Raw genomic sequence first — 56,226 nt, forward strand, 5'->3', positions numbered from 1 at the left:
ACGCAACCGGATCGATCGTGCCGGCCATCCGCGGCGGGGTGCAGACAGCGACCGGATCGGCGCCCGTCGCGGCAATCAGGCCGAGACGGGCGGCACCGAAAGCGGCGCCGAAATCGCCGTCCGCCGGCAGATCGACGGGCACGCCGAGCGCGGTGGCGATCGAGGCCAGCCAGTAGCGCGAACGCGAGCCGCCACCGATGGCGGTTACGCGCGCAATATCCGTGCCGGCAGAGCGCAGCGCTTCGAGATTGTCGCGAATGGCGAAGGACACGCCTTCGAGCACGGCCTGGGTCAACACGGCGCGGCCGCTTTCATGGCCGAGACCGATGAAGGCGCCGCGGATCGTCGCGTCATTGTGCGGCGTGCGCTCGCCCGAGAGATAGGGAAGGAAGGTTACGCTGGTCGGCGCCTTCAGCGTCTCACCAAGCTCGGCGGTGAGTTCGGCGGCGGACTTGCCTGTCACATGCGAATGCCAGTTGAGCGCATCGGTTGCCGAGAGAATGACGCCCATCTGATGCCAGGTGTTGGGCAGCGCGTGGCAGAAGGCATGAACGGCGCTTTCCGGCTTCGGCAGATAGGAGCCGTTGGCGGCGAAGAGGACGCCAGACGTTCCGAGCGAAACGAAGGCCGCACCATGGCTCACCGTGCCCATGCCGCAGGCCGAAGCTGCGTTATCCCCTGCCCCGCCGGCAACGACGACATCGCCGCCGATACCCCATTTCGAGGCCAACTCGCCACGCAGCTTGCCCGCAACTTCGGTGCCTTCCACCAGCGTCGGCATCTGCCTCTCATCAAGATTGGTCGCGGCCAGCAGCTCTGAGGACCATTTGCGCTTGCCGGTATCGAGCCAGGACGTGCCGGCCGAGTCGGACATTTCCGACATGTGCTCGCCAGTGAGCCAAAGTCGCAGATAATCCTTCGGCAGCAGCACCCAACGCACTCTAGCGAAAATTTCCGGCTCATGCTTGGCGACCCAAGCGAGCTTCGGCGCCGTGAAGCCGGGAAAGACGATATTGCCCGTCAATGCCCGGAAGCGCGTGTTAGCATCGAGCGCGGCAGCCTCGTGATAGCTGCGCGTGTCGTTCCAGAGAATGCAGGGACGCAGCACCTTGTCATTGGCATCGAGCAGCGTTGCGCCATGCATCTGGCCGGAAAGGCCGATGCCGCGCACGGCTGCCAGCTCCTTCGGATGTGCGGCCTTCAGTCCGGCAACGGCTTCTTCCGTCGCGCGGATCCAATGCGCGGGATCCTGCTCGGACCAGCCGGGATGCGGACGCGATACGTCGAGCCCGCCATTGGCGGAGCCGATGATCTTCTGATTGCCGTCGATCAGCATCGCTTTGACGCCGGACGTTCCGAGATCGAGACCCAAATACATCAGATATTACTCCCTATGCTCTGCCGCGTTCGAATGTTCAGGGCAGATTATCTTTCAAGAAAATGTCGAGCCGTATGCGCTCCTGATCGGCAATCACGGCCTGGCCGTCGGCGGTCGCCTTCATGACGCGGATGGCGCTGCGGACCTCATGGCCGGCATCCTGATTGAGGACGGCGTCGATCGTGCCGTCCAACAGCGCCGCCCGCGTATGCCGCGTCAACTCGTGCACGACCACGGTCAACTCACGCTCGGGCCGTACGGCTTTCAAGGCCGCTATCAGACCACGGTTGCCGGCGCCGAGGCTGTAGATGCCGATAATGTCCTTGTTTTCGGACAGCGCCTTGGAGACAAGCGATCTGGCCCGCTCGGGATCGTCACGTCCTTCCAGCACGGGCAGCAGTCGGAGCTTGGGAAACTCTTCTGCCATCACGGCGGAAAAGCCCTGCAGGCGCTCGCGATGGTCGCGCACCAGCATCGAGCCGGCGAGAACGGTAAGATCGCCTTCACGACCGCCAAGGAACCGCCCGAGCAGCCGTGCGGCAGTCCGTCCGGCGGCAATATTGTCGATACCCGCATAGTGATGGCGGGTGGAATCGGTAAGATCCGAGACCAGCGTTATGACGGGAATACGCTCCGACACGAGACGGCCGACGGCGGCCCTGACTTCCGGCGCGTCGGTTGCCACGAGAGCGACACCGGCGATATCCTGCCCCTGCAAGGCGTCCAGCGCCGCGACCAGCGCCGACACATCGAATGGTGGCACCTCGACGATGCGGATGTCCGTGCGCTCTATGCTGGCCCGCAAGGTTGCCTGATGCACTTCGAATCGCAGCCCGTGCATGAAGGAATTGTCGCCCGTCGGCACGACGAAAACGAGAGGATAGACCCGGCTCTTGGCCAGATTGGCAGCTGCGACATCGCGGATATAGCCGATTTGCCGGATCGCGGCTTCCACCTTCTCCCGCGTTACCAGCCGCACACCCGGACGCTGGTTCAGGACTCGGTCCACCGTGGCGAGGCTGACGCCCGCAGCGGCGGCGATGTCATGCACAGTCGGTCTCATGAGTTCCTCCTGCGGAAACCCTTACTGCGATTTCTGATGTACGTAAATCAAAAATTTCGGACAGTCGAATTTTTTCAATCGATACCCCAAACGAAAAAGGCCCCTCGCGAGGAGGGGCCATGCCTTGGGAGCATTATAAGAGCCGGATTAGTGGCCTCCGCCGCCACCGCCGCCTGCGGCATTCGGCTTGCTGATCATCAGAACGCCGAGGATCATCGCGAGGAACAGCACGGTCAGCATCAGGAAAATATCCCCGAAGGACATGACGACCGCCTGCCGCGTCGCCATGTTGACCATTTGCTTCAGGGCGGCCTGGTCGCCGTCCAGTCCCGCTGCATTGAAGCTGGCGGCCATGTTGTTCAATTGGGTAACGGCGGCATGGCTGCCCCAATGAACATGGTCGCGCAGGTTGAAATAATGCTGGTCCTGCCTGTTCGTCAAAAGCGTGTTGATGATCGCGAGACCGACGGCACCGCCGAGATTGCGCGTCAGATTGAACAGGCCGGACGCGCCGCGCATGCGGGCGGGCGGCATGGTTCCGAGCGCGATATTGTTGATCGGCACCATGCACAGCATCAGACCGAAACCGCGCAGGATCTGTGGGATGAGCAGCTCCCAGAAGTCCCAGTCCACCGTCAGGTGCATCATGATATAGGTGCCGGCCGAGAAGCTGGTGAAGCCGATGATCATCAGGATGCGCAGATCGACCTTGCTCGACAGGAAGCCCGCCAGCGGCGCGGTGAAGAACATGGTGAGGCCGGAGACGAACATCGTCTCGCCGATCTGCAGCGAATCGTAGCCGCGAATGCGCGCGAGATAGAGCGGGTAGATATAGGTGAGGCCATAGAGGCCGATGCCCATGACGAAGGAGAACACGGACCCGAAGGAGAAGTTCTTGTTCGTGAAGGCCCTGAGATCGACGACGGGGAAATCGACCGTGAAGGCGCGGTAGAAGAAGATCACGGCACCGATGGCGGAGGCGATGGCACCCGCAACGATATAATTGTCGTTGAACCAGTCGTTCGTATTACCCTCCTCAAGCACATATTCGAGCGCGCCGAGGAAAACACCCATCGAAATCAGGCCCCACCAGTCGAACTTCTTGAAAAGCGCCAGCTCGGGCTTGTCGAAATCGATGAAATTCCAGGTGACGATGGCAACGATGATACCGGGTGGAATGTTGACCAGGAACAGCCAATGCCAGGAAAACGCGTTGGACAGATAGCCGCCGACCGTCGGGCCGATCGTCGGCGCGAGCGTGGCGATCAGGCCGATAATCGGCGAGACGACGTTGCGCTTGGACGGCGGGAAGATCGTGAATGCCGCCGCAAAGACCGAGGGGATCATGCCGCCACCGATGAAGCCCTGCAGGGCGCGGTAGATGATCATCTGATCGATGTTGGTGGCGGTCGCGGCAAGCGCGCTCGCTGCTGTGAAGCCGGCAGCTGAAATCGCAAACAGGTAGCGCGTCGAAATGATGCGTGCCAGCGTTCCAGACAGCGGGATCATGATGACTTCGGCGATCAGGTAGGCCGTCTGAACCCAGCCGATTTCATCCGAGCCGGCGCTGAGGCCTGCCTGGATTTCGCTGAGCGATGCCGAGACGATCTGAATGTCGAGGATCGACATGAACATGCCGAGCACCATCGCCAGAAAGGCGATAAGCTTTCTCGTGTCGATATGATCAGCCGCAGGCGCGGCAGAGCCGGCCGCGCGTGGGGGCGACCCGGCTGTAGTGCTGGCGGACGACATGGCGCGCCTCTCCCGAGCTCGATCGTTTACTTGTCCGGCGCCGTGCGGGTATCGACGTCGACGACGACGCTGAGGCCTGCGCGCAGACGGCCGGTATTGAGCGCATCCTGCGGCAATGCGATGCGGACAGGCACACGCTGAATGATCTTGGTGAAGTTACCCGTCGCGTTTTCCGGCGGCAGCAGCGAGAAGACCGAGCCGGAAGCCGGCGAGATCGACTCGACGGTGCCGACGATCGGGTGGTCGCTGAAAGCATCGACGTGAACATTGACCTTGGAGCCGGGAACCAGATGCTGGATCTGCGTTTCCTTGAAATTCGCGTCGATATAAAGCTGCTTGGTCGGTACGATCGCCATCAGCTTCTGACCGGGAGAGACGAGATCGCCTTCCTGCACCGAGCGATTGCCGACGATACCGTCATAAGGCGCCTTCAATACGGTGAAGGACAGGTCGCGAGCGGCTTTGTCACGAGCGGCTTCCAGGCCCTTGATCGTGCTCTCGGCCTGACGGCGCTGAGCCTGCAGCAGGTTGATATTGGCCTGCGCGGATGCGATGGCGGCGTCGCCGCCGACCAGATTTGCCTTGGCCTGATCAAGCGCGATATTGGCGCTGTCCAAAGCGGCCGTGGTGCCGACCGACTTCGATTGCAGTTCGGCAGCGCGCGTCTGGGTGATCTGGGCGCCGCGGACCGTGGCTTCCAGGGCAACCTTCTGTGCCTGCGACTGGGCAAGGGCTGCCTGGCCGGCAGCGATTTGTGCATCGATGGTATGGAGCGAAAGCTGTTCGGTATCGAGCGAGGCCTGAGCCTGGCCAAGCGCCAGCTTGTAGTCGCCGTCATCGAGCGTTGCGAGCACGTCGCCGGCCTTGACCTGCTGGTTGGCCACAACGTTTACCTTGGCGACATAGCCCGTCACCTTCGGCGAGATCGTGGCGATATCGCCGCCAATATAGGCATCGTCGGTGGAGACCATGAAGCGGCCGTTCGTCCACCAGTCATAGCCATACCAGCCGCCTGCTGCGAGTGCCGCGACGATGACGATGGGAAAAACCAGGCTGCGCCGCTTCTTCTCCGGCGGCGGTGGGGCCGCAGGGGCCGGAGTGGCAGGCGCAGCCTGGGCGGGAGCAGGATTGCCGCGCGTCTCGGCAAGAGGAGCATCCGCGGGCGCACCGGTTTCCCGGGCTTCCACATCTGCATCAGCGGGCTCGTTCACGATACGCGCTACATTGTTTCCATGACTTGACGACATTTCCTACCACCGAAATCTGGCAAATTAATCGAACCGAACGGTTCGGTTCAATTGACATAAAGCCTTTTTCACTCCATATCAAGATACATCGAACTGAGCGGTTCGATTTATTTCGCGAATCTGTTTAAGATTCAGAAAAAATGATCGAGTATCGCGTAAAGGAGACAGTGAAAGAGCCGATGAAACACGAATCCCAAAATGCCGCTGTGTTGAACGCGCCCGCACCGGGCTCCGGTGGACGTTGGGCAGCCGGCGAGGACCCTGCCAAGCGCCATCAGATTCTCGAAGGCGCCAAGCGTGTCTTTATGAAAATGGGCTTCGATGCGGCGAGCATGAACGATGTCACCCGCGAGGCGGGCGTTTCCAAGGGCACTCTCTACGTCTATTTCGCCAACAAGGAAGATCTGTTCGCCGCCATGATGGAGAGCGAGCGCACCCATTTCGTCAACCTTGTGCGCAATGCCCTTTCAGACGAAGCGGATGTCACGACATCGCTTTATGATTTCGGTATCGTCTTCGTCACGCACGTCACCTCGGATAAGACCATCAGCGCCATGCGCACGGTCATCGGCGTGCGCGAACGCATGCCCTCGCTCTGTCAACGCTTTTTTACCGGTCCGGAAAATCTGCGCACGGTGCTGCGCGGCTTCCTCGAGCGGCAGGCTGCCATAGGCCATCTCAAGATCGACGACTTCGACATGGCTGCCCGCCACTTCCTGGAAATGGCCAGCGGCGGCTATTTCAAGCTGCGGCTCTTCGGCGACATGGAAGAGCCGCCGTCTAAGGAAGAGATCGACTATGTCGTGCGCGGCGCCGTGCGGGTTTTCCTGGCGGGCTACGGTCCGGATCGCAGGGATTAGGATGATCAGGCCTCTCCTGCCGTCCGCGGGCGTGTAGTAATTCAACTCCGCAATAGCGATCAAGCGTCGCCAATGTCGGGAGCCTATGACTGGCCCGGCAACCAGGGGAGTTGAAAATGAGCGCGATCGGCAGAGCGATATGGTTTATCGAAAGCCATTTTAAATCCGACATCTCGCTCGAAGAGATCGCCGAGATAGCCGGGCTGTCGCGCTTTCATCTTTCGCGCGTCTTCGGCATGACGACGGGCCACTCGATCAGCAGCTATATCCGGAGCCGCCGCCTTAGCGAAGCGGCTCTTGTACTGACGGACGGCTCCTCCTCCATTCTCCAGGTTGCCCTCGATGCGGGCTATGGTTCGCACGAGGCTTTCACCCGTGCCTTCCGCGAGCAATTCGGCATGACGCCGGAAAACCTGCGCAAGCAGGGGCACGTTCGCAACCTCGCTCTACAGGAACCGATCAGAATGGACGACACCCGCCTTCCCAAACTCGAGGCACCGCGCTTCGAAAGCCATCCCGCAATGCTGCTTGCCGGCCTTGCGGAAACCTATGCCTATGAGGCGACACAGGCCATCCCCTCGCTCTGGCAGAAATTCAACCAGTATTTCGGCCATATTCCCGGCCAGATCGGCAATGTCGCCTATGGCGTCTGCACCCAGGCGGAAGAAGGTAGCGAAAGCTTCCGTTACATGTCGGCAGCCGAAGTTTCCGCCGCGGACGGCCTGCCCGAAGGTTTCGCGACGACGAAACTGCCGCAACAGCGCTACGCGATCTTCACGCATCGCGGCCATATCTCCGGTATTTCCAGCACCGTGGATCAGATCTTCAGCGAATGGCTCCCGCAATCGGGCCAACAACACGGCGGCACCCCGGATATGATGGAACGCTATGACGACCGCTTCGACTCACGCACGGGCACGGGCGTGACGGAAATCTGGATCCCCCTCAAAGCCTAGAAACCAAGCCTGGGAACAAGAACTGGAAACAAGGCTGCCGCCATGAAAATGGCGGCGGCGCTTGTACGAACCATGACACTCCTTACATTACGGCCATTCTGGAGAGGCCATGCTGGGGGTCAGCATTGGCAAATGCTGATCAAAGGGGGCATCGTCAATGGATATTGTGGGGCTGATACAGGACCCGGGGGCGTGGGTGGCACTCGTCACGCTCGTCGTCATGGAAGTGGTCCTCGGCATCGACAACCTCATCTTCATCTCGATCCTGACCAACAAGCTGCCGGCCGAACATCGCGACAGAGCCCGCAAGATCGGTATCGGCCTCGCCCTTATCATGCGCCTTGCGCTGCTCGGAACCGTCGCCTGGATCGTCCAGCTCACCCAGCCGGTCTTCGAAATCTTCGGCCAAGGCTTCTCCTGGAAGGATATGATCCTCATCGGCGGCGGCCTCTTCCTTGTCTGGAAGGCGACGAAGGAGATCCATCACAATGTCGATCCGCAGGAACAGGGTGAGGATTTCATCGCCAAATCCACCACCTCGACCTTCGCTTCGGCGATCGGCCAGATCCTGCTGCTCGATCTGGTCTTCTCGATCGACAGCATCATCACCGCCGTCGGCATGACGCCGCACCTGCCGATCATGTTCGTCGCGGTCATCGCCGCCGTTACGGTCATGCTGGTCGCCGCCAACCCGCTCGCCAATTTCATCGAGAAAAACCCGAGCATCGTCATGCTGGCGCTCGCCTTCCTGCTGATGATCGGCACGACGCTGATCGCCGAAGGCATGGGCGTGCATGTTCCCAAGGGCTACATCTACGCCGCCATGGCCTTCTCCGCTCTGGTCGAAGTGCTGAACATGATGGCGCGCAACCGTCGGAAAAAGACCTCAGGCAGCCACTAATCGGGAAAGCCGCCCCCATGATGAGGTGCGGCTTCATCACATCGATCAATCCTGGACGTGCACGTCGACCCATTCGCCGATATCGCCGCGGCCATAAATGTCGACCTTGATCCAGACGTTGCCGCGAACGATATAGTTCCCGGCATCATCGGCGATATTGCCGTTTGCCAGCATGGCTTCCAGCTTCTGGCGATTGGAGGGCAGTGAGAAGAAACTGTCGCCCTGGTCGCCACGGTCACGGCGGCGATAGGCGTGATAGTTGGCGCGGTCCTGGCGGATGATCTGCCAGGGTGCCGTCAGGCGCTCGCCCTTGGAATTATAGAGATCGTCGTTGCCAATGTAGGCGCGATAGGATTCGATCAGTTTCGCCGAGCCATCGCGCGTAATAGTCGATTGGGCAGCGGCGGCGTCGGCCATCGAGACCGCCAATAGCAAGCTCAAAATTAGTTTCTTCATGGGATCCCCGGAATGAACGATTGAAAACCTATTTCGCCACTGCCGCGAAAATTGCAAATCAAATTGGGCAAGCGTAAGGCTTTTCTCCTGAAACACTTACGAAGTGTAAAGACGCTTCGTGAAATTGGAAGGCAGGCCCTTTTCGATGCATCACGGCGTCCTCGGTGGCTCTGCCTGCCCTCGCGGCGCAGTTTCCCTTGACGTCACCCCTTGAATATGGCCTAAGGCCAGCCATACGGAAAACGCTGATAGAAGCGGCAAGACGCCCTTTTCCGGCCGGTTTCCTGATCCAGATAGACATTTTCGGCTGGACGGCGCTTGTCCCAAGCGCGGCCCGGCCTTTTATGACGGGCAAACAAGATGACCACTTCAGGCGTTCGCGTCCGCATCGCACCCTCCCCCACCGGCGAGCCGCATGTCGGCACCGCTTACATCGCGCTGTTCAACTATCTTTTCGCCAAGAAACACGGCGGCGAGTTCATCCTGCGCATCGAAGATACCGACGCGACCCGCTCCACCCCGGAATTCGAGACGAAGGTGCTCGACGCGCTGAAATGGTGCGGCCTGAAATGGTCCGAAGGTCCGGATATCGGCGGCCCTTACGGCCCCTACCGCCAGAGCGACCGGAAAGACCTCTACAAGCCCTATGTCGAGCAGATCGTCACGGCCGGTCACGGCTTTCGCTGCTTCTGCACGCCGGAGCGCCTGGAAAAGATGCGCGAGGCGCAGCGCGCAGCCGGCCTGCCGCCGAAGTATGACGGCCACTGTCTGAACCTCTCGGCCGAGGAAGTGACCTCACGCGTTGCTGCCGGTGAACCGCATGTCGTGCGCATGAAGATCCCGACCGAAGGCTCGTGCAAGTTTCATGACGGCGTCTACGGCGACGTGGAAATCCCGTGGGATGCCGTCGACATGCAGGTCCTGCTCAAGGCCGACGGCATGCCGACCTATCACATGGCCAACGTCGTCGACGACCATCTGATGAAGATCACCCATGTCGCGCGTGGCGAGGAGTGGCTTGCCTCGGTGCCGAAGCACATCCTGATCTATCAGTATCTCGGCTGGGAGCCGCCGGTGTTCATGCACCTGTCGCTGATGCGCAATGCCGACAAGTCGAAACTGTCGAAGCGCAAGAACCCGACCTCGATCTCTTATTACACCGCGCTTGGCTATATCCCCGAAGCGCTGATGAACTTCCTCGGCCTGTTCTTCATTCAGATCGCCGAAGGCGAAGAGCTCTTGAGCATGGACGAGCTTGCCGCAAAATTCGATCCGGAAAACCTCTCCAAGGCCGGCGCGATCTTCGACATCCAGAAGCTCGATTGGCTGAACGGCCGCTGGATCCGCGAGAAGCTGTCGGAAGAAGAGTTCCAGCATCGGGTACTGACTTGGGCGATGGAAAATGATCGCCTGAAGGAAGGCCTGAAGCTGTCGCAGTCGCGCATCACCAAGCTTGGCGAACTGCCTGATTTGACCGGCTTCCTGTTCAAGTCCGACCTCAACCTCGATCCTTCCGCCTTCGCGAAGATCAAGTCGACGCCGGAAGAGCTGCTGGAAATCCTGAACACCGTGCAGCCGGATCTGGAAAAGATCCTTGAATGGAATGTCGAGACGATCGAAGCCGAGCTGCGCGCCATTGCGGACCGCATGGGCAAGAAGCTGAAGGTCATCGTCGCTCCGCTTTTTGTCGCCATATCGGGCTCCTCGCGCTCCCTGCCGCTTTTCGATAGCATGGCGATCCTCGGCCGGTCCGTCGTCCGCCAGCGGCTGAAACTTGCCGCGCAGACCGTTGCGACCCTCGTCGGCCCGAAGAACTGAACCGGACTTTAAAACCATGAACGACAAGACCGAAGCCTCCGCCCTCTCCTCCGACGCAACGGAAGTTCGCCGCCAGAAGCTGAAGCTGCTGCGCGAACAGGTCGGCGACGTCTATCCGGCGCATTTCCACCGGACGATGACGAATGCCGAGCTCGCTGCGAAATACGAAGGCCTGGAGCCGGATACGGAAACCGGCGATGTCGTCACCGTTGCCGGGCGCGTCTATTCCTCGCGCAACTCCGGCATGTTCATGGACATCCACGACGCCTCGGCCAAGATCCAGATTTTCAGCCACAAGGACGTGACCTCGGAAGAAGCTCGCGCGTTGCTGCCGATGATCGATATCGGCGACATCATCGGCGTCACCGGCGTCGTGCGCCGTACCAAGCGCGGCGAGCTGACCATCAATGCCCAGCAGATCACCATGCTGACCAAGTCGTTGCTGCCGATGCCGGAAAAGTGGCACGGCCTCTCCGATATAGAGCTGCGCTACCGCAAGCGTCATCTCGACATCATGACGAACGAGGAATCGAAGCTCCGCTTCCAGCAGCGCAGCCGCATCGTTTCCGGCATCCGCCGTTTCATGGAAAATGACGGCTTCATGGAAGTCGAGACGCCAATGCTGCATTCGGTCTATGGCGGCGCGACGGCCGAGCCGTTCAAGACGCATCATAACACGCTGAAGCTCGACATGTACTTGCGCATTGCGCCGGAACTGTTCCTGAAGCGCACGCTGGTTTCCGGCCTCACCGACAAGGTCTTCGAGATCAACCGCAACTTCCGTAACGAAGGCGTCTCCACCCGGCACAATCCTGAATTCACCATGATGGAGTGCTATTGGGCCTATGCCGACTACGAGGACATCATGGACCTTGTCGAGCGTCTGTTCTCGACGCTCGCCATGTCGATCCATGGCAGCACCGAATTCGCGTTCGGCGACAAGCAGATATCCTTCAAGGGCCCGTTCCGCCGCGTGCCGATGCCCGATGCCGTCAAGGAAGCGACCGGCATCGACTTTCTGGCGATCAAGACCGACGAAGAAGCACGCGCCGCCTCCAAGGCTGCCGGCTTCGCCGTCGAGAAGGACGCGACCTGGGGTGAATGCCTTGCCTTCATCTTCGAAGAGAAGGTCGAGGGCACGCTGATCCAGCCGGCACACGTCACGCATTTTCCGAAGGACATCTCGCCCTTCGCCAAGGAAGTGCCGGGCGAGCCGCGCCTCGTCGAACGTTTCGAGACTTATTGCAACGCCTGGGAACTCGGCAACGCCTTCTCGGAACTCAACGATCCGGAAGAGCAGCGCGCCCGCATGGTCGACCAGCTCCAGCAGGCGCATGCACGCGGCGAGAAGGAAAAGCAACTGGACGAGGAATTCCTCGATGCCATCGACCAGGGCATGCCTCCGGCAGGCGGTCTCGGCATTGGTGTGGACCGCCTCATCATGCTGTTGACCAACTCGCCATCGATCCGCGACATCATTCTTTTCCCGGCCCGTCGCAACAAGGCCGATTGAGACCGGTTTGGTCCTTCGAACATCAAAGGTGCGTATTATGACGGATAAAGAGATGCCAGCCGCAGACGATAGCGAGCATCAGCGGCTGGCCGATCTTGCTGAGATCGGCGACATCGATCTCTCGCAATACGCACCGGGAACGTTCGGTTGCCACGAGGCGATGCACACGGTGTCGATCATGCTTGACATGACCGACGACCTGCTGCTTCAGCACCCCGCCATCCTGGCGAATCCGGACTTCTACCGCCTTGCAGGTGAGGTTCACGAGGCGCTTTTCGCGCTCTACCAGGCTATCGGCGAAAAACATCTGGCGGAATAAGACTGTTACTTGTCCGCCGGATGGCGCGAAGCCAGTTTTGATCAATTGGTGACGGGCGAGCGGCGGTCGGCTGCACCCGTCATGGTCGGGTCCAATCCCGGTGATGGGCTCTTGTCTTTGGAACCGGCATCGGCCCCGATGAACTCGCCGTTCTCATCATAGCCCGGCTGCACATTGCCGGTCGATTTCGGCTCCGGCAGCGGCGGCTTGGCATCGCGGCTCTCGGGCTGTTTTGCGGCCGTCTTCTCTTCCGCGGCGATCGCCGCCTTCATCTTGTCCTTCTTGGCGTCGCCGCCATTGTCCGCTGCCAGCGCATTGCCACAGTCGGACAGATCCTTCAATCCAGCGATCGCCGCATCGATATCCTGCGGCAGCATGGTAATCTGCTCGCCATAAAACAGGCCGGCATTGCTGGCGCCACCGTCGTAATAGCGTGCCGTCAGCGGTGCTTCGGAGCTGCCATCGACCAGCCGGTCGGGATGGGCCACATAGACGACATCGGCGCCCAGAGCCCGGCCGCGCAGGTCGGAACGCAACGTCGGCCCGTTCTGGTCGAGAACTACAACCTGTACGAGATCCGGCTTCTGTTCCTGATAGACGGCCTTGGCAACGCGGAGCGCGGTTCTGACCCGCGTCAACCCATCGGTCGGCTCGGTGCGAATATATTTGCGAACCCAGAAGCGGTTGTCCTTGCGGATCGTGATGAGATTGACGTCGGTGCACTGGAGCCCGTCGGGGGAAGCAGATACAAGACCAAGCAACCTGTCCTTGCCAACATAAAGCGCAAGAACGCCGGAGGACCCCACGAGAAGGGCCACTCCGCCGATCAGTACGACAAGTTTCCGGGGTACCCGGAAAATGTGCAGTAAGGCGCTCACGCCAACTGCTCCCTCATAGACCACTCCAAGGCGACAAAAATGATCAACCCTCACGTTAGGGAACTGGCGTTTCGGAATACTTAAAACCGAGGTAAAACTTGCATCGTCTTCGACATCGTTACCAAAAAAGGTCCAAACTTTCACAGCTATGACGAGCACTTGCCTTTCTCAGCGCGAACATGCTCTAACCGGAGCATGGCCTTCACGCTGAGACAGCTGCAATACTTCGTCGCCGTGGCGGAACAGGGCTCCGTGACGCGGGCCGCCCAGAACCTGTCGATCTCGCAATCCTCTGTGACCGAAGCCCTCAAGGAGCTGGAAAGCGACCTCGGCGTCGAGCTGTTCGAGCGCCATCCGCGTGGGCTGTCGATCACGCACAACGGCCACCAATTCCTGCGTCACGCAACGAAGATCCTGGCAACCGTCTCCGACGCGCGCACCAGCTTTTCCGGAAAGCGGAACGAAGCCGGCGGCACGCTGAATATCGGCGTAACGTCGCTTGTCGCCGGCTATGTTCTATCAGATCTTCTGGCGCGCTATCGCCGTGCCTGCCCCGGGGTCGAAGTCAGCGCCATCGAGGACAATGGCGGCTATCTGGAACATCTTCTGGTGGGTGGCGAACTCGACGTCGCCGTCATGGTCATTTCCAACCTGCGCGACCGCATGGCCCTGCAGGCGGAGATCCTCGAAACTTCGCCCTACCGGCTCTGGCTGCCGATGGGCCACCCCCTCGTCTCGGCCGATATCATCAGCGTCGCCGACATCACCCGTGAGCCGTTGATCATGCTGACCATCGACGAAATCGAGGAAAACACCGGCAAGCTTTTGACCGCGCTCGGCGCCCGCCCGCATGTCGCCTTCCGCACCCGCTCGGTCGAAGCGGTGCGCAGCCTGGTTGCGACGGGCGCCGGTGTCGCACTGCTGCCCGATCTCGTCTATCGCCCCTGGTCGCTGGAAGGAGATCGCATCGAAAGCCGCGACGTCTCCGGCTCGCTGCCGGTCGTGCAGGTCGGCATGGTCTGGCGCAAGGGATCGAGCCTGCCGCAAGCCGCCCGCGATTTTGTCGGCGTGGCCGAAAGCATGCGCTCGGGGCGGCAGCGGTAGCAGAGGCCCGCTACCGGCTCATGCATATGCACTAGGAATCGGAATTTCCGATATCGCCTTTCTGATAAATGAATTTGCGAATGCGGCAAAATCGCGTCACCTTTTCTTCCGGGAACAAGAAGCCAGCCACTGGCTCCACAATATCAAGGCTCAAAAACCGGGAGAGTCCGATGAAGCATCTGCTGAAATCATGCACGGCCGTACTCGCATGCCTTAGTTTCGCAACGCAGGTCATCGCCGCCGAGCCATTGAAGACGCTCGGCAAGGGCGAAGGTGCGGTCAGCATCGTCGCATGGGCCGGCTATATCGAACGCGGCGAAAGCGACAAGAATTACGATTGGGTCACCGGCTTCGAGAAGGAGACCGGCTGCAAGGTTAGCGTCAAGACCGCGGCAACATCGGACGAAATGGTCGCGCTGATGAACGAAGGCGGCTTCGACCTCGTCACCGCATCCGGCGATGCCTCGCTACGGCTCGTTGCCGGCAAGCGCGTGCAGCCGATTAATACCGACCTGATCCCCAGCTGGAAGAACCTTGACGAGCGACTGAAGAATGCGCCCTGGCATACGGTCAACGGCGTTCACTACGGCGTGCCCTATCTCTGGGGCCCGAACGTGCTGATGTACAACACCGCCGCCTTCAAGGACCAGGCACCGAAGAGCTGGAACATCGTCTTCGAAGAAATGAACCTGCCTGACGGCAAGTCCAACAAGGGCCGCGTGCAGGCCTATGATGGCCCGATCTATATCGCCGATGCCGCCCTCTACCTCATGGCCCACAAGCCGGAGCTGGGCATCAAGGACCCCTACGAACTCAACGAAGATCAGTACAAGGCTGCCCTCGAATTGCTGCGCGGCCAGCGCAAGATCGTCAGCCGCTACTGGCATGATGCCATGATCCAGACCGACGACTTCAAGAACGAAGGCGTCGTCGCTTCGGGCTCATGGCCGTTCCAGGTGAACCTTCTGCAGGCTGACAAGCAGAAGATCGCCTCCACCTTCCCGGATGAGGGAACGACGGGCTGGGCCGATACCACCATGCTGCATGCCGACAGCGAGCATCCGAACTGCGCCTATATGTGGATGGAACACTCGCTGCAGGCCAAGGTTCAGGGCGATGCCGCCGCCTGGTTCGGCGCCGTACCTTCCGTTCCGGCCGCCTGCAAGGGCGATGAGCTCCTGACCGACAGCGGTTGCGCCACCAATGGCTATGACCACTTCGACAAGATCAAGTTCTGGAAGACGCCGGTCGCGAAATGCAGCACGCAGAGCGAATGCGTGCCCTATCATCGCTGGGTCTCCGACTATATCGGCGTGATCGGGGGCAGATAACTCTTCCTCTTCTCCCCAGCGGGGGAGAAGATGCCCGTCAGGGCAGATGAGGAGGATGAGGAGCGAAACGACGAATGTCCTGAGCAACAAGCGAAGGACAGCTCATGTCGCCCCCTCATCCGGCCCTTCGGGCCACCTTCTCCCCGCTGGGGAGAAGGAAAGACAACCTTTTCCTGGAGAAACCAATGAACGCCGTTCGCTTCCAGCAGGTGTCGCGCCATTTCGGCCAGGTCCGCGCTGTGGACCACGTCGATCTGGAGATCGCGCCCGGCGAATTCTTCGCCATGCTCGGCCCTTCCGGTTCCGGCAAGACCACTTGCCTCCGGCTGATCGCGGGTTTTGAGCAGCCGACAGGCGGGCATATCGAAATCTTTGGCGAAACCGCCGAAGGCGTGCCGCCCTATAGACGCAACGTCAACACGGTCTTCCAGGATTATGCGCTCTTTCCGCATCTCAATATCCTCGACAACGTTGCCTACGGGTTGATGGTCAAGGGTATCGGCAAGGCCGAACGGCTGAAGGCCGCCGAACAGGCGCTGGAGCTGGTGAAACTGCCCGGCTATGGCGCCCGCCGCCCCGGCCAGCTCTCCGGCGGCCAGCGGCAGCGCGTGGCGCTCGCCCGCGCGCTGGTCAACAAGCCGAAAGTGCTGCTGCTCGACGAACCGCTCGGCGCGCTCGACCTGAAACTGCGCGAGCAGATGCAGGAGGAGCTGAAGAGCCTGCAGCGCGCGCTCGGCATCACCTTCGTCTTCGTCACCCACGATCAGGGCGAAGCCTTGTCCATGGCCGACCGCGTCGCCGTCTTCAACGACGGCCGCATCGTGCAGCAGGGCACCCCGCACGACATCTATCAGCGACCAAAGACCCGCTTCGTCGCCGATTTCGTCGGCTCCTCCAATGTCATTGCCCCCGAAACCATGTCGTCGCTCGGCGGCGAACGGCGTTGGGCCAGCCTGCGCCCCGAAGCCATCCGGTTGACTGAGGAGAGCGGCGTGGCGGCGACCGTGAAAACGACAAGCTTTCTCGGTGCCGCTACCCGCCTCTCCGTCGAAGCAAACGGCACCCGGCTGCATGTGACGGTACCCGCCGGACAACTAGCCCCGGATACCGGCGCATCCGTCCGCCTCGCATGGCTGCCTGCCGATGTGCACTACATGGATGACGCCGCATGAACGCCGCAGCCTTCCCCGCCTCGGCGAAGCAAGCGCCGGCCTCGATCCTGCCGAGGCGCAGCGGCATCTTCGGCCGCCTCTCCGACCTCTTCTGGCGCCGCCCGAAGCTGCTGCTGTTCCTGATGCTGACGCCGCCGTTGCTCTGGCTCGGCATCATCTATATCGGCTCGCTGATCGCGCTTTTGCTGCAGAGCTTCTTCTCGATCGACGACTTCTCGGGAATGGTGAATTACGAATTCACGCTCTCGACCTATGCGCAGCTCCTCAACACAGCCAATTTCGACATCATCGTGCGCACGGTGGTCATGGCCGCGCTCGTTACACTCGCCTCCGCCTTCGTCGCCTTCCCCATCGCCTATTATGCAGCACGCTATGCACAGGGCAAATGGAAGGCACTATTCTATCTCGGCGTCATGCTGCCGCTCTGGTCGAGCTACCTCGTCAAGGTCTATGCCTGGAAGCTGATCCTCGCCAAGGAAGGCATCCTCACCTGGATCTTCGACAAGCTGCACATCGGCTGGCTGCTCGATGGCGTGCTTGCCCTACCCGTCATCGGCGGCAATTCGCTCTCGGTCAGCTATATCGGCACCTTCCTTGTCTTCGTCTATATCTGGCTGCCCTATATGATATTGCCGACGCAGGCCGCTCTCGAGCGCGTGCCGGCCAACCTGCTGGAAGCCTCGTCCGATCTCGGCGCAACACCGAACCAGACCTTCCGAACGGTGCTCCTGCCGCTCGCGCTGCCCGGGATCGTCGCCGGCTCGATCTTCACCTTCTCGCTGACATTAGGCGATTACATCATCCCGCAGATCATCGGGTCATCGCGTCTGTTCATCGGCCAGGCGGTCTATACCCAGCAGGGAACCGCCGGCAACGTGCCGCTGGCCGCCGCCTTCTCGGTCGTACCGATCGTCATCATGGCCATCTATCTCTGGGTCGCCAAGAAACAGGGAGCTTTCGATGCGCTCTGATCGTGGCCAACGTGCCTCCCTCCCCCTGAAGATCGCAGCCGCCGGCGGCCTGCTCTTCCTGCATCTGCCGATCCTGCTGATCTTCGTCTATGCTTTCACTACCGAGGAAAAGAGCTATCAGTGGCCGCCACCGGAGCTGACGCTGCAATGGTTCGGCATCGCTTGGAACAGGCCGGATGTCTGGTCGGCACTGGGGTTGTCGGTGCAGGTCGCGACCGTCGCCACCATCATCGCATTGATCCTCGGCACGCTCTGCGCCGCCGCCGTCAGCCAGACGAAATTCTTCGGCCGCGAGGCGATCTCGCTTCTGGTCATCCTGCCGATCGCGCTTCCGGGCATCATCACCGGCATCGCACTGCGCTCCGCCTTCAGCCTGTTCGATATCCCGTTCTCGGTCTGGACGATCATTCTCGGCCATGCCACCTTCTGCGTCGTCGTGGTTTACAACAATGCCGTCGCCCGTTTCCGTCGCACCTCCGGCTCGCTGATCGAGGCGTCGATGGATCTTGGCGCCGATGGCTTCCAGACCTTCCGCCATGTCGTCCTGCCGAATATTGGCACGGCGCTGCTTGCCGGCGGCATGCTTGCCTTCGCGCTGTCCTTCGATGAGGTCATCGTCACCACGTTTACCGGCGGCCAGCAGATGACGCTGCCGATCTGGATGCTGGAGGAACTCATCCGCCCGCGCCAGCGACCCGTCACCAACGTCGTCGCCATGGTTGTCGTGCTTGTCACCTTCCTGCCGATCCTGGCAGCCTACTATCTTACCCGCGACGGCGACCAGATCGCCGGCGGCGGCAAATGAAAGGGAGATAAATATGGATACCCAGATGCTGATCGGCTCCCGCTTCGAGGCCGGCACGGAAACGGAAGAACGCGTTCTCAACCCGAAGACGGGCGAGACCGTTCTCAACCTGCCCGAGGCGTCACTTGGCCAGATCGATGCCGCCGTCGACGCAGCCGAAAAGGCCTTCACGAGCTGGTCGCAGACGACGCCAAGCCAGCGTTCGGCCTATCTCCTCAAGATCGCCGACGCCATCGAGCGCGATGCCGAAGGCTTCGCCGCGCTCGAAGCGTTGAACTGCGGCAAGCCGATCAATGCCGTGCTCAATGATGAAATTCCGGCGATCGTCGACTGCTATCGCTTCTTTGCCGGCGCGGTTCGCAACCTGCACGGCCCGGTCGCCGGCGAATATCTGCCCGGCCACACCTCGATGATCCGCCGTGATCCCATCGGCATCGTCGGCTCGATTGCACCGTGGAACTATCCGCTGATGATGATGGCCTGGAAGCTGGCGCCAGCCATTGCCGGCGGCAATACCGTCGTCTTCAAGCCCTCCGAGCAAACACCGCTGACGGCGCTGAAGATGGCGAAGCTGCTGGCAGATGTCCTTCCCGAGGGCGTCGTCAACGTCATCCTCGGCCGCGGCGAGAGCGTCGGCAATGCGCTGATCAACCACCCGAAGATCAGCATGGTCTCGATCACCGGCGATGTCGCAACCGGCAAGAAAGTCTTGCAGGCTGCGGCCAAGACGGTGAAGCGCACGCATCTCGAACTCGGCGGCAAGGCTCCGGTCATCATCTTCGACGATGCTGATATCGACTCCGTTGTCGCCGGCATCCGCACCTTCGGTTACTACAATGCCGGCCAGGACTGCACCGCCGCCTGCCGTATCTATGCCGACGCCAAGGTCTACGACAATTTCGTCGCCGACCTCACCTCGGCCGTGTCTAACATCAAGTTCAACCTCGCCGACGACACCGAGAACGAAATCGGCCCACTGATCTCCAAGCGCCAGCGCGACCGTGTCGAAAGCTTCGTCACCCGCGCCGCCGAACACAAGCACATGGAGATCACGACAGGCGGCAAGATCTCCGGCGAGCGCGGCTTCTTCTACGCACCGACCATCGTCGCCGGCGCGACGCAGGACGACGAGATCGTTCGCCGCGAAGTCTTCGGCCCCGTCGTCTCCGTCACGCGCTTCACCAACCCCGACGACGCCGTCACCTGGGCCAATGACAGCGACTACGGCCTCGCCTCCTCGGTGTGGACGAAGGACATCAGCCGAGGCATGCAAACCGCTGCCCGCCTGCAATATGGCTGCACCTGGATCAACACCCATTTCATGCTGGTCAACGAAATGCCGCATGGCGGCCTGAAGCAATCCGGCTACGGCAAGGATATGTCGGTCTACGCTATCGAAGACTACACGGCCGTGCGGCATGTGATGATCAATCATGGGTGAGGAATAGTGGGGTAAAACAAACACCTCTATATTTGCCCCACCGCTGTCCCCCCCTCTGTCACTATCGTGACAGAGGGGGTGCGCACTCTCCACAGCATCCACCAAAACCAGGCAACTCGCCAAAACCAAACCGCCCTCGGAACAAATCACCCTTCTCCCGCGTCTTTAAGAAGTACAACGCAGAGGAGATTGCTAAATGCTGAAATGGGCTCTCATTTTCTTTGTGATTTCTTTGATCAGCGGCTTTTTCGGCTTTTCCGGCGTGTCCGCCGCAACCGCAACCATCGCGCGCGTTCTCTTCGCCATCTTCCTGATCATCTTCCTGGTATTCCTGATCCTGGCCGTCATGGCCGGCAACGCCGTCGTTTGACGACGGGGATCATCGATGCATCGGGGCGGGCCTGGAGCAGTTCCAGCAAAAGTGCGAAGCGGTTTTGCGTCCGGAACAGCGTAAAAACAAGAAGATAGAGCGTTTTCGCGATTCGAAGAAAAGCGGAATTGCTCTAGGCTATGGTGACGATTTAACTATTTGAGCCAGATTGCAATTGCAGCGATGATGACGAACCCTCTGAAGTTGACGAGGAGTTTGTCGTATCGGGTAGCCACGCGACGGAATTGCTTGAGCTTTGCAAAGAAGCGCTCCACGAGGTTGCGTTCCTTGTAGAGGCCCCAATTGCAGGCATGCGGGCGTCGTCGCCCGGGTCGTGGTGGAATGACCGGAACAGCGCCGGCGTCCAGAATGGTGTCGTGGAAGTGTTCGGCATCATAGGCTCGGTCGGCGATGACGTGGCTGGGATTGAGGCCATGGAGCAATTCCTTGCCATAAATCACATCGCCACGGTGTCCCGGTGCAAGTACGAAGCGCACCGGTAGCCCCAAAGCATCCACGACGGCGTGGATCTTGGTGCCTAGCCCGCCGCGTGAGCGGCCAAGGCCCTGGGCGTCCGCTCCCCCCTTTTTCGCCGGGCGCCAGCGGCTTGAGGCTGGGCACGGATGGAGGTGGAATCGATCGAGACCCAGTCAAGGTCCGCTTCTCGCGCTAACGCCTCGAACAAACTTTCGAGGACACCCATCTCGATCCAGCGGTAATAGCGCCGCTTGACGGTCTGGTAGTTGCCATAACCTTCGGGTAAATCACGCCAACGTCCACCAGAGCGGGCCATCCAGACCAGCGCCTCGACGAACCGCCTGTTATTGGAGCGCGGACCACGACGCCCCTTGCGTCCTCCCGGCACAAACGGCTCGATCCGAGACCACTGTTCCGCACTGAGCCTATCGATATCCATGACCGACCTCCAAAAATCAGTCTTGAATCTGATTTGCTCCTCACTGGGAACCCCAAATCCTTAAATCGTCACCACAGCCTAGATCAGGCTCGCCCCAACGTTTATGGCGAGCGCCAGGATCGTCGTGTTGAACAGGAACGACAGGATCGCATGGAGAAGTGCCAGCTTACGCATCGAGACGGTGGAAATACCGATATCGGCGGTCTGCGCCGCAACGCCGATAGTGAAAGAGAAGTAGAGGAAATCCCAATAAATCGGCTCCTCCAAAGGCTCCGCGAATTTCAGCCCCTGCCCCTTGCCCGGAATGCTGTAAAACCGGTGCGCATAGTGGATGGTGAACAGCGTGTGCAGGAAGGTCCATGATATCAGGATCGTCACGATCGCCATCATCACCCGGAAGAGAGCGACCTCGGGCGGGGCATCCTTGACCCCAAGCAGATCAAGCGCGATGCCGCCGATGCTTGCGAGCGCTGCCGCAATCGACAGGAACAGCAGAAACCCATCCGAGAAATCGAGATCGGCGGAGCGCTTGCGGATGCGCTGCGGATCGGCCGTCAGCATGCGGTAGAGACTGTAGACGATGTAGACGACCGCCGTCGTATCCCAGGCGATCAGCAAATTGCTGGCATTGAAGTCTCTGGAGGTCAGGAGCAGAAAGACGGCAATACCCGCGAGCACCGAGATCACGATCACATGGTGCTTGCGCCACAGCACGAGGCCTCTTGAACGATATAAGAATCCGTTCGCATCCATGCCGCTCTCCCGATCGCAAATCGCCCGTCGCAAACCGATTCGCAAACGAGAGTGGCAAATAAAAGGAGGCCCCGCAACACGAAGCCTCCGATAGCGAAAAACGGCTTCAGCCTGTCCAACCGCCGTCAATGACGTGGATCTGGCCTGTGGTGAAACCCGCCTCGTCGCCGGCAAGGTAAGTCACCAGCGCAGCGATCTCCTCGGCGGTCGCAATGCGGCCCATCGGCTGGCGGGCGATGAAATCCTTCAGCGCCTTGTCATAGTCACCGGTTGCCTTCAGCCGCTCATGCAGCGAGGGACTATCGACCGTGCCAGGGCAAATCGCATTGGCACGGATACCCTTGGCAACAAAATCGGCAGCGATCGACTTGGTAAGGCCGATTACGGCAGCCTTGGAGGCGCAATAGGCGAAACGGTTGGGCACGCCCTTCACGCTGGAAGCAACGGAGGACATGTTGACGATCGAACCCTTGCCCTTTTCCAGCATGCCCGGCAGGAAGGCGCGGCAGGTCGTATACATCGCCTTGGCATTGAGGTTGAAGGAGAAATCCCAATCCTTTTCCTCGCAGTCGAGGATCGTGCCGGCATGCACGAAACCGGCGCAGTTGAAGAGCACGTCGATCGGGCCAAGCTCTTCCGCGTAAGCCTTGACGGCGGCACTGTCGAGCACATTCAAGACATGCTTGGTCGCACCGTCGAGCGTCGAAACTGTCTGCTCGTTGATATCGGTGGCATAGACATGCGCACCAAGCGAGATGAAGCGCTCCGCCGACGCCCGGCCGATACCCTGTCCCGCCGCCGTGATGACGACCTTCTTGCCTTCCAACCCGTGACCCATAATCCTGATCCTTTCCTCCGGACCATGATCCTATCCCAGTTCCGCCAGCTGCATCGCCGGCGCCAGAGATAAGATCATGCAATAACAATTAGTTGGCGTAGCCTTGCGCTACCTTCTGAGGACCGCACAAAGCGGCCGCTCAGCTTGTCAACGAAGACTGTATGTTGTTCGCCACTTGGCAGTCCATCGCTAATCACTCCCCTCCAGGCTGGGACCAATCGTCCGATTGCCCTCTGGACCCTTTACAGGCCAATAATTTATAAGCAAACATCTTATTCACTGATCGTCAAGTCGCGTTCACTCACTTGTAAAATTCCATCATTCATATATGAATGATTGATATATTTTGTCGCATGAGGGCTTTGTTCATGAGCATAGAAGACGACAGTGATCGTTATCGGGCACCGGCCTTGGACAAGGGGCTCGACATTCTCGAATTGCTGGCGAGGATCGATGGCGGGCTGACGCAGGCGGAAATCGCCAAGGCGCTTAACAAGAGCCCCAACGAATTCTATCGCATGCTCGATCGTCTCGTGCGGCGCGGCTATGTGCAGCGGCAGGACGGCGATCGCTTCTATCTGACCCTGAAGCTTTTCGGCCTGGCGCATTACCATGCGCCGGTGCGCCGCCTCGTCTCCTTCGCCACGCCCCTGATGCGCGAATTCTCCAACAGAGCCGAGCAGGCCTGTCATCTGGCGATATACGATCGCGGCTCCGTCGTCGTCATTGCCCAGCAGGATTCGCCGACCTATTGGGGCATCTCGATCCGCGTCGGCGCCCAGCTCAATCTCTACAATACCGGCTCGGGCCATATTCTCCTGGCATTCAAGGATGAAAAGCAGCGCCAGATGATGATTGACGAGCAGAGGCGCCAGGAACCGGACCCTGAGGAGCCGCCTGCCGATCTCGAAGAGAAGCTCTCGGCAATCCGCGAGAACGGCTTCGAAACCATGGACAGCCTGCAGACGAGTGGCGTTCACAATATTTCCGCGCCCGTTCTGGCGATGGACGGTAATGCGCTGGCCGCGTTGACCTGCCCCTATATCCAGGCCGTGAACCCGAAGGCGCCGACGCGTCAGCAAGTGGTCGAATATGTGCGGCAAACAGCCAAAGCGATCTCCGAAATCGTCGCGGGGACTGTTGACCAGGCCGAGCTATAATTTTTATTTGAATGAATAATTTTTCTGTGAGTATGTAGGAAGCCAGCAGCTAGAGTAATTCCACGAAAAGTGCGGAGCGGTTTTCCGTCCGGAATTGCATGAAAATACAGAGATAGAACGGTTCAGACTAAACCGCTCCAAGGGAGGAACGCCATGCTTTTCGACAGCCATCTTCACATCGTCGACCGCAAGCGGCTGGGCTATCCCTGGCTGGCAGATGCCGGCGCACTCAATCGTGACAGCCTTTATGAAGATTATGCGCGAGAGGCCAAACGCCTTGGGATCACTGACACGCTGCACATGGAAGTCGATGTCACCGAAGAGGATATCGAGCGCGAGACCGAATATGTCAAAGGCCTGAGCCGCGAGCCCGGCAGCCTGCTACGCGGCGCCATCGCCGCCTGCCGTCCCGAAAGTGCAAACTTTCCCGCATATCTCGAACGCGCGCTCGCCGACCCGTTCGTCAAGGGCTTCCGCCGTGTGCTGCATGTCGTGCCGGATGATGTCTCGGAGGGTGTTCTCTTCCGCGAAAACCTGAAGCGGCTCAGCGATACCCGTCTTACCTTCGATCTCTGCGTCCTGCCCCATCAGATATCCAGGGCGATCGCACTCATCGACCTCAATCCCAATGTTCGCTTCATCCTCGACCATTGTGGCGTGCCGGCCGTGAAGGATGGGCTGAGCGAAAGCTGGTCGTTGGGCGTCAGCGAGGTGGCGAAACGGCCGAATGTCATCGTGAAGATCTCCGGCGTTGTCGCCTATGCCGATCCGGACAACTGGTCGCCGGAAACGCTACGGCCATTCGTCGAACATTGCATCGCAAGCTTCGGCTGGGACCGCGTCATCTGGGGCAGCGATTGGCCCGTCTGCACGCTTGGCGGCAATCTCTCCACCTGGGTCGCCGCCACTCATGCCCTGATGTACGGTGTCAGTGCCGACGAACGCGATCGGCTCTATCACCTCAATGCAAAGCGCCTCTGGTCTCTCTAAGGCTGCGCGCATGCCGTCTAGAGCGGTTCCAGCAAAAGTGCCAAGCGGTTTTGCGTCCGGAACTGCGTAAAAATAAGGAGATAGAGCGCTTTCGCGATTCGAAGAAAAGCGGAAATGCTCTAACTGCGGCGACCTCAAAGCTCTGTCTTCAAATAAAAAGGGCGCCGCATCCCTGCGACACCCTGACGAATCATAGCTCCCCTCGACGGAGAGAAGCCCGATCACCGTCAAGCGGCTGCGAGCTGCAGTTCCTTGCTGACCATGGCGCGCAGCGTGCCGAGATCCTTGGCGAAGGCGCGGATGCCTTCGGAGAGCTTCTCGGTAGCCATCGCATCTTCGTTCATCATCCAGCGGAAGGTCTTTTCGTCGACCGCGATCTTTTCGACCGAGCCCTTGGGCTCCGGCGAGAGCTTGCGCTCCAGCTTGCCTTCATCCTTGGAAAGTTCGTCAAGCAGGTTCGGGCTGATCGTCAGGCGATCACAGCCGGCCAGCGCTTCGATTTCGCCTGTATTGCGGAAGGAGGCCCCCATGACGATCGTCTTGATGTCGTTGGCCTTGTAGTAGTGGTAGATGTCACGCACCGAGACGACGCCCGGATCTTCCTCTGCCGTGTAGTCCTTGCCGGTCGACTTCTTGTACCAGTCGAGGATGCGGCCGACGAAGGGCGAGATCAGGAAGGCCTTGGCATCAGCGCAGGCAATCGCCTGGGCCTTGCTGAAGAGCAGCGTCAGATTGCAGTCGATGCCTTCCTTTTGCAGCACTTCGGCGGCGCGGATGCCTTCCCAGGTGGAAGCGAGCTTGATCAGAATGCGGTCACGCTCGATGCCGCGCTCTTTGTAGGCGGCGATGATGGCGCGGGCCTTGGCAAGCGAAGCTTCCGTGTTGAAGGAGAGGTCGGCATCGACTTCGGTCGAGACGCGGCCGGGAACGAGGCCGGAAAGAGCCGCACCGACGGAAATCGCCAGGCGGTCGGCAACGGCGGCAACGACGGTTTCAGAGGCACCGCCCTGCTTCTTGCCCCAGGCAACGGCTTCCTTGATCGCATCGGCGAACATCGGCGTGCCGAGCGCCTTCAACACGATCGTCGGATTGGTGGTGCAATCCACCGGCTTCAGGCGGGCGACTGCCTCGATATCGCCGGTGTCGGCCACGACCGTGGTCATGGCGCGGAGTTGATCAAGCTTGGAAGTCATAACAGGTATCCTTGTTGAATGAAGCCCATTGGGATGGGAGATGTTGGCAGCAGATCCGGTCTTTTCGCCGGACGGGACCGAAGGCGTCAGGGTGCAGCCTTCCTTCTCCTATGTGTCGGTAACGGGATAAAACGCGCTGGAGTTCCATTTCCGGTGAACGGCCGAGCGGTGAAGAAACAACCTTGCGAAAGCAGGCTTTTCACCGGCACCGGGCGCCCTATATGGCTCCCCGTCCGGTCTGGCACTTGCTTGCAGCAGCACTCGCACATTGTCCTCCTCGGTTGGACAAGACCGAATTCCTCATCACCGACTATCAGCAATCTCGCATCGAAAAGTCAAGGACATTTGTGCAATTCGATTGACATAAGTTTCATGTCATAGAATATCGGCAGCAGAAGAGCCGATCTCGCCTGCTCCTGTCATCCGCCATCATTCCTTTTCGCATCTCAGATGGATCATGACGTTAAACGGCGCATGCGACAATCTCGCCGGAGGACCTGTGGCCAAACTGAGACGCGGAACCCACACCGCCTATTCGGAGACCTCCTCCCTGAGGCTTCGCGCCGCCTGGCTTTATTACAACCAGGGCCTGACGCAAAAAGATGTCGCCGAACAGCTGGGCATCAGCCGCACCACCGTCATCCGCCTGCTGGATGAAGCCATGCGCCGCGCCGAGGTGCAGATCTGGATCACCGAAGGCATCGATGACTGCGTTGAACTGGCGATCAAGCTCGAGCGCACCTTTGGCCTCGATGAAGCGATCGTCGTTCCCGAGCCGGCCAATGGAGATGTGAATGCACAGGCAAAGAGCGTCGGCCTGGCGCTCGGCCAGTTCCTGACCGAAGCCATCCCCGACAACTATACGATCGGCGTCGGTTGGGGACGGACGATGACGGCTTCGCTCGCGAGCTTCCGTCCGACCCGCCGTGACAATTGCAAGGTGGTTTCCCTGCTCGGCGGCATCGTCGCCGTCCATCAGACCAATCCGATCGATTACACCTGGCGTCTGGCGAGCCAGCTCGGCGCGGAGTGCTACATGTTCCTGGCGCCGCTTCTCGTCGACTCGGTCGAGACCAAGCGCAATCTCATCGAGAAATGCGGCCTCGAAGCCATCTACCGGCTGGCGGAAAATCTCGATCTCGCCATCGTCAGCTGCGGCGATATCGGCCCGCACTCGACATCGCTGTCGGAAGGTTTCATTTCGAAACGCGAGCTGGAAGAGCTGATCGAAATGGGCTGCGTCTGCGACACCATGTTCAACTTCCTCGATGCCGACGGCAATTCGGTTGATCATCCGATCAACAAGCGCGTCATGTCCGTCGATCTCGATACGCTGAAAAAGGCCAAGCACATCGTGATCTCCTCCGGCGGCGCCCACCGCGCCCGGGCGATCAGCGCCACCATCAAGCGCATCGGCTGCAATACTTTGATTACGGATGAAAGTGCTGCGAAGGCGCTGCTGCAGATGGCTATGGCGAAGGCGGCTTGAGCAATTGCATTTGAGTTTGCGGAGGGTGCATACCCCCTCTGTCACTTCGTGACATCTCCCCCACAAAGGGGGAGATTGTAGGGAGTTTGCGGCTCTCTCCAGTGAATACTCCACAATGGCAATTTCAGCGAATTCGATATCTGCTTTGAACTAGGAAGCCGCTCCAGATTACCAATCTCCCCCCTTGTGGGGGAGATGTCGCGATAGCGACAGAGGGGGGTGGACACCCTCCGCAAACTTCAGAGCCTCAGTCCTCCCTCAAGCATCCCCCGCTTCCCATCCCAGCATCGCCCGCTTGCGCGTCAGCCCCCAGTGATACCCCGTGAGCTGCCCGTTCTTCCCGAGCGCACGATGGCAGGGCACGACAAAAGAGATCGGGTTGCGGCCGACAGCCGCGCCCACGGCCCGCATCGCCGTCGGCTGACCGATATCCTTGGCGATATCGGAATAGGTCACGGCACGGCCCATCGGAATCTTCAAAAGGCTCTCCCAGACGCGGAGTTGGAAATCCGAACCGATCAGCACGACCCGCAGCGGCTGATCACTGGACCAGTTCCCCCGCTCGAAGATGCGTGCGGCGTAAGGTGCGGTCGCATGCGGATCCTCGATGAACTCTGCATTCGGCCAGCGGCAGGTCATGTCGGCGAGACAAGCCTTCTCATTGCCGGAATCGCTGAAGGCGAGACCGGCAAGACCGCGATCGGTGACCATGATCAGGGCAAGACCGAAGGGCGAAATGTGAAACGCATAGCGCATCACCAGACCGCTGCCCCTCGCCTTCCACTCACCCGGAGACATCGCCTCATGTGTCACGAAAAGATCGTGCAGCCGGCTTGGCCCGGAAAGGCCGACCTCGAAAGAGGTCTCCAGCAGCGGCAGATCCTCCTTGCGCAGGAGCCGCTTGGCATGGTCGAGCGTGACGGCCTGAAGGAAAGCCTTGGGTGATAGCCCGGCCCAGCGTGTAAACGTCTTCTGCAGCTGGGTCGGCGACTGCCCGAGCCTTTCGGCCAGCATCTCCAGTGAGGGCTGGTCGCGATATTCCTCAGTGATGAACTCGATGACCTCCCGCACGGTGTCGTAATCCTGACCTTCCGGGGTGATGTCTTTCTTCAGCTGTGCAATCGCATTCATGATCTTTCTCCTTGGAAAGGAGAAAACCACGGCAAGACGGCTAAAACCACCCGTTTCTTGCGCCAGTGGTCTCTCTGCAAAAATGTGATGTCGCCGGGCTGTAAAGGCCGCTCATATCCGTTGCGTCACCGTCGCCAAGGCACGCTTGAAGGCCTTGGCAAAGCTCTCACGATCTTCCGGATTGAGGAAGGAGCCGACATCGGTGTCGTGGTTTCTGTCGCGGACATGCATGGAAACAACGCCGATCTCGCTGTGACGGCGAACCAGGAACCGCGTCCAGAACGGATTGAAATCATGTTCCACCATGCGGCCCGTCGGCGAGAATTTGCGGATGGAAACGTTGGTGCGCGATACCGTCACCTCTTCGCGCACACGGCCCGAGCGGTAGTTCAGCCAGAAGGCGCCATAGAGCAGGAAGAAATCGGCGCCGAAGAAAATGCCGATCGGCCAGGCGCCCCGCGTGACGAAGAGAATGCTGTAGACGAGACAGAAGATGCCCGCCAAGGCCAGCATGACCCTGAACCCCTTTCGCGGCAGCGAGCGATGGGGAAACAATTCGGCAGCGAAAACCGGCCTGTTGCCGTCTCCAGCCGTATCGGCGTTGCGTTTCGTCATAGGACTTGAGTATAGGTCGCTTATGGCAATTCCAAAGATCAAATCCAGCGCCCAAACCGCGAAAAAGTCAAATGCGACCGCAGGCCGCAAGCCGGCGGGAAAGAGCCTTTATTCCAAAGCGGACCTGGAAGAGATCTTCCGGCGCTTCTCCATCCAGCGGCCGGAACCCAAGGGCGAACTGGAGCACGTCAATCCTTTCACGCTGGTCGTTGCCGTGGCGCTTTCAGCGCAGGCGACCGACGCCGGCGTCAACAAGGCGACGCGCGCCCTTTTCGCCGTTGCCGATACCCCGCAGAAGATGCTCGATCTCGGCGAGGAGCGCATCCGCGAATATATCAAGACGATCGGCCTTTACCGGAACAAGGCGAAAAACGTCGTGGCTCTGTCGGAAAAGCTGATCACGGATTTCGGCGGCGAGGTGCCGCGCACCCGTGAAGAATTGATCACCCTGCCCGGCGTCGGCCGCAAGACCGCGAACGTCGTGCTTTCCATGGCTTTCGGCCAGGCGACTATGGCCGTCGACACACATATCTTCCGCATCGCCAACCGGCTGCTATTGGCTCCGGGCAAGACGCCCGACGAAGTCGAACACCGGCTTATGAAGATCATTCCCGACCAGTATCTCTACCACGCGCACCATTGGCTGATCCTGCATGGCCGCTATGTCTGCAAGGCGCGCAAGCCCGAATGCGAACGCTGCGTAATCGCAGACCTCTGTCGCTCGCCGGAAAAGACCTGGGACATACCTGCTCCTCTGGTCGAACTTCCGCCTCAGATCATCGGAGCTGAAGCGGCGAGCTAAGCCTATATTGACCGCAGCTTCGCCTCCCTGTGCGAGATCAGCTTGTGCAGATGCACCATCATGCCGGCAGCAAAGAGCGGCGTCAGCAGATTGAGCAGCGGGATCGCCAGAAACGCGGCGATCACCAGGCCGGCCAGGAAGACCGTGAGGGCGTGCTTGACGCGGAATTCCCGCGCCTCGTCCGGCGAACGGAAACGCATGGCGGCAAATTCGAAGAATTCCCGCCCGAGCAGATAGCCGTTCACCAGAAAGAAGGCGACGAGATTGACGCCCGGAATGAACAGCAGGAACAGCGCCACGATATTGCCGACGATGACGACGCCGAGAAAGCGTAGGGAACTCTTCATCGCCGCGACGATCGGCATCGCCGTTCCCGGCGTATCGCCCGGATAGTCGCGCTTTTCCACCACTTCGGCGACATCGTCGAGAAATAGGCCGGCAATCAGCGCCGTGACCGGTGAAATCAGCAGCGCCATCGCCAATGCCAATGCAATCCCGGCGAAGATGGCAAGAAGGAATGTGAGCCAACCCGTCCAATCCGAGGTGGATGGCATAAAGCCCTGCAGCCAAGGCAATACGAGGAAATTAAAAACGCCCCGCAGGACGAACCACAGCACGAGGAGCGCCAGCAATGTAAGGCCGAGTACCTTCCAGAAAACTTTGCGCGTTTCAGGCGCAAAAAGATTTTCGAAGGAGCGGCGGGCGGCAAGGCCAATCATTCGTTCTACCTCTCTTGGTGGCAAATGGACACTTAAGAAGCGGTTGTATCGATATCAATATCCCGCAGAGATATATGAATGTGACAATTAAAAATTTGAATTATTGTAATACATTTTGCACTAATATATTCTGTACGCCACATTAGGAACAACAACCGCAACAAGAACGGCGGCCATATCAAAATTGAATAGCCAATGGGCGTAGAAATTGGCGCGACATAACATCGAAAAGACCATCAAAGAGGCGCAAAACTTGGAAGACCTTAGCCAGAAACTTAGACAATATATAAAGATCGGCACTCCGGCCGAACGAAGAATTGCTAAGTATTTCTCCGAGCATTTGAATGAACTACCCTTCGAGACGGCCTCCTCCGTTGCCGACAGGCTGGAATTGAGCCCGATGACGGTAGGCAGGTTTCTGCGGTCGCTCGGCTACCACGGCCTCGATGGGATAAAGGTTCACCTCAAGGAGAATGCGCCCAGTATCACGTCGCAATTGCCCAATATCCTGGAACAGTTGCAGAAGGACGCAAGCGAAGGGCGCCCGCTTGCGACGCAGATTGCCGAACAGGTCGAGATGCTGCAGCATATCTACAACCTCGCCGGTCAGCCGCAATGGCGCGACGCGGTTTCGACAATTCTGTCCTCCGGACATGTCTTTGTCACCTCTCACCCGAGTCTCGCAGGGATCGGTCGTTATTTTCGCGATCGCCTCACCTTTGCCCGCGATCAGGTCCTTTTCCTTGACGGCGCCAATGGCAGCTACATCGAGCTGTTCGGCGAGCCCGCCGAAGACGGATTGCTTGTCGTCATCGACTCCCCGAGCTTTGTCACCTCACGGCTTCTGGCTCGCTCGGCTCGTCGGGCAGGCTACAAGGTATTGCTGTTAACTGGACAATTCACGGAATGGGCGCATGAATTCGCAAACATCACGCTGTCGCTGCCGCCGCAGCGCGCCAACAGCCGTGAAAATCTTTCAGCCCTAATGGCGCTGCTGGAATATCTGGCGACTTCGGTTGCTCACGCCGCGGGCGAGGCGGCGGAAACGAGGACGCGCCGCATAGAAGAGCTTCAGGGCATGTTCGCCCAGGCACCGCTCCGGTAAGCCACCTATTCCATGGCGTCCAGCTCCGCGCGATGGCGATACATGGCGAGGAAACGCCGGTAATCGCGATCGTAGAGTTCTTTCTTTCCGGCATTCGGCAGCCGCTCATGACCGCCCGGATACATGGCGGCGCCAGCAACCCCGAGGCTTTCGTGAATCCCGCAGCAGACGGAAGCTGCGATTGCCGTGCCAAGCAGCACGGTCTCGTTCATCTTCGGGATGACCACCTTGCAGCCGGTCACGTCCGAGTAGAGTTCCATCAGCACCGAATTCTTCACATGGCCGCCGGCGACGTGCAGCGTGTCGGGCACGTAGCCGTAATCCCGCATCCGCTCCAGGATATGGCGAATGCCGAGCGCAATGCCGACGCTGGTGCGCCAGTACAGCCGGCAGAGGCCATCGAAGGACGCATCCAGCGTCATGCCACTGATGACACCCAACGCATGCGGATCGGCAAGGGGCGAGCGATTGCCGTGAAAATCGGGCAGCACATGGATACGCCCGCCAAGGGAATCATCCTCCGCACGCCTGAGTTCCGCAATCCGCCGGACGATACGGTCGTGCAACGCCGCTGTCGGCGGCCCACCGGCCGCATGCATGCTGACGATATGGTCGAGCAGTGCGCCCGTCGCCGACTGCCCGGCCTCGGCAAGCCACATCCCCGGGAAGACAGCCTCGTAATATGGCCCCCACATACCTGTGCTGCGCTTGCGCTCGCGCGCAAAGGAAACCACGCAGCTCGAGGTTCCCGCAATCAGCGCCAGTTGATGTTCCAACGTGGTGGCATCGCCGGCATAGGCTGCAAGCGCGCCGAGCGCGCCCGCATAGGCGTCGATCATGCCCGCACCGACATGGCATTTACGGTCGAGACCCAGCGCTTGCGCCGCCTCGGCTGTCAGTGTGCCGATGGACCGTCCAACGGCAACACTCTCATCGGGCAGGCTGCCGCGTTCGCGCAGATCGCCAAGGCCGATCACATTGAGAAAATCGGCCTGCCAGCCCGGCTCGCGATGCGCAAGATAGTTCCATTTCGCCACCAGCGTCGAACGCGACCGTGCAAGCGAACCGGTCGCCTTCCATGTCATGAAATCGGCGAGGTCGAAAAAATAGCCGGCCTCAGCCCAGGTTTCCGGCAGGTTTTCCTTCAGCCACATCAGCTTCGGCATTTCCATTTCGGGCGACATGAACGCGCCGGAATATTCAAGCACCGCGTGCTTCGTCGCCGTGCAGTAATCCGCCTCAGCCAACGCCCGATGATCGAGCCAGACGATGGTGTCGAACCTTTTCTCGCCGCCGGTGGAAACGGTGAGCTGCCCGCCGTCGCGGTCACGCACGACCAGCGAGCAGGTCGCATCGAAGCCGATCGCGCCGATGACAGAGGAGTCGACGCCGGCAGCCTTTACCGCTGCGCGAACGACGGTGCAGACGGCAGTCCATATGTCTTCAGAATCATGCTCGGCGTGGTTTTCACGCGGGCGATTCATCAGGATCGGATGTTCGCTTTTACCCAGCAGCGAACCGCTCGCGGTGAAGACACCAGCGCGCGCGCTGCCTGTGCCGATATCGACCGCAACCACGTGATCACGCATGCAAAAGAGGTCCCGCCCACTTATCTCTTGTTGCGGACAAGTTGTATCAATTCCGGCATCGCGTCAAACACGACTTCCGGCGAAAGTTGCTCCAATTCCGCTCGGTAACTCGGCGAATGGGCATGCGAACCACCGGTAAAGGCAAAGACCGTCATGCCGGCGGCACGCGCTGCCGTGATGCCCGCCGGGCTGTCTTCGACGACGATGCAATCCTTTGGCAGAACGCCCATCTTTTCGGCCGCATAGAGGAAAAGATCCGGCGCCGGCTTGCCGCGTTTCACCATGCTCGCACTGAATATATTCGGCTCCAGTCTGTCCAGCAGTCCGGTCACGCCGAGCGAGAGGCGGATGCGCTCCAGCTGGCTGGACGAGGCGACGCAGCGCGGCAGCGAAAGCGCATCCAGCGTCGCGCCGATACCGTCGATCGGCTTCAGCTCATGCTTGAAGCGTTCATAGAGATCGTTGCGGATGCGGTCGAGAAATGCCTGATCGATAAAGACGTCGAATTCCGTCTGCATCGTATCGACGAGCGTCGCCAGGCTCTTGCCGAGGAAGCGGCTATAGACATCCTCTTCGCTCATCTCGACGCCGACATCATGCATCGCCTGGATGAGCACGCCGACCGACAGCGGCTCGCTGTCGACAAGCACACCATCGCAATCGAAGATTACGAGCCCTGTTCCCGCATCCGCCATCACAGATCCAACCTGAATTCTATTCGTAGCCTTGTCATGCCCGAAACACCGGCGGGACAATGGAAAACGGCCGGAACAGGAGAGGTCCGGCCGTTCGAAATTATTCCGCGAGTTTGTTGTCCAAGTATAGCTGCAGGGTGACGCGGGTACCCTTTTCCCACAGCGTTTTCAGTGCATGCGCAAAGCGCTTGCGGAAAAGATCGGATTTGGCGACATCGCCGAAGATGTCGTCAAAGACGAGGAAGGCATTCGGATCGTCCTTGGCCTTGAGGGCTGCTTCATGCAGCCGATCGGCGCTGGCATCGTTGAAGACGATCTCCTTGCCGCTATCGCTCTTGCCGGCGAAGTAACGGCACCACAACGCCGAAACGAGCGCGAGGCCAACAATATCCTCGCCGCGGCGGAGACGATCCGCCGTCGATGGCAGGATGAATTTCGGCTGGCGGTTCGAGCCGTCCTGCGCCAGGCGCGGGATGGTATCGGCGATCTTTGGATTGGCGAAGCGGTGTTCGATCAGCTTGAAGTAATCCGCAAGCACGGTATTTGGCACCGGCGGGATGACGGAGATGATCTCGTCATTTTCGAGCTTGGCCAGAAAGGCGCGGATCAGCGGATCTTCCATGGCTTCATGCACGAAATGAATATCCATTAGCGCCGCCGGATAGGCGATCGCCGCATGGCCGCCATTGAGGATGCGGATCTTCATGTGCTCATAGGGGGTGACGTCGGGCACGAAGGTGACACCGACCTTTTCAAGCGGCGGACGACCCGCCGGGAAATTGTCCTCCAGCACCCATTGCTTGAACTCTTCGCAATAGACCGGCCAGTTGTCTTCGATATCGAAAGCTTCTTTGAGCAAGTCGATCTCACGCGCACCCGTTGCCGGCGTGATACGATCGACCATGCCGTTCGGGAAGGCGACGTTCGCGGCGATCCAATCGGCAAAAGCCGGATCGGAAAGCTTTGCCGTGCCGACGACGGCGGCTTTGGTGACGCCGCCATTGTGGGGGATGTTATCGCAGGACATGACGGTGAAGGGCGGCAAGCCGGCAGCGCGACGCGCCTTCAGACCGGCGACGATCAGGCCGAACACCGTCTTCGGCGCATCCGGGTTCTGCCCATCGGCCACGATTGCCGGATGGGCGGGATTGAACTTGCCAGAGGCATCGATGAAGTAACCACCCTCGGTAATCGTCATCGAAACGATGCGGATCGTCGGATCGGCAAGCTTGGCGATGGTGGCCTTGGCGTCGCCGACCGGCAGGATGTCGATCATGGGCGCGGTGACACGCGCAGCCGTGCGGTTGTTGTCCTGCTCGACAACGGTCGTCAGGAAGTCCTGGGCGGCCAGCTTTTCACGCATGGCTGCATCCGACGGCAATACGCCGGCACCGATGATCGCCCAGTCATGCGCCTCGCCGGTATTGAAAAGGTCGTCGAGATAGATTGCCTGATGGGCACGATGGAAATTGCCGACACCGAAATGCACGATACCAGCCGAAAGCGACTTCCGGTCATAGGCAGGAATGGCCACCTTTGCAGCCACCTGCTGGAGAGTTGCGAGCGATAATTTGCACGTCATGTCTCTGGTCCTTCTGAAAGGTCTTGGCTCCGGGCGGCTGGGAAACCCGCGCCGGCTGGTATGCTTGACCGGTGCATACAGATCGATGATGCGAACCGGAACAGATGCGTCGGCCGTGCCCGCTCCAGCGCACACGGCCTTGGCCTTTAAGCTGAAATCGCCAGCCCCTCGGCGTTGAACCGGTGAATATGCGCCTTGTCCGGTGTCAGGTAGACGGTATCGCCGGCCCGGGCCGGGAAATCGCCCGAGCCGCGCGCAGTCACCGTGCCGATCCCGTCAACGTCGATGTGCAGGAAAGTGTCGGAACCGAGATGTTCGGCCACGAGCACCTTGCCCTGCCAGTCGCCCGACGTGGTCGACAGCAGCACGTGTTCCGGCCTGACGCCGATCGTGTCGCCGCCGAGGCTCTGGGCATAGGCGCCCTTGACGAAGTTCATCTTCGGCGAGCCGATGAAGCCCGCGACGAAGAGGTTGCGCGGGCTGCGGTAGAGCTCCAGCGGCGAGCCGACCTGCTCGATATTGCCGCGGTTGAGCACGACAATCTTGTCGGCCATGGTCATGGCCTCGACTTGGTCATGCGTCACATAGACCATCGTCGTCTTCAGCTGCTGATGCAGCTCGCTGATCTCAAGGCGCATGTTGACGCGCAGCGCCGCATCGAGGTTCGACAAGGGCTCGTCGAATAGGAAGGCGGCCGGCTGGCGCACGATGGCGCGACCGATGGCGACACGCTGGCGCTGACCGCCGGAAAGCTGGCGCGGCTTGCGCTCCAGATAGTCAGTCAGGTTGAGGACGCGCGCGGCATCCGCCACCTTCTTGTCGATTTCCGCCTGCGGCATGTTCGCCATCTTCAGCGGAAAGGCGATGTTCTTGCGCACGCTCATATGCGGATAAAGCGCGTAGGACTGGAACACCATGGCAAGGCCGCGATCGGACGGCTTCAGATTGGTGCCGTCCTTGCCGTCGATCATGATCTGACCGCCGGAGACGTCTTCGAGGCCGGCGATCAGGCGCAGCAGCGTCGACTTGCCACAGCCCGACGGGCCGACGAAGACGACGAACTCGCCATTATCGATCTCCAGGTCGATGGAAGGGATGACCTTGGCTTCGCCGAAGACCTTGGAGACTTGTTTGAGAACAATGCTACCCATGTTTCTCTTCCTTACTTAACCGCGCCGAAGGTCAGGCCGCGAACGAGTTGCTTCTGGCTGAACCAGCCAAGGATCAGGATCGGAGCGATCGCCATGGTCGATGCCGCCGAAAGCTTGGCATAGAACAGGCCCTCGGGGCTGGAATAGGAGGCGATGAAGGTGCTCAGCGGCGCCGCATCGACCGCGGAGAGGTTGAGCGTCCAGAAGGCCTCGTTCCAGGCGAGGATGATGTTGAGCAGCATCGTCGAGGCAAGGCCGGGAATCGCCATCGGCGTCAGGACATAGATGATCTCTTTTGCCAGCGTCGCACCGTCCATGCGGGCCGCTTCGAGGATTTCGCCGGGAATTTCCTTGAAGTAGGTATAGAGCATCCAGACGATGATCGGCAGGTTGATGAGCATCAGCACGACGACCATGCCCACCCGGCTGGCGAACTGGTTGTTCAGGAGGCCGAAGCTCTGGAACAACAGGTAGATCGGGATGAAGGCGCCGACCGGCGGCATCATTTTCGTCGACAGCATCCACATCAGGACGTCCTTGGTCCGCTTGGTCGGCGAGAATGCCATGGCCCAGGCGGCGGGTACTGCGACGAGCAGGCCGAGAAAGGTCGAACCAAGGGCGATGATGACCGAGTTGCCGAAGTGGAGGAAGTAGTCCGAGCGCGACTGCACCTCGAAATAGTTCTCCAGCGTCCAGTGGAAGAAGAGGAACTGCGGCGGCGAGGCAATCGCATCGCCTTCCGTCTTGAAGCTCGTCAGGATCGTCCACAGGATCGGGAAGAAGATAAGGATTGCCACGATCCAGGCGGCGACCGATACAACGATCTTGCGTTGCGTGGTGACTTTGCGTGCCATCTCAAGCCTCCAGATTCTTGCCGACTGCGCGCATCAGGAAGATCGCAACGATGTTGGCGAGGATGACGGCGATGATGCCGCCCGCCGACGCGCCGCCGACGTCCTGCGACAGAACGATCTGCGAATAGACGAGATAAGTCAGGTTCGTCGTCGCCGTGCCCGGACCGCCATTGGTGGTGACGAGGATCTCGGCAAAGGCCGACAGCATGAAGATCGTCTCGATCAGGATGACGACGGTGATGGCCCGCGCCAGATGCGGCAGGATGATATGGATGAACTTCGAAACCGGTCCGGCGCCATCCATCTCGGCAGCTTCCTTCTGCTCCTCATCCAGCGACTGCAGGGCAGTCAGCAGGATAAGTGTCGCGAAAGGCAGCCACTGCCAGGCGATGATGATGATGATCGACAGCAGCGGAACCGTCTCCAGCCAGGTCAGCGGATCAAGCCCGAAGAACCGGAAGAGATGTGCCAGGAGCCCGTTCACCGGGTTCATGAACATATGCTTCCAGATGAGGGCCGCGACCGTCGGCATCACGAAGAAGGGCGCAAGCACCAGCATGCGCACGATGCCCTGGCCGAAGATCGGCTGATCAAGAAGGAGTGCCAGCGCAATGCCGCCGACGACCGTGATCAGCAACGCACCGCCGACAAGCAGTAACGTCACGATCAGCGAGCTGAGGAAGGCCGGATCGGTGATGAAATATTCGTAGTTGAGAAACCCGAGGAAATCGTGCGTGCCGGGATTCAGCAGATTGTAGTTCAGCGTCGAGAAATAGATCGTCATCACGAGCGGGACGATCATCCAAGCAAAGAGGAGCAGAACCGAAGGCGCCATCATGACGCGTGCGGTGGAACGGGTGTGCAACGTTGCCATGGCAAGTACCGACCTATCTTTAAAGGAGGGGGTGGCCGCGGACCGGCTGAAACAAAAGGGCCGCCAAGGGCAGTTCGGCGCTCGGCGGCCTAGAGGAAAGCAGTGCTCGAGAGGGGGCCGCTGCTTTCCTTAGCTTCGAAGGCCCTTACTTCGGATAGCCGGCCTTCTTCATTTCGCGTTCCGTCAGCTGCTGGGCAGCCTTCAGAGCCTGATCGACGGAGATCTGGCCGGCGAGAGCGGCCGAGAACTGCTGGCCGACAGCAGTGCCGATGCCCTGAAATTCAGGGATGGCGACGAACTGGACGCCAACATAGGGAACAGGCTTGACGGTCGGATGTGTCGGATCAGCCGAGTTGATCGAGTCGAGCGTCATCTTGGCGAAAGGCGCTGCCTTCTGGTAGTCCGCACTCGCATAGAGCGACGTACGGGTGCCGGGAGGTGCATTCAGCCAGCCTTCTTTCTGAGCGACAAGGTTGGTGTATTCCTTGCTGGTTGCCCAGGAGATGAACTTTTCTGCGATTTCAGCCTTCTTCGACGAAGCCGGGATGGCGAGGTTCCATGCCCAGAGCCAGTTGCCGCGCTTGCCGAGGCCCTTATCCGGAGCCAGAGCGAAGCCGACCTTGTCGGCGACCTTCGATTCCTTCGGATCGGAAACGAAGGAGGCAGCAACGGTGGCGTCGATCCACATGCCGCACTTGCCGGACTGGAACAGAGCCAGGTTTTCGTTGAAGCCGTTGGAAGAAGCGCCCGGAGGGCCGGCATCCTTCATCAGCTTGACGTAGAAGTCGAGCGTGTCCTTCCATTCCGGCTGGTCGAACTGTGCCTTCCACTTTTCATCGAACCAGCGAGCGCCGAACGAATTCGACATCGCCGTCAAGAACGCCATGTTCTCGCCCCAGCCAGCCTTGCCGCGAAGGCAGATGCCGTAGACTTCATGGTCCTTGTCGGTGATCTTGCGGGCCGCATCGGCAACGAAGTCCCAGGTCGGTGCGTCCGGCATCTTAAGACCGGCCTTTTCGAACAGGTCCTTGCGGTACATCACCATCGAGCTTTCGCCGTAGAACGGTGCTGCATAGAGCTTGCCGTCGGTTGTCAGACCGCTGCGAATGGCCGGGAGAAGGTCATCCACCGCATAGTCCTTGTCGGCGGAAAGCTTGTCGAGCGAGGCAAGCCAGCCGAGCTTGCTCCAGATCGGCACTTCATAGGTGCCGATGGTCAGCACGTCGTACTGGCCGGCCTTGGTAGCGATGTCGGTCGTAACCTTCTGGCGCAATACGTTTTCTTCGAGCGTGACCCATTGAAGGTCGATGCCGGGGTTCTTGGCTTTGAAATCGTCCGTAAGCTTCTGCATACGGACCATGTCGCCGTTATTGACCGTCGCAATCGTGAGGGTTTCGGCAGATACCAGGCCGGCGAACATCAAGGCCGAGCAGGCGCTCAGCAGTAAAGTTTTCAATTTCATATCTTCCTCCCAGAAGATTAAAATGAGCATTCGCTTTGCTCGTGGGCAATTACTCACTTCTTGCGACAAAATGTCAATGCAGATTCGTTGCTGCATTGCCGAGCAAGCAGCCTATCCTTTTGTTTTTATGAGTTAAATTTTTTGCTCACGCCTTGAGCAAAAATTCGGCAACTGCCTCGTCGGTGATCAAACCATTGATCTGCTGACCGACGACGGCCGCCTTGATTGCCTCGAATTTGCGTCGGCCCTTGGCGATTCCGATGACGCTGCAGGTATCGCGCGACGGCAAGGGCGCACTGGCGACGCGCTCGTTGACATCATCGGGCATGAGCTTGCCATTGCCATCGAAAACCCATCCGCAGATCTCGCCGGCAGCGCCCCGATCCATCAGGGCAAGCATCTCGTCCCTCTCGAGAAAGCCGTCGAGACAGAGCGGCGCCTCGACACCCATCTCGCCGATGCCGACGAAGGTCACGTCGGCCTGCGCGCTGATATCGAGTGTCGAGCGCACCAGTGCCTGCGCATGCAACAGTTCGCGCTCCTCTGCGGAAGACACCAGTACCGGCAGCGGCATCGGAAAATGCCGCGCCTTGACGACGTCGGCCATGCTGAAAATGACGTTGTAGTAGGCGGCCGAACCGTCGGGGCCGATATTGCCCGTCAGCGACACAACCCGGTGCTGCAGACATTCGATCGCCGGCAGCTGATCGACCGCAGCCTTCAGCGTGCGCCCCGTGCCGATCGCCAGCACGATCGGGTCGGGCCGCCGCAGCCAGCGCTCGATTTCGGCAGCACCCGCTTCGGCAATGCCAATGGTGGAGGATGTGCTGTCTGAATCGCTCGGCACGATATCGACATGCCGCAGATTGAATTTCTTCTTGAGCTCTGCCGCATATTCCAGACACGCGGCGATCGGATGGTCCAGCCGGACCTTGATCAGCCGCTCGGCGACGGCAAGCGACACCAGCCGCTGGGCCGACTGCCTGGATACTCCCATCGCGACGGCGATTTCGTCCTGCGTGCGGCCGGCAACATAATAGAGCCAACCGGCTCGCGCCGCATCATCAAGCCGTCCCTGGGAATCCAGCTTTCTCGCCATCGCCTTCCTTTATCGAAACAGCGCCCTTGCCGCCATCCGGATCAAGCGTGCCTGATCACTCAGCTTCCGGCGGGATGACGCCCTTGGTCAAGGTAAAACAACCGTAGAAACGGCGCTCGCCGGTCTGAATGACGCAAAAGGCATCCTTGGCACGCTCATAGAAGGCAAAACGCTCGACCGGCGTCAGCGGCCAATGCTTGCCCTCGGCCTTGTCGATCACAGCCTGAACTTCACGCTGCACCTGCGGCACCTCATCCGGCGCACCAACCACTTCCATGCGTGCCGCCGCATCATCGATGAAAGTATCGAGCGGCATCAGCGACAGGATCGCCGCAACCGCTTCGGCAGACGACACGTTGTCGATACGCAGTAGCTCGCCCAGAACGGTCTGGCTTGCGACCGATTCGGCGGGGAAATTCGTGTCGACGACAGCGAGCATATCGCCATGCCCCATGGATTTGAGTGCGTAAAGCACATCCGCATTCAACAGCGGGGAAATTCCCTTCAGCATGACCGAGATCCTCCGATAGCCTCCGGCGGCACCCGTGCCGCCTCATTCTCCGCACAAGTAACCATCGCGTTTCTGTCTGTCCATAGGTACCGGGAACGTTTTCGCTGTGTTAGCGAGCCATGAACTGTGCATCCAGCCATGGCTTATTTCAGCCGTTATTGACCCGATAGGTCCGTCGGCATTAACTGAAGTACGTTCAACGGTTGAGAGGTGCAGGTGCGCATTCTTGTGGTGGAGGACGACGATACGATCGGCGGTGCGGTTCGCGACCATATCGCGGCAGGGCCTCACGCCGTGGATTGGGTCAAGAACCTAGCCGATGCGGAAGAGGTCACCAGCGCCGTGCAATACGGCCTCGTCCTGCTGGATCTGCAACTTCCGGACGGCAGCGGCATCGATTTCTTGAAGCGGCTGCGCCGCAGGCCGGATGAAACCCCGGTCATCATCCTGACGGCACGCGACCAGATTTCCGACCGGATAGAGGGCCTGAACAGCGGTGCCGACGATTATCTCGTCAAGCCGTTCAATCTCGGCGAACTCACGGCCCGCATCCTGGCGGTTGCCCGACGGTATGCGGGCAGCCCGCAGCCGACCCTGCGCTTCGACGACCTGGAAATCGATCAACCGCAGCGCCGCGTCAAGCTGGCAGGCAAGGATGTCATCCTGACAGGCCGGGAATGGGCCGTGCTCGACCTGCTGATCACGCGGCCGGGCGCCATCGTCTCCAAGGACAAGATAGAGGAAGCGCTCTATGCCTTCGGCTCCGAGATCGAGAGCAATACGGTGGAAGTCTATGTCAGCCGCCTGCGCAAGAAGATCGGCAAGGATCGCATAAAGACGGCCCGCGGTGTCGGCTATTGCCTGGGCGAACGATGAGTGAGGCCAAAACCGCGAGCCGCGCCAGCATCACCCGGCGTCTGATCACGGCGCTGACCGGTACGGTCGTCATCTTCTGGCTGATCGCGGTCGGCATTGGCGTTTATGTCGTCAACAAGGAACTCTCGGAAACCTTCGACGGCGCATTGCAGGAAACCGCCGAGCGTCTACTGCCGCTGGTGCTCGACGATCTCGCCAACCGCGACCATTCCGGCGATCCCCAGAGCCTGGAAGCGCTCAACAAGGGGCTGAACCGCGAATATCTTACCTACCAAGTGCTCGATGGGAACGGCAAGGTCATCCTGCATTCCCACGATGCCCCTCCAACCGCCTATGAGGTGCCGCTGGCAATCGGCTTCCACAATACATCACGATACCGGATCTATACGGAATCCTCGGCTGATGGGACGATCTTCCTGCATGTCGCCGATGCCTTCAAGAATCGCCGCGAGGCATTGCGCGAGAGCGGCGTCGCGCTGCTCTGGCCGCTGCTGGCGCTCATTCCGGCGAGCATCATTGCCATCGGCATCATCGTTGGCCGATCGCTGCGGCCGATCGACCGCTTGCGCTCCGAGATCGCCACCAAGGACGGCGGCAACATGGCGCCCCTCGAGAGCGAAACGCTGCCGCTCGAACTGCAGCCGATCGCCCGTTCCGTCAACCTGCTGCTCGAACGCCTGCGGCTCGCCCTTGAAGCGGAGCGGGAATTCACCGCCAACAGCGCCCATGAACTGCGCACACCGATTGCGGGAGCGCTTGCCCAGACGCAGCGGCTGATCGCCGAACTGCCGCAAGGGCAACTGGCGGAACGCGCCGGCCGCATCGAAACGTCTCTCTCCAATCTCGGCCGGCTGGCCGAAAAGCTGCTGCAGCTCTCTCGTGCCCAAGCCGGTATTGGCACCGGCGACAAACCGGCCGATCTTACGGCCGTCATCGAAACCGTCATCGGCGATTACGACCGCGATACCGGCACGGCGGGCCGCGTCCTGTTGGAGAACGAGACTTCGGGAAAATTGCTCCGCAATGTCGATATCGACGCCTTTGCGATCGTGATCCGCAATCTGATCGAAAACGCTTTGATCCACGGCCCGGCCGATGAGGAAGTGACGGTCAGAGTCGACGATCGCACCGTCCAGGTCGTCAATGGCGGCGCCGTGCTATCCGCCCATGAGCTTGCCGGCCTGAAGAAGCGTTTCTGGCGCGGCAAGACGAAAGCGGCGGGCTCAGGCTTGGGATTGTCGATCGTCGAGCGCATCGTGGGCCAGATCGGCGGTCATCTCGATCTACTCTCGCCGGCGACCGGCAGGGCCGATGGCTTCGAAGCAAGAATCACCTTGCCGCTTAAGACAACGGATTGACGGCTGCCCGCCCCGGAAGGATTGGCCCACCCGATTGATCTTGCAAAGACCGGCAAAGGGTGCGAGCAAGTGCGCCATGTTTCCAGCGGGTCGATATCCATGATCGTTTCCTTCGACATCGGCGGCAGCGCCATCAAAGGCGGCATCGCCCGCTCCATGACGGATATCGTTCCGCTGGCGCGGCGCCCGACGCCCAGGCATGACTTCGCCGAATTCGTTGCCGCTCTGCGCGACGTGATCGCGGAGGCGCAAGACAAGCCTGATCGCCTCTCCTTCTCCATCGCCGGCGTCGTCGATCCCGATACGCAGGCGCTCACCTGCGCCAATATTCCCTGCATTCACGGCCGGCACCTTGCCGCTGACCTCGAAGCGGAACTCGGCTATCCCGTGCTGATTGCCAACGATGCCGATTGCTTCGCCATGGCCGAAGCCATGTCGGGCGCAGGCCGCGGCCATCGCATCGTGTTCGGCGCCATTCTCGGCACCGGCGTCGGCGGTGGCCTTGTCGCGGATGGCCGGCTGGTCAATGCAGCCGGCGGCTTTGCCGGGGAATGGGGCCACGGCCCGATCATCGCCTGCTTCGCTGGCAATCCGCCAGTTGCCATTCCCGCCTATGCCTGCGGCTGCGGCCAGAAGGGCTGCGTCGACACGGTCGGTGGTGCCCGCGGTATCGAACGCCTGCACAAGACGCTTCACGACCTGGAACTCTCCAGCGAAGAGATCATCGGCGACTGGCTGAAGGGCGAAAGCCGCGCGGAACGCACGATCGACGTGATGGTCGATCTGGTCGCCTCGCCGCTGGCGCTGACCATCAACATAACCGGCGCGACCATCGTGCCCGTTGGCGGCGGCCTTTCCAACGTCGAACCGCTCCTGGCACGACTGGACGAGGCAGTACGTGCCCGCATCCTACGCAAGTTCGGCCGGCCTCTCGTCGTGCCGAGCGAGTGCAAGCCTGAACCGGGCCTCATCGGCGCCGCCCTGCTGGGTCTGCAATATGCCGGGGAGCGCGGCCATGCTGCTTGAGGTCTGCGTCGAGGATATTGCCGGCCTGAAGGCCGCCGTCGAGGGCGGCGGCGATCGCATCGAGCTTTGCAGCGCGCTTCCTCTTGGTGGGCTGACGCCGAGTGCCGGGCTGATGACCGCAGCGGCGAGGATGCCCGTCCCGGCTTACGCCATTATCCGTCCGCGCGCCGGCGGCTTCGTCTACTCGGCGGACGAACTTGACATCATGAAGCGCGACATCGATGCGGCGCGGGCCGTTGGCCTGGCGGGCGTCGTGCTCGGTGCCTCCCTGCCCGATGGGCGACTTGATGTTGACATGCTTACGGCCCTCACCGCCCATGCGGAAGGCCTCGGCAAGACGTTGCACCGCGCCTTCGATCTGGTGCCCGACGTCGTGGAAGCCGTTGGTGCCGCGATCGCCCTCGGCTTCGAGCGCATCCTGACATCCGGCGGCGCAAAGACCGCGGCGGAAGGGCTCGCCATGCTCGAACAGGCGATTGCAGCCGCCGCCGGTCGCATCTCCATCATGCCCGGCTCCGGCGTGACGCTTGCGACGGTCGGCCAGCTATGGCCGCGCCTGCAGATCAGCGAGATCCATGCCTCCTGCTCGGCACCCGTCTTCGAGATGGATCAGCGAGCCATCACCCTTGGCTTCTCGGCGCCATCGGCCCGCCGCACGGATGCCGCCACCGTCAAGGCACTCAAGACATATTTCGCCTAGAGAAGGCTGCACCGAGGCGTGCAGCGGTTCCGCGACAAGAACGTGCAGAAAGCCGGAAAAACTTACTGCGCAAGAGCGCGGTCCGCTTTCAGCAACATCATGAATTGACAAAGAAACATTAGAATGATCAATCGTTCATAAACGCATATGCTGTAGTCATGAACATGGCTGCGCAACATACAGTTATTGCAGCAAGGTAAGTTTCCTCGGGAGTAGCTGTGATCTGAACCATGTCGGTGGCGCCACCTCGCAAGAAAAGCAGAGCTGTCTTTTGGATTGCCGCCGTTGTCATCGGTTCGATCATTCTCGCAACCGCGCTCCTGGCTAACGATATGCGCAATCTGCGGGCGCTGGATGATCGTTATCATCTCAATCTGTTTCCGAAACCGGAACAACACGCAGCAGCGCCAACCGCCCCCGTCCAGGAACAGCAGCCATCTCACGCAGCCACGCCTCCGGCAGCGGCGCCGAAGACATCAGCCCCGGCATCAAGCAGCGTCCGCGTCAAGCCGGCGACCGTCACCGCCAAGCCATTCGTCAAGAAAAGATCCCATCTGCTGGACGAGCCTATCGACGCGCTGCTGAGTGCCTTCGTGCGAAGCTGGCGAATATCGGGCCAGACGCTTTGCGCCGATCTTCAAAAGTTCGGCCTGTCCGTGGGCGAATGGCGGCAAAGCGAGCTGGGCGCCGGCACTTCGGAATGCAGCTATGCCGTCCAGAAGGGCGCCTATGGCGATCCCAAGGCGGCTTCCTTCTTCATCATCGCCAGGGGCAAACCATCAGGTGAAATCGATGCCATCCGCATCAAGGTCATCATGCCGGACAATGACGACGGAAAGGCCGTTGCCGGCACTTTTGTCGATACCGTCGTCCTGTTGCTGAACGAGACCCATTGGTTGGACTTTCAGGCCGCGCTTGAGGCGATCGGCAAGCTGCAGGACGTGACGCTGCAAGCCTTCGGCGCCAAGCTTGCCTTTTTCAAGGAATTCCAGAGCAACAACAATTTCAACCTGCAGCTGGAATTGCGCAGAACCTCGCCGGAGCAGCTCCGAACCGCGATCGTCTTCGACAAGGCACGCTGGACGTTGCCCTCTCCCCCATCGACCAACTGATCATATGGATTTCCGGGGATTCAAAAGGCTGTGTTCCTGTTGCACCGCGCCCGGGATGATGCTCATATAGGTAACGATTCCGAAGGCCGGCGGATCACCGGCCGCCAGCACCATGTTTCCCGAGAGCACGAGGCGGTTTCCGAAGGGATTCATGCAAATCGTCAAACGCGCCGGTCCCCAGCCTGGCGTTGGAAAGCCGTTACATTCCATGGATTCGATAGATCCCAATCCGCAGGGCCAGACTTTTGCGGTCGAACGCAATCCCCGCCTGCGCTACATCATCCCCGCCGTGGTCGCCGTCGCCTTCCTAATGGAGCAGCTGGATTCGACCATCCTCGTCACCGCCGTTCCCGATATCGCCAGGAGCCTCGATACGACGCCGCTTCGCATGAATCTGGCTGTCACGACCTATATTCTGACGCTTGCCATGTTCATTCCGGTGAGCGGCTGGTTCGCGGATCGCTTCGGCGCCCGGCGCATCTTCACGCTTTCCCTCTTCATCTTCACCATCGGCTCGATTCTCTGCGGCCTGGCGACCAGTCTGCCGATGCTCATCGCCACGCGCGCGCTGCAGGGCTTCGGCGGCGCCATGATGACGCCGGTCGGGCGCCTCATCCTCATCCGCAGTTTCCCGCGCAGCCAACTCGTGACTGCCATGACCTACATGACCTTGCCTGCTGTCATGGGGCCCGTCATCGGCCCGGTGCTCGGCGGCTTCCTGACAACCTATCTGTCCTGGCGCTGGATCTTCTGGGTAAATCTGCCCTTCGGGCTGATCGGCATGGCCATGGCGCTGCGCTATGTCGAGGATACCGAACGCGACGCGACCATCAGATTCGATTTTCCCGGCTTCGTCATGGTCGGCCTCGGCTGCCTGCTGCTGCAATACGGCATCGAGAATATCGGCCGCCCTGCAATTCCGGTCTGGGCCATCTTCCTCACGCTTGCCGCCGCCGGCCTGCTGCTGGTCGGCTTCATCCGCTACGCCAGAACAGCGGAATCTCCGGCCGTGGATCTCACCCTCTTCAAGCTGCGCACCTTCCGCATCGGCACTCTTGCCGGCGGCATCTGTCGTGTCGGGCTGAATGGCGTGCCCTTCCTGCTACCGCTCATGCTGCAGGTCGGCTTCGGCTTGAGCCCGATCGTCTCGGGCTCGCTGACCTTCGTCAGCGCCTTGAGCGCGCTTGCCGTGCGGCCGGTCTCGGCAAAACTGCTGAAGCTCTATGGCTTCGATCGCATGCTCACCTGGAGCGCCGTGTTCGGCGCCGCCGTCGTGGCAGGCTTCGCATTGATCACGCCCGACACGCCGCACTGGTTCATCATCGTCTATGTTTTCATCTTCGGGCTGGCGCGGGCCGGTCAGTTCATGACGTCCAATACCCTATCCTATTCCGATACCCCTGCAGCACAGCTCAGCCGCGCCACCAGCTTGGGCGGCGTACTGCAGCAATTGAGCGTCAGCTTCGGCGTCTCCGTCGCCGCCATGCTGCTGGGGCTGGTGACCTTGGATGGATCGCCGCTGACGCCGGAGAAATTCCACATTGCATTCTTGCTGATGGCCGTGATCCCGCTGCTCGGCATACCCGGCTTTCTGAAGTTGCAGCCTGAGGATGGCATGCAGGTGAGCGGCCATCAGCGGCTGCCGAAGACATGAAACGGAGATAGAGGCGTTTACGCCGCGAGCGCCGAAGACCGTGGATGCACAAGATGATCGCGCAGCACCGCACCCGAGCGATCGACCTCCTGCATCAGCACGTCATAGCTCCAGAGATCGGCCAGATGCTGCAGCACGCGCTTGGCATCCATATCGTCGAGCATCGCGCCGTTCAGCACCGTGTGCTTGACGAGCAGCCGCCTGTCGCCGGCAAGATCGACATCGACGATCTCGATATGCGGATCGATCCAGCCAACATCATATTGTCGCGACAGCTCGCGTCGGATGCGTCGGTAGCCGCGCTCATCATGAATGGCTGCAACCCTCAGCCCCTCTTCCTCCTCGGGATCGTCTGTCAGCTGGAACATGCGCATCTTGCGCATCAGGTGCGGGCTGAGGAACTGCGCCACGAAACTCTCGTCGCGATAATTGACCCAGAGATCTCGCAGCACCGCCATGGCATCGCCGGTGCCGGCGATCTCGGGGAACCACTGGCGATCCTCCTCCTCCGGCTTCGTCACGATACGCTCGATATCCTGCATCATCGCAAAACCGATCGCGTAAGGATTGAGGCCGGAATAGCGGGGATCGTTGAAGGTCGGCTGGAAAACCACGTTGGTATGCGATTTCAGGAATTCCAGAAAATCGCCGTCGCCGATGCCGCCGAGCTCATGCAGCCGCGTCATGATGCGATAGTGCACATAGGTCGCCGTGCCCTCGTTCATCACCTTGGTCTGGCTCTGCGGATAGAAATATTGCGCGACATGCCGCACGATGCGGATGATCTCGCGCTGCCAGGGTTTCAGCCGCGGCGCCATCTTTTCCAGGAAGTAGAGGATGTTCTCCTGCGGCAGACCGGCCAGCGCACGCCGGCGCTCCAGATCGAGATCATGGGTCTTCTTGCCGGAGCCGGCCGGAACCGTGCGCCAGAGATCGTTGAAGATCTTCTCGTCATATTCGCGCCGCTCGCGCTCGCGTCTCTCCTCGTCGCGCAGGTCCGGCGTCTTCTTGCCCGCATAGCGATGCACGCCATGCGACATCAGCGCATGGGCGGCATCCAGCGTGCGCTCGACGGCAGCGTGTCCATAGCGCTCCTCGCAGCGTGCTACATAGCTCTTGGCGAAGTTGAGATAATCGAGAATGCCTTCGGCATCGGTCCAGAGCTTGAAGAGATAATTGTTCTTGAAGAAATGATTATGGCCGAAGGCGGCATGCGCGATGACGAGCGCCTGCATCGTCGCACTGTTTTCCTCCATCAAGTAGGAAATGCAGGGCGAGCTGTTGATGACGATCTCATAGGCAAGGCCGCGCAGGCCCTTGCGATAGAAAGCTTCGTGATGGGCGAAATGCTTGCCGAAGGACCAATGCTTGTAGAATAGCGGCATGCCGATCGAGGAATAGACGTCGAGCATCTGCTCGGCAGTGATGATCTCGATCTGGTTGGGATAGACATCGAGACCAAGCTCGCCAACGGCGATCTTCTCGCAGGCATCGTGAATTCGCTGGATGGTGGCGAAATCCCAGTCCGCGCCTTCGAAAAGCCGCTCCATCGATGCCTTCTTTGCCATCATCCGCTCCTTGTTTCCGCCGTCCGGCGCTGGAAGAGATCGTGGAAGACCGGATAGATCTGGCTGCGATCGCTGACACGCCGCATGGAAAGCACCGGCCAGCCTGCCTGCAGCCGTTCGTAGAGCGACCAGATCGCCGAGCCGGACGAGATTGCGACGCTGCGCGATTCTCCCACTTCGAGATAGGCGAAATATTGGCAGACGGGCAGGATCTCACTCGTCATCAGCGCGGCCGTCGTCGCATTGTCGGAATAGGCATTGTCGCCATCCGACGCCTGCGCGGCATAGATGTTCCAGTCGGAGGCCGGGAAGCGGTCCCGCACGATCTGCCGCATCTGCTCGAGCGCGCTCGAAACCTGAGTGCCGCCTGTTGCCGGGCTGCGGAAGAAGGTCTCCTCGTCCACCTCCTCGGCGACGTCAGTGTGGCGGATGAAGACGATCTCCACGCGGCGATACTGCCGGGTCAGGAAGATGTAGAGCAGCATGTAGAAGCGCTTGGCGAGATCCTTCATATGCTCGGTCATCGAACCGGAGACGTCCATCAGACAGAACATGACGGCCTGTGCCACCGGTTTCGGCTCGTTCTCGAAACGACGATAGCGGATGTCGATCGGATCGATATAGGGAATGCGCCGGACCTTCGATTCCAGCCTCTTGATCTCTTCTTCGAGCTGTGCGCGGCGCTTCTCATCCGTGCACTCCTCGGCCTCCTCGATGAGCTTTTCGACCGTTTCCGGCTTCGGGCGATGCAGCGCGACGCGGCGCATCATCGCAAGCCGCATCGTGCGGTTGATGGCGAGATTGGCGGGAGATCCCGTCACCGAGTAGCCTGAGCGCACCGGGTTGATCTGATCCGCCGACATTAGGCGGCGTTTGGCAAGATCGGGCAATTCGAGATCATCGAGGAAAAGATCGAGGAACTCATCCCGCGTCAGGATGAAGCGAAAGGCATCCTCACCCGAGCCGTCACCACCGGCGCGACCCTTGCCGCCGCCACCTTCTGGCCGCGGCAGAACATCGCCTTCGATGAAGTCCTTATTACCGGGAAGAATATGCTCCTTCAGGCCTTCGGGGCCACGATGGAACCGAGGTTCCTCGGTTCCATCCAGGGGAATGCTGACTTCGCCACCCTTCAGAATGTCCTGAATGTCGCGATTTTGAGAGGATTCATAGACCGCTCTCTGCACCAGCGCTTTTGCTCTTCGCAAAAATCGTTGACGATTTTCCAGACTTTTTCCGCCTGGGTTCAGGCGTCTGTCAACAATGTGCATTCCTTCTTCCTTGGTGGCTCATCCCGCCTGTTTCACACGCATGTACCATTCCACAAGGCGCCGGACCTGCCGTTCGGTGTAACCCCGCGCGACCATCCGCTCGACGAATTCGCCATGTTTCTTCTCCGTCTCGCCATCCTTCTTGGAACCGAACGAAATGACGGGCAGAAGGTCCTCGACCTGAGAGAACATCCGCTTCTCGATGACTTCACGGATCTTCTCGTAGCTGGTCCAAGACGGGTTCTTGCCGCCGTGGCTCGCTCGCGCCCGCAGGCAGAACTTGACGACCTCGTTGCGGAAGTCCTTCGGATTGGCGATGCCTGCCGGCTTTTCGATCTTGGTAAGCTCCTGGTTCAGAAGCTCGCGGTCGAGAAGCTGGCCGGTATCCGGATCCTTGAAGTCCACATCCTCGATCCAGGCGTCAGCATAGTCGACGTAGCGATCGAAGAGGTTCTGGCCGTAATCCGCATAGGATTCCAGATAAGCCTTCTGGATCTCGTTGCCGATGAACTCCGCATAACGTGGTCCGAGTTCGCTCTTGATAAACTCGATATAGAGCTTCTCGGTTTCAAGCGGCAGCTGTTCGCGGCGGATTGCCTGCTCCAGCATGTACATCAGATGCACCGGATCGGCACCGACTTCTGTCGTATCGTAGTTGAAGGTCGCCGCCAGCACTTTGAAGGCAAAACGTGTGGAGGCTCCATCCATGCCTTCGTCGACGCCTGCCGTATCGCGATATTCCTGCACGCTGCGCGCTCTCGGATCGGTCTCCTTCAGGCTCTCGCCGTCATAGACCCGAAGCTTGGAGAAGGCTGTCGAATTCTCGTGCTTGGAAAGCCGCGTCAGAACCGTGAAGCGGGCGAGCGTTTCCAGGGTCGACGGCGCGCAGGGCGCGTCGCTGAGCTCGGATTCCTCGATCAGCTTCTCATAGATCTTCTGCTCCTCGGTGACCCTGAGGCAATAAGGCACTTTCACCACGCAGATGCGGTCGATGAATGCCTCATTGTTCTTGTTGGCCTTGAATGTCTGCCATTCCGACTCGTTTGAGTGCGCGAGGATAATGCCGGAGAAGGGTATCGCACCGATATTTTCCGTACCGATGTAATTACCTTCCTGCGTCGCCGTCAGCAGCGGGTGCAGCATCTTGATCGGCGCCTTGAACATTTCGACGAATTCGAGAATGCCCTGGTTGGCACGGTTCAATGCCCCGGAGTAGCTATAGGCATCCGGATCATTCTGCGCGAGACTTTCGAGTTTGCGGATATCCACCTTGCCGACCAGCGAGGAGATGTCCTGGTTGTTCTCGTCGCCCGGTTCTGTCTTGGCGACGGCGATTTGCCGCAGCCTCGAGGGCTGTATCCTGACGACGCGAAAGCGGGAAATATCGCCTTCGAACTCTTCCAGCCGCTTGAGGCACCAGGGGCTCATGAGCCCGGTCAGACGCCGGCGCGGAATGCCATAGCGCTCCTCGATCATCGGCCCCATGGTGACGGGATCGAACAGGCTGAGCGGGCTTTCGAAGACCGGACTCAGCTCGTTTCCGGCCTTCAGCACATAGATGGGATGAACTTCCATCAATGATTTCAGCCGCTCGGCAAGTGATGACTTGCCGCCGCCGACAGGCCCGAGCAGATAGAGGATCTGCTTGCGCTCCTCCAGCCCCTGGGCCGCATGTCGGAAGAAGGCGACGATGCGTTCGATCGTCTCTTCCATGCCGAAAAAGCCCGAAAAAGCCGGATAGGTCCGGATGGTCCGGTTCATGAAGATACGCCCAAGCCTTGTATCCTTGGCCGTATCGATCAGCAGTGGTTCGCCCATGGCTGCCAGTAGCCGCTCTGCCGCATTTGCGTACATCAGCGGATCATCCCGGCAGGCTTCCAGGTATTCTGAGAATGACATCTCGACTTCGCGCCGTGCTTCAAAAGTACGGGCGAACGTGTTGAACAGAACATCGTTGTTTAACATGGCGCCTCGGTAGCTTGCTATTGCAATTAACGCCGGCTTTTACGAGATCACTTTATCCCGCTGTATCTAAAGTGCGGTATGACTCGTTTCGAATCAATAGGTGATCTGTCAATAATTCGTACGCTTGATTCCAAATGTCATCAATATCTTGATGGGGTCATGCACCGAATTAATGAAACGCAACCACGAAGTTGTTGCGGTGGCGCAGCACATCCAATGGTTACGCAACCTCAATCGACCTATTGCCGCATATTCTTGCAAATACACGATCTCGGCGAGGAATTGATCGAAGCCAGCGTCGAGCTTCATTGTCCGCATGATTGGGGAGAAAAGATGGTGCCCAGAGCCGGAATCGAACCAGCGACACGCGGATTTTCAATCCGCTGCTCTACCAACTGAGCTATCTGGGCATCCGTGCTTCGCGTCGAGAGAAGAGCCGTGAAAGGCGCTGGGCGGTTGGTTCACCCCGGAAGCGAGCGGGGTTATAGCATCTTGTTCGGCCATGTCCAGCCGCAAATGACTCTTTTTTGACAGGAAATCGAATTTTGCCAATTCGCGAACAAAATGAAGAGGTTCGCAATATCGAACCTCTTGGAAAACCTCATTCAGTCCTGATCGGAGCCGTCGGCCTTCGTCTCGTCCTCGGTCACGGGAATGGCATAGGAGCCGTTGAGCCACCGCGAGAGATCGACGGAGCGGCAGCGATCCGAGCAGAAGGGATAATGCTCACGCAGTGAAGGGCGGCCGCATTCCGGACAGGGACGCGCCTTTCGCAACGGCTCGACCTTCGAACCGACCTTGATCTCTTCAGCTTTCGTCATGACAACTATCCTTCCTGCCATCCGGCGTGGACATCGAAGCCCTCGCCTGCCAGCAGCAGCATGGTTTCATAAAGCGGCAATCCGACGACATTGGTGTAGGAACCGACAAGCTTCTGCACGAAGGAACCGGCAAGCCCCTGAATGCCATAGGCTCCAGCCTTGCCGCGCCACTGGCCAGAGGCGAGATACATGTCGATATCACGACGGGAGAGACGCTTGAAGCGAACCTTGGTCTCGACGACCTTTTGCCGCGCCTTGCGGTCCGGCGTAATCAGGCAGATGCCGGTATAGACGACATGGCCGCGGCCGGAGAGCAGATGCAGAGCAGCAGCAGCCTCGTCCACGAATTCCGCCTTCGGCAGGATGCGCCGCCCGACGGCGACGACCGTATCGGCCGAAAGGATATAGCTCCCCTGCCAGGCGGCATCGCTCTTGATGGCCGCAAAGGCGGCATCACCCTTCTCCGCCGACAGCCGCCGCGCCAGCGAGCGCGGATGCTCCGACTTCTTCGGCGCCTCATCGATATCCATCGGCATGAGACGCGCGGGCTCGATGCCTGACTGATGCAGGAGCTCGACGCGACGTGGCGATCCGGAGGCCAGTATCAGCTTGTGTTTCAACGCCATCAGATCTCGACCTGTCATGCGGGAATGAGAGCCGGCTCCGGAGCATGATGCCGAAAATATCGGCGGCATCCGGCTCCAGCGAGCGGCGGACTACTTGAAACGGTAGGTGATGCGGCCCTTGGTCAGGTCGTAAGGGGTCATTTCCACCAGCACCTTGTCGCCGGCCAGAACGCGGATGCGGTTCTTGCGCATGCGGCCCGCGGTGTGGGCGATGATCTCGTGCTCGTTTTCCAGCTTCACGCGAAAGGTCGCGTTCGGCAGGAGTTCGGTGACGACACCGGGAAATTCGAGGACTTCTTCTTTCGGCATTAAAGCTTCTTTTCCTGTCGGTTGGGGCCAGCGCCCATGCCAAAAAAGCGGGGGTCGCCGGAAATTTGCGCGGAAACTACACAATCGCCGCGGTTTTGTGAACCACGTTGATAAGGGTTTCTGCATTTGTTTCGCTTGCGGCTCTAAAGCGAGCCACGATGTTCCACAAGCCTGCTCTCGATGAGACCGAGAAGATAGTCCCTTACGCCGCGATAGGCATCGAGAATCTGCTCGCGCGTTCCGTCCGTGGCGGAGGGGTCTATCGTCGGCCAATAGATGACGTCGACGGCGTTGGCCCGTGTCAGCTCCAGCGCGGCGTGATGTGCCTCGGGAGAGAGCGTGATGATGACATCGAAGAAATCATCCTCCAGCTCTTCCATGGTCTGTGGCTGGCGCCGGCCGAGCGAAAGCCCCATCTCGGAAAGCACGACATCGACGAAGGGATTGCGCTCGCCGGCCCGCACGCCGGCCGAGGCGATATAGGTGCCCTGCGGCAGCATCTGCCGAGCGATCGCTTCGGCCATCGGCGAACGGATGGTATTCAGGCCGCACATGAAGAGGATGGCACCGGGGGATTTGCCCCCGGACGACCTGCCATTGTGCTCGATCGCCTGTGGCTCGTCCATGGCAGTCACCCGCGCCAGTAGAGCACGCAGACGAGCGTGAAGAGCCGGCGCGCCGTATCGAAATCCACGCTGATCTTGCCGTTCAGCCGGTCCATCAGCGTCTGCGAGCCTTCGTTGTGGATGCCGCGCCGGCCCATGTCGATCGCTTCGATGCGGCTTGGCGTGGCCGAGCGGATCGCCTCGTAATAGCTCTCGCAGATCATGAAATAGTCCTTCACGATCCGGCGAAACGGCGTCAGCGACAGAATATGGGTGGCGACAACGCCACCATCTTCCATGCGGATGTCGAAGACCAGCTTCTGCTCGACCAGCGAAAGGTTCAGCAGATAGGGCCCGCCCTCGTGTCCGACGGGCGCGAAGCTGTTTTCCTCGATCAGGTCGAAAATGGCGACGGCGCGTTCATGCTCGACATCCGGCGTCGAGCGGCCGATCGTGTCGTCCAGGACCACAT

At 60.0% G+C, this 56,226-nt stretch carries 54 protein-coding genes and 1 tRNA gene (2 of these 55 running past the window's edge); 24 read left to right on the forward strand and 31 right to left on the reverse strand.

The window, feature by feature from the left end; genetic code table 11:
* The 4 genes from xylB to RTCIAT899_RS15450 form a co-directional block, all read right to left on the reverse strand.
* Nucleotides 1–1,378: the 5' portion of a xylulokinase gene (gene xylB, locus RTCIAT899_RS15435; protein ID WP_015341172.1), read on the reverse strand. Its footprint begins 80 nt before the window's first position; 1,378 of the gene's 1,458 nt are visible here — the first part of the coding sequence; the start codon lies at nt 1,376–1,378; its stop codon lies beyond the left edge, outside the window.
* A 37-nt stretch (nt 1,379–1,415) separates the two neighbouring features.
* Nucleotides 1,416–2,441, reverse strand: coding sequence for a LacI family DNA-binding transcriptional regulator (locus tag RTCIAT899_RS15440; protein WP_015341173.1), 1,026 nt, complete (start codon nt 2,439–2,441; stop codon nt 1,416–1,418).
* 147 nt (nt 2,442–2,588) lie between these two features.
* The gene (locus RTCIAT899_RS15445) at nt 2,589–4,193 is read right to left on the reverse strand and encodes a DHA2 family efflux MFS transporter permease subunit (protein WP_015341174.1); all 1,605 of its coding nucleotides are present in this window, start codon (nt 4,191–4,193) and stop codon (nt 2,589–2,591) included.
* A 26-nt stretch (nt 4,194–4,219) separates the two neighbouring features.
* Nucleotides 4,220–5,440 carry an HlyD family secretion protein gene (locus RTCIAT899_RS15450; protein WP_041677673.1) on the reverse strand — a complete coding sequence of 407 codons (1,221 nt, stop codon included), beginning with the start codon at nt 5,438–5,440 and terminating at the stop codon, nt 4,220–4,222.
* 179 nt (nt 5,441–5,619) lie between these two features.
* On the opposite strand from RTCIAT899_RS15450, the gene RTCIAT899_RS15455 reads away from it, so the two are divergent.
* The 3 genes from RTCIAT899_RS15455 (at nt 5,620) to RTCIAT899_RS15465 (ending at nt 8,157) form a co-directional block, all read left to right on the forward strand.
* Complete coding sequence (locus tag RTCIAT899_RS15455; protein WP_041677674.1) at nt 5,620–6,300, forward strand: TetR/AcrR family transcriptional regulator; 681 nt, start codon at nt 5,620–5,622, stop codon at nt 6,298–6,300.
* A 116-nt stretch (nt 6,301–6,416) separates the two neighbouring features.
* A complete protein-coding gene (locus RTCIAT899_RS15460; RefSeq protein WP_041677675.1) occupies nt 6,417–7,256 on the forward strand; it encodes a GyrI-like domain-containing protein in 840 nt (279 codons plus the stop codon).
* Nucleotides 7,257–7,413: 157 nt separating this feature from the next.
* Complete coding sequence (locus tag RTCIAT899_RS15465; RefSeq protein WP_015341178.1) at nt 7,414–8,157, forward strand: TerC family protein; 744 nt, start codon at nt 7,414–7,416, stop codon at nt 8,155–8,157.
* A 45-nt stretch (nt 8,158–8,202) separates the two neighbouring features.
* On the opposite strand, the gene RTCIAT899_RS15470 is transcribed toward RTCIAT899_RS15465, so the two are convergent.
* Nucleotides 8,203–8,613: a hypothetical protein gene (locus tag RTCIAT899_RS15470; protein WP_041677676.1), complete on the reverse strand. Its 411-nt coding sequence runs from the start codon at nt 8,611–8,613 to the stop codon at nt 8,203–8,205.
* A 360-nt stretch (nt 8,614–8,973) separates the two neighbouring features.
* Here RTCIAT899_RS15470 and gltX point away from each other — a divergent pair, with 360 nt between their 5' ends.
* From gltX to RTCIAT899_RS15485, 3 genes are read left to right on the forward strand one after another with little or no spacing between them, the layout of a single operon-like run.
* On the forward strand, nt 8,974–10,431 hold the full coding sequence (gltX, locus tag RTCIAT899_RS15475; protein ID WP_015341180.1) for a glutamate--tRNA ligase: 1,458 nt from the start codon (nt 8,974–8,976) through the stop codon (nt 10,429–10,431).
* A gap of 16 nt (nt 10,432–10,447) precedes the next feature.
* Nucleotides 10,448–11,944 (forward strand): lysine--tRNA ligase, encoded by a 1,497-nt coding sequence (gene lysS, locus RTCIAT899_RS15480; RefSeq protein WP_015341181.1) that lies wholly within the window; start codon nt 10,448–10,450, stop codon nt 11,942–11,944.
* A 52-nt stretch (nt 11,945–11,996) separates the two neighbouring features.
* A complete protein-coding gene (locus RTCIAT899_RS15485) occupies nt 11,997–12,263 on the forward strand; it encodes a hypothetical protein (protein ID WP_015341182.1) in 267 nt (88 codons plus the stop codon).
* Nucleotides 12,264–12,304: 41 nt separating this feature from the next.
* On the opposite strand, the gene RTCIAT899_RS15490 is transcribed toward RTCIAT899_RS15485, so the two are convergent.
* Nucleotides 12,305–13,141 (reverse strand): hypothetical protein, encoded by an 837-nt coding sequence (locus tag RTCIAT899_RS15490; protein ID WP_041677678.1) that lies wholly within the window; start codon nt 13,139–13,141, stop codon nt 12,305–12,307.
* Nucleotides 13,142–13,336: 195 nt separating this feature from the next.
* Between RTCIAT899_RS15490 and RTCIAT899_RS15495 the strand changes: the two genes are divergently transcribed.
* The 7 genes from RTCIAT899_RS15495 (at nt 13,337) to RTCIAT899_RS31970 (ending at nt 20,335) form a co-directional block, all read left to right on the forward strand.
* Nucleotides 13,337–14,245 carry a LysR family transcriptional regulator gene (locus RTCIAT899_RS15495; protein WP_015341184.1) on the forward strand — a complete coding sequence of 303 codons (909 nt, stop codon included), beginning with the start codon at nt 13,337–13,339 and terminating at the stop codon, nt 14,243–14,245.
* 170 nt (nt 14,246–14,415) lie between these two features.
* Nucleotides 14,416–15,576, forward strand: coding sequence for an ABC transporter substrate-binding protein (locus tag RTCIAT899_RS15500; protein WP_015341185.1), 1,161 nt, complete (start codon nt 14,416–14,418; stop codon nt 15,574–15,576).
* Nucleotides 15,577–15,761: 185 nt separating this feature from the next.
* Entirely contained in the window at nt 15,762–16,748 is a 987-nt protein-coding gene (locus tag RTCIAT899_RS15505; protein ID WP_015341186.1) for an ABC transporter ATP-binding protein, read from the forward strand.
* Nucleotides 16,745–17,719: an ABC transporter permease gene (locus tag RTCIAT899_RS15510; RefSeq protein WP_015341187.1), complete on the forward strand. Its 975-nt coding sequence runs from the start codon at nt 16,745–16,747 to the stop codon at nt 17,717–17,719. Before RTCIAT899_RS15505 ends, RTCIAT899_RS15510 begins: the two co-directional genes overlap by 4 nt.
* Complete coding sequence (locus RTCIAT899_RS15515) at nt 17,709–18,524, forward strand: ABC transporter permease (RefSeq protein ID WP_015341188.1); 816 nt, start codon at nt 17,709–17,711, stop codon at nt 18,522–18,524. The genes RTCIAT899_RS15510 and RTCIAT899_RS15515 overlap by 11 nt, the downstream gene beginning before the upstream one ends.
* 13 nt (nt 18,525–18,537) lie before the next feature.
* Nucleotides 18,538–19,965 carry a gamma-aminobutyraldehyde dehydrogenase gene (locus tag RTCIAT899_RS15520; protein WP_015341189.1) on the forward strand — a complete coding sequence of 476 codons (1,428 nt, stop codon included), beginning with the start codon at nt 18,538–18,540 and terminating at the stop codon, nt 19,963–19,965.
* A gap of 196 nt (nt 19,966–20,161) precedes the next feature.
* The gene (locus RTCIAT899_RS31970) at nt 20,162–20,335 is read left to right on the forward strand and encodes a DUF1328 domain-containing protein (RefSeq protein ID WP_015341190.1); all 174 of its coding nucleotides are present in this window, start codon (nt 20,162–20,164) and stop codon (nt 20,333–20,335) included.
* A 155-nt stretch (nt 20,336–20,490) separates the two neighbouring features.
* Here RTCIAT899_RS31970 and RTCIAT899_RS15530 read toward each other — a convergent pair.
* The 3 genes from RTCIAT899_RS15530 to RTCIAT899_RS15545 form a co-directional block, all read right to left on the reverse strand.
* Nucleotides 20,491–21,251, reverse strand: a protein-coding gene (locus RTCIAT899_RS15530) for an IS5 family transposase (protein ID WP_085999169.1) whose coding sequence is annotated in 2 segments (ribosomal slippage) — nt 20,491–20,924 and nt 20,924–21,251 — 762 coding nt in all. Because the reading frame shifts where the segments join, the coding sequence is not laid out codon by codon here.
* A 78-nt stretch (nt 21,252–21,329) separates the two neighbouring features.
* Nucleotides 21,330–22,004, reverse strand: a complete 675-nt coding sequence (locus RTCIAT899_RS15540) for a DUF1345 domain-containing protein (RefSeq protein ID WP_015341191.1) — start codon at nt 22,002–22,004, stop codon at nt 21,330–21,332.
* A 106-nt stretch (nt 22,005–22,110) separates the two neighbouring features.
* Nucleotides 22,111–22,842 (reverse strand): SDR family oxidoreductase, encoded by a 732-nt coding sequence (locus RTCIAT899_RS15545; RefSeq protein ID WP_015341192.1) that lies wholly within the window; start codon nt 22,840–22,842, stop codon nt 22,111–22,113.
* 368 nt (nt 22,843–23,210) lie between these two features.
* Between RTCIAT899_RS15545 and RTCIAT899_RS15550 the strand changes: the two genes are divergently transcribed.
* Together RTCIAT899_RS15550 and RTCIAT899_RS15555 are read left to right on the forward strand one after the other, a co-directional pair.
* Complete coding sequence (locus tag RTCIAT899_RS15550) at nt 23,211–24,002, forward strand: IclR family transcriptional regulator (RefSeq protein WP_015341193.1); 792 nt, start codon at nt 23,211–23,213, stop codon at nt 24,000–24,002.
* A gap of 153 nt (nt 24,003–24,155) precedes the next feature.
* Nucleotides 24,156–24,992, forward strand: coding sequence for an amidohydrolase family protein (locus RTCIAT899_RS15555; protein WP_015341194.1), 837 nt, complete (start codon nt 24,156–24,158; stop codon nt 24,990–24,992).
* Nucleotides 24,993–25,219: 227 nt separating this feature from the next.
* On the opposite strand, the gene tal is transcribed toward RTCIAT899_RS15555, so the two are convergent.
* Nucleotides 25,220–26,185, reverse strand: coding sequence for a transaldolase (tal, locus tag RTCIAT899_RS15560; RefSeq protein WP_015341195.1), 966 nt, complete (start codon nt 26,183–26,185; stop codon nt 25,220–25,222).
* Between the two features lie 499 nt (nt 26,186–26,684).
* Between tal and RTCIAT899_RS15565 the strand changes: the two genes are divergently transcribed.
* The gene (locus RTCIAT899_RS15565) at nt 26,685–27,674 is read left to right on the forward strand and encodes a sugar-binding transcriptional regulator (RefSeq protein ID WP_015341197.1); all 990 of its coding nucleotides are present in this window, start codon (nt 26,685–26,687) and stop codon (nt 27,672–27,674) included.
* Between the two features lie 258 nt (nt 27,675–27,932).
* Here the strand turns inward: RTCIAT899_RS15565 and RTCIAT899_RS15570 are convergent, their stop codons facing one another.
* Entirely contained in the window at nt 27,933–28,805 is an 873-nt protein-coding gene (locus RTCIAT899_RS15570; protein ID WP_015341198.1) for a methylated-DNA--[protein]-cysteine S-methyltransferase, read from the reverse strand.
* A gap of 111 nt (nt 28,806–28,916) precedes the next feature.
* Nucleotides 28,917–29,420, reverse strand: coding sequence for a DUF2244 domain-containing protein (locus RTCIAT899_RS15575; protein WP_015341199.1), 504 nt, complete (start codon nt 29,418–29,420; stop codon nt 28,917–28,919).
* 22 nt (nt 29,421–29,442) lie between these two features.
* On the opposite strand from RTCIAT899_RS15575, the gene nth reads away from it, so the two are divergent.
* Complete coding sequence (gene nth, locus RTCIAT899_RS15580) at nt 29,443–30,222, forward strand: endonuclease III (protein ID WP_015341200.1); 780 nt, start codon at nt 29,443–29,445, stop codon at nt 30,220–30,222.
* 2 nt (nt 30,223–30,224) lie between these two features.
* On the opposite strand, the gene RTCIAT899_RS15585 is transcribed toward nth, so the two are convergent.
* A complete protein-coding gene (locus RTCIAT899_RS15585; protein ID WP_015341201.1) occupies nt 30,225–30,941 on the reverse strand; it encodes a sulfate transporter family protein in 717 nt (238 codons plus the stop codon).
* A gap of 253 nt (nt 30,942–31,194) precedes the next feature.
* Here RTCIAT899_RS15585 and RTCIAT899_RS15590 point away from each other — a divergent pair, with 253 nt between their 5' ends.
* Nucleotides 31,195–32,046: a MurR/RpiR family transcriptional regulator gene (locus RTCIAT899_RS15590; RefSeq protein WP_041677985.1), complete on the forward strand. Its 852-nt coding sequence runs from the start codon at nt 31,195–31,197 to the stop codon at nt 32,044–32,046.
* A 5-nt stretch (nt 32,047–32,051) separates the two neighbouring features.
* On the opposite strand, the gene RTCIAT899_RS15595 is transcribed toward RTCIAT899_RS15590, so the two are convergent.
* From RTCIAT899_RS15595 to RTCIAT899_RS15635, 9 genes are all read right to left on the reverse strand, one after another.
* Complete coding sequence (locus RTCIAT899_RS15595) at nt 32,052–33,635, reverse strand: FGGY-family carbohydrate kinase (protein ID WP_015341203.1); 1,584 nt, start codon at nt 33,633–33,635, stop codon at nt 32,052–32,054.
* 20 nt (nt 33,636–33,655) lie between these two features.
* On the reverse strand, nt 33,656–34,330 hold the full coding sequence (locus RTCIAT899_RS15600; RefSeq protein WP_015341204.1) for an HAD family hydrolase: 675 nt from the start codon (nt 34,328–34,330) through the stop codon (nt 33,656–33,658).
* Between the two features lie 100 nt (nt 34,331–34,430).
* The gene (locus RTCIAT899_RS15605) at nt 34,431–35,912 is read right to left on the reverse strand and encodes a mannitol dehydrogenase family protein (RefSeq protein ID WP_041677679.1); all 1,482 of its coding nucleotides are present in this window, start codon (nt 35,910–35,912) and stop codon (nt 34,431–34,433) included.
* Between the two features lie 146 nt (nt 35,913–36,058).
* Nucleotides 36,059–37,063, reverse strand: a complete 1,005-nt coding sequence (locus tag RTCIAT899_RS15610; RefSeq protein ID WP_015341206.1) for an ABC transporter ATP-binding protein — start codon at nt 37,061–37,063, stop codon at nt 36,059–36,061.
* Nucleotides 37,064–37,074: 11 nt separating this feature from the next.
* On the reverse strand, nt 37,075–37,917 hold the full coding sequence (locus RTCIAT899_RS15615; protein ID WP_015341207.1) for a carbohydrate ABC transporter permease: 843 nt from the start codon (nt 37,915–37,917) through the stop codon (nt 37,075–37,077).
* Nucleotide 37,918: 1 nt separating this feature from the next.
* A complete protein-coding gene (locus RTCIAT899_RS15620; RefSeq protein WP_015341208.1) occupies nt 37,919–38,791 on the reverse strand; it encodes a carbohydrate ABC transporter permease in 873 nt (290 codons plus the stop codon).
* Nucleotides 38,792–38,936: 145 nt separating this feature from the next.
* Nucleotides 38,937–40,253, reverse strand: a complete 1,317-nt coding sequence (locus RTCIAT899_RS15625) for an ABC transporter substrate-binding protein (RefSeq protein ID WP_041677986.1) — start codon at nt 40,251–40,253, stop codon at nt 38,937–38,939.
* Between the two features lie 145 nt (nt 40,254–40,398).
* Nucleotides 40,399–41,352, reverse strand: coding sequence for a sugar-binding transcriptional regulator (locus RTCIAT899_RS15630; protein ID WP_015341210.1), 954 nt, complete (start codon nt 41,350–41,352; stop codon nt 40,399–40,401).
* A 55-nt stretch (nt 41,353–41,407) separates the two neighbouring features.
* Nucleotides 41,408–41,863, reverse strand: a complete 456-nt coding sequence (locus RTCIAT899_RS15635) for an RbsD/FucU family protein (RefSeq protein ID WP_015341211.1) — start codon at nt 41,861–41,863, stop codon at nt 41,408–41,410.
* 216 nt (nt 41,864–42,079) lie between these two features.
* Between RTCIAT899_RS15635 and RTCIAT899_RS15640 the strand changes: the two genes are divergently transcribed.
* The 6 genes from RTCIAT899_RS15640 to RTCIAT899_RS15670 all read left to right on the forward strand — a co-directional run bounded on the left by RTCIAT899_RS15640 (nt 42,080) and on the right by RTCIAT899_RS15670 (nt 48,589).
* Nucleotides 42,080–42,739, forward strand: a complete 660-nt coding sequence (locus RTCIAT899_RS15640) for a response regulator (RefSeq protein ID WP_015341212.1) — start codon at nt 42,080–42,082, stop codon at nt 42,737–42,739.
* Entirely contained in the window at nt 42,736–44,097 is a 1,362-nt protein-coding gene (locus RTCIAT899_RS15645; protein ID WP_015341213.1) for an ATP-binding protein, read from the forward strand. The genes RTCIAT899_RS15640 and RTCIAT899_RS15645 overlap by 4 nt, the downstream gene beginning before the upstream one ends.
* A 99-nt stretch (nt 44,098–44,196) precedes the next feature.
* A complete protein-coding gene (locus tag RTCIAT899_RS15650; RefSeq protein WP_015341214.1) occupies nt 44,197–45,123 on the forward strand; it encodes an ROK family protein in 927 nt (308 codons plus the stop codon).
* Entirely contained in the window at nt 45,113–45,823 is a 711-nt protein-coding gene (locus tag RTCIAT899_RS15655) for a copper homeostasis protein CutC (RefSeq protein WP_015341215.1), read from the forward strand. Before RTCIAT899_RS15650 ends, RTCIAT899_RS15655 begins: the two co-directional genes overlap by 11 nt.
* Before the next feature lie 230 nt (nt 45,824–46,053).
* A complete protein-coding gene (locus tag RTCIAT899_RS15660) occupies nt 46,054–46,935 on the forward strand; it encodes a DUF6030 family protein (RefSeq protein WP_015341216.1) in 882 nt (293 codons plus the stop codon).
* A gap of 208 nt (nt 46,936–47,143) precedes the next feature.
* Nucleotides 47,144–48,589 (forward strand): DHA2 family efflux MFS transporter permease subunit, encoded by a 1,446-nt coding sequence (locus RTCIAT899_RS15670; RefSeq protein ID WP_015341217.1) that lies wholly within the window; start codon nt 47,144–47,146, stop codon nt 48,587–48,589.
* 17 nt (nt 48,590–48,606) lie between these two features.
* Here RTCIAT899_RS15670 and RTCIAT899_RS15675 read toward each other — a convergent pair whose 3' ends face one another.
* The 9 genes from RTCIAT899_RS15675 to RTCIAT899_RS15720 all read right to left on the reverse strand — a co-directional run.
* Nucleotides 48,607–50,157, reverse strand: a complete 1,551-nt coding sequence (locus tag RTCIAT899_RS15675; protein WP_015341218.1) for a SpoVR family protein — start codon at nt 50,155–50,157, stop codon at nt 48,607–48,609.
* On the reverse strand, nt 50,157–51,428 hold the full coding sequence (locus RTCIAT899_RS15680) for a YeaH/YhbH family protein (protein WP_015341219.1): 1,272 nt from the start codon (nt 51,426–51,428) through the stop codon (nt 50,157–50,159). Before RTCIAT899_RS15680 ends, RTCIAT899_RS15675 begins: the two co-directional genes overlap by 1 nt.
* 18 nt (nt 51,429–51,446) lie before the next feature.
* Nucleotides 51,447–53,393 carry a PrkA family serine protein kinase gene (locus tag RTCIAT899_RS15685; RefSeq protein ID WP_015341220.1) on the reverse strand — a complete coding sequence of 649 codons (1,947 nt, stop codon included), beginning with the start codon at nt 53,391–53,393 and terminating at the stop codon, nt 51,447–51,449.
* A 334-nt stretch (nt 53,394–53,727) separates the two neighbouring features.
* Nucleotides 53,728–53,803 (reverse strand) — tRNA-Phe (locus tag RTCIAT899_RS15695).
* A gap of 195 nt (nt 53,804–53,998) precedes the next feature.
* Complete coding sequence (gene yacG / locus RTCIAT899_RS15700) at nt 53,999–54,214, reverse strand: DNA gyrase inhibitor YacG (RefSeq protein ID WP_015341221.1); 216 nt, start codon at nt 54,212–54,214, stop codon at nt 53,999–54,001.
* 5 nt (nt 54,215–54,219) lie between these two features.
* Nucleotides 54,220–54,840: a Maf-like protein gene (locus RTCIAT899_RS15705; RefSeq protein ID WP_041677682.1), complete on the reverse strand. Its 621-nt coding sequence runs from the start codon at nt 54,838–54,840 to the stop codon at nt 54,220–54,222.
* 90 nt (nt 54,841–54,930) lie between these two features.
* Nucleotides 54,931–55,149, reverse strand: a complete 219-nt coding sequence (gene infA / locus RTCIAT899_RS15710; protein WP_004117876.1) for a translation initiation factor IF-1 — start codon at nt 55,147–55,149, stop codon at nt 54,931–54,933.
* Nucleotides 55,150–55,292: 143 nt separating this feature from the next.
* Nucleotides 55,293–55,775 carry an arsenate-mycothiol transferase ArsC gene (locus RTCIAT899_RS15715; RefSeq protein WP_015341223.1) on the reverse strand — a complete coding sequence of 161 codons (483 nt, stop codon included), beginning with the start codon at nt 55,773–55,775 and terminating at the stop codon, nt 55,293–55,295.
* Between the two features lie 5 nt (nt 55,776–55,780).
* A protein-coding gene (locus tag RTCIAT899_RS15720; protein WP_015341224.1) for a UPF0262 family protein crosses the window boundary here: on the reverse strand, nt 55,781–56,226 show its 3' portion. The gene runs 28 nt beyond the window's last position; only the last 446 of its 474 coding nucleotides appear in the window; its start codon lies off the right edge, out of view — the gene reads right to left on this strand; it ends in the stop codon at nt 55,781–55,783.

This window comes from Rhizobium tropici CIAT 899, from assembly GCF_000330885.1.
Classification (GTDB): domain Bacteria; phylum Pseudomonadota; class Alphaproteobacteria; order Rhizobiales; family Rhizobiaceae; genus Rhizobium; species Rhizobium tropici.

Coding starts and splice junctions, on each gene's coding strand:
- RTCIAT899_RS15540 (WP_015341191.1), bottom strand. CDS start 22,004: ATGGATGCGAACGGATTCTTATATCGTTCAAGAGGCCTCGTGCTGTGG.
- RTCIAT899_RS15605 (WP_041677679.1), bottom strand. CDS start 35,912: ATGACGTGCAAATTATCGCTCGCAACTCTCCAGCAGGTGGCTGCAAAG.
- gltX (WP_015341180.1), top strand. CDS start 8,974: ATGACCACTTCAGGCGTTCGCGTCCGCATCGCACCCTCCCCCACCGGC.
- RTCIAT899_RS15465 (WP_015341178.1), top strand. CDS start 7,414: ATGGATATTGTGGGGCTGATACAGGACCCGGGGGCGTGGGTGGCACTC.
- tal (WP_015341195.1), bottom strand. CDS start 26,185: ATGACTTCCAAGCTTGATCAACTCCGCGCCATGACCACGGTCGTGGCC.
- RTCIAT899_RS15445 (WP_015341174.1), bottom strand. CDS start 4,193: ATGTCGTCCGCCAGCACTACAGCCGGGTCGCCCCCACGCGCGGCCGGC.
- RTCIAT899_RS15620 (WP_015341208.1), bottom strand. CDS start 38,791: ATGGCAACGTTGCACACCCGTTCCACCGCACGCGTCATGATGGCGCCT.
- yacG (WP_015341221.1), bottom strand. CDS start 54,214: ATGACGAAAGCTGAAGAGATCAAGGTCGGTTCGAAGGTCGAGCCGTTG.
- RTCIAT899_RS15555 (WP_015341194.1), top strand. CDS start 24,156: ATGCTTTTCGACAGCCATCTTCACATCGTCGACCGCAAGCGGCTGGGC.
- nth (WP_015341200.1), top strand. CDS start 29,443: ATGGCAATTCCAAAGATCAAATCCAGCGCCCAAACCGCGAAAAAGTCA.
- RTCIAT899_RS15485 (WP_015341182.1), top strand. CDS start 11,997: ATGCCAGCCGCAGACGATAGCGAGCATCAGCGGCTGGCCGATCTTGCT.
- RTCIAT899_RS15705 (WP_041677682.1), bottom strand. CDS start 54,840: ATGGCGTTGAAACACAAGCTGATACTGGCCTCCGGATCGCCACGTCGC.
- RTCIAT899_RS15470 (WP_041677676.1), bottom strand. CDS start 8,613: ATGAAGAAACTAATTTTGAGCTTGCTATTGGCGGTCTCGATGGCCGAC.
- RTCIAT899_RS15650 (WP_015341214.1), top strand. CDS start 44,197: ATGATCGTTTCCTTCGACATCGGCGGCAGCGCCATCAAAGGCGGCATC.
- RTCIAT899_RS15545 (WP_015341192.1), bottom strand. CDS start 22,842: ATGGGTCACGGGTTGGAAGGCAAGAAGGTCGTCATCACGGCGGCGGGA.
- RTCIAT899_RS15660 (WP_015341216.1), top strand. CDS start 46,054: ATGTCGGTGGCGCCACCTCGCAAGAAAAGCAGAGCTGTCTTTTGGATT.
- RTCIAT899_RS15570 (WP_015341198.1), bottom strand. CDS start 28,805: ATGAATGCGATTGCACAGCTGAAGAAAGACATCACCCCGGAAGGTCAG.
- RTCIAT899_RS15585 (WP_015341201.1), bottom strand. CDS start 30,941: ATGATTGGCCTTGCCGCCCGCCGCTCCTTCGAAAATCTTTTTGCGCCT.
- RTCIAT899_RS15635 (WP_015341211.1), bottom strand. CDS start 41,863: ATGCTGAAGGGAATTTCCCCGCTGTTGAATGCGGATGTGCTTTACGCA.
- RTCIAT899_RS15685 (WP_015341220.1), bottom strand. CDS start 53,393: ATGTTAAACAACGATGTTCTGTTCAACACGTTCGCCCGTACTTTTGAA.
- RTCIAT899_RS31970 (WP_015341190.1), top strand. CDS start 20,162: ATGCTGAAATGGGCTCTCATTTTCTTTGTGATTTCTTTGATCAGCGGC.
- RTCIAT899_RS15670 (WP_015341217.1), top strand. CDS start 47,144: ATGGATTCGATAGATCCCAATCCGCAGGGCCAGACTTTTGCGGTCGAA.
- RTCIAT899_RS15675 (WP_015341218.1), bottom strand. CDS start 50,157: ATGGCAAAGAAGGCATCGATGGAGCGGCTTTTCGAAGGCGCGGACTGG.
- RTCIAT899_RS15625 (WP_041677986.1), bottom strand. CDS start 40,253: ATGAAATTGAAAACTTTACTGCTGAGCGCCTGCTCGGCCTTGATGTTC.
- RTCIAT899_RS15630 (WP_015341210.1), bottom strand. CDS start 41,352: ATGGCGAGAAAGCTGGATTCCCAGGGACGGCTTGATGATGCGGCGCGA.
- RTCIAT899_RS15715 (WP_015341223.1), bottom strand. CDS start 55,775: ATGGACGAGCCACAGGCGATCGAGCACAATGGCAGGTCGTCCGGGGGC.
- lysS (WP_015341181.1), top strand. CDS start 10,448: ATGAACGACAAGACCGAAGCCTCCGCCCTCTCCTCCGACGCAACGGAA.
- RTCIAT899_RS15575 (WP_015341199.1), bottom strand. CDS start 29,420: ATGACGAAACGCAACGCCGATACGGCTGGAGACGGCAACAGGCCGGTT.
- RTCIAT899_RS15500 (WP_015341185.1), top strand. CDS start 14,416: ATGAAGCATCTGCTGAAATCATGCACGGCCGTACTCGCATGCCTTAGT.
- RTCIAT899_RS15460 (WP_041677675.1), top strand. CDS start 6,417: ATGAGCGCGATCGGCAGAGCGATATGGTTTATCGAAAGCCATTTTAAA.
- RTCIAT899_RS15450 (WP_041677673.1), bottom strand. CDS start 5,440: ATGTCGTCAAGTCATGGAAACAATGTAGCGCGTATCGTGAACGAGCCC.
- RTCIAT899_RS15510 (WP_015341187.1), top strand. CDS start 16,745: ATGAACGCCGCAGCCTTCCCCGCCTCGGCGAAGCAAGCGCCGGCCTCG.
- RTCIAT899_RS15615 (WP_015341207.1), bottom strand. CDS start 37,917: ATGGCACGCAAAGTCACCACGCAACGCAAGATCGTTGTATCGGTCGCC.
- RTCIAT899_RS15550 (WP_015341193.1), top strand. CDS start 23,211: ATGAGCATAGAAGACGACAGTGATCGTTATCGGGCACCGGCCTTGGAC.
- RTCIAT899_RS15610 (WP_015341206.1), bottom strand. CDS start 37,063: ATGGGTAGCATTGTTCTCAAACAAGTCTCCAAGGTCTTCGGCGAAGCC.
- RTCIAT899_RS15595 (WP_015341203.1), bottom strand. CDS start 33,635: ATGCGTGATCACGTGGTTGCGGTCGATATCGGCACAGGCAGCGCGCGC.
- RTCIAT899_RS15655 (WP_015341215.1), top strand. CDS start 45,113: ATGCTGCTTGAGGTCTGCGTCGAGGATATTGCCGGCCTGAAGGCCGCC.
- RTCIAT899_RS15455 (WP_041677674.1), top strand. CDS start 5,620: ATGAAACACGAATCCCAAAATGCCGCTGTGTTGAACGCGCCCGCACCG.
- RTCIAT899_RS15505 (WP_015341186.1), top strand. CDS start 15,762: ATGAACGCCGTTCGCTTCCAGCAGGTGTCGCGCCATTTCGGCCAGGTC.
- RTCIAT899_RS15515 (WP_015341188.1), top strand. CDS start 17,709: ATGCGCTCTGATCGTGGCCAACGTGCCTCCCTCCCCCTGAAGATCGCA.
- infA (WP_004117876.1), bottom strand. CDS start 55,149: ATGCCGAAAGAAGAAGTCCTCGAATTTCCCGGTGTCGTCACCGAACTC.
- RTCIAT899_RS15600 (WP_015341204.1), bottom strand. CDS start 34,330: ATGGCGGATGCGGGAACAGGGCTCGTAATCTTCGATTGCGATGGTGTG.
- RTCIAT899_RS15680 (WP_015341219.1), bottom strand. CDS start 51,428: ATGCACATTGTTGACAGACGCCTGAACCCAGGCGGAAAAAGTCTGGAA.
- RTCIAT899_RS15520 (WP_015341189.1), top strand. CDS start 18,538: ATGGATACCCAGATGCTGATCGGCTCCCGCTTCGAGGCCGGCACGGAA.
- RTCIAT899_RS15645 (WP_015341213.1), top strand. CDS start 42,736: ATGAGTGAGGCCAAAACCGCGAGCCGCGCCAGCATCACCCGGCGTCTG.
- RTCIAT899_RS15440 (WP_015341173.1), bottom strand. CDS start 2,441: ATGAGACCGACTGTGCATGACATCGCCGCCGCTGCGGGCGTCAGCCTC.
- RTCIAT899_RS15495 (WP_015341184.1), top strand. CDS start 13,337: ATGGCCTTCACGCTGAGACAGCTGCAATACTTCGTCGCCGTGGCGGAA.